The 57,671-nt window shown below is 71.8% G+C and carries 48 protein-coding genes, 2 rRNA genes and 1 pseudogene (1 of these 51 running past the window's edge); 43 read left to right on the top strand and 8 right to left on the bottom strand.

What is annotated here, in order from left to right; translation table 11 throughout:
* On the top strand, positions 1–259 hold the final stretch of the coding sequence (gene ftsY, locus EDD39_RS00255; protein WP_123552667.1) for a signal recognition particle-docking protein FtsY. The gene continues 1,001 nt to the left of window position 1, outside the view; only the last 259 of its 1,260 coding nucleotides appear in the window; its start codon lies beyond the left edge, outside the window; it ends in the stop codon at positions 257–259.
* 85 nt (positions 260–344) lie between these two features.
* On the opposite strand, the gene EDD39_RS00250 is transcribed toward ftsY, so the two are convergent.
* Positions 345–1,022 (bottom strand): bifunctional DNA primase/polymerase, encoded by a 678-nt coding sequence (locus tag EDD39_RS00250; RefSeq protein ID WP_123552665.1) that lies wholly within the window; start codon positions 1,020–1,022, stop codon positions 345–347.
* A 441-nt stretch (positions 1,023–1,463) separates the two neighbouring features.
* On the opposite strand from EDD39_RS00250, the gene nsdA reads away from it, so the two are divergent.
* The 7 genes from nsdA (at position 1,464) to ftsH (ending at position 11,605) form a co-directional block, all read left to right on the top strand.
* Positions 1,464–2,921 carry a transcriptional repressor NsdA gene (gene nsdA, locus EDD39_RS00245; protein ID WP_123552663.1) on the top strand — a complete coding sequence of 486 codons (1,458 nt, stop codon included), beginning with the start codon at positions 1,464–1,466 and terminating at the stop codon, positions 2,919–2,921.
* A gap of 260 nt (positions 2,922–3,181) precedes the next feature.
* Positions 3,182–4,504 (top strand): ammonium transporter, encoded by a 1,323-nt coding sequence (locus tag EDD39_RS00240; protein WP_123552661.1) that lies wholly within the window; start codon positions 3,182–3,184, stop codon positions 4,502–4,504.
* Positions 4,501–4,839: a P-II family nitrogen regulator gene (locus EDD39_RS00235; RefSeq protein WP_123552659.1), complete on the top strand. Its 339-nt coding sequence runs from the start codon at positions 4,501–4,503 to the stop codon at positions 4,837–4,839. The genes EDD39_RS00240 and EDD39_RS00235 overlap by 4 nt, the downstream gene beginning before the upstream one ends.
* Positions 4,840–4,927: 88 nt before the next feature.
* On the top strand, positions 4,928–7,360 hold the full coding sequence (locus tag EDD39_RS00230) for a [protein-PII] uridylyltransferase (protein WP_123552657.1): 2,433 nt from the start codon (positions 4,928–4,930) through the stop codon (positions 7,358–7,360).
* Positions 7,361–7,463: 103 nt separating this feature from the next.
* A complete protein-coding gene (gene ffh, locus EDD39_RS00225) occupies positions 7,464–9,023 on the top strand; it encodes a signal recognition particle protein (protein WP_030458820.1) in 1,560 nt (519 codons plus the stop codon).
* Positions 9,024–9,087: 64 nt separating this feature from the next.
* A complete protein-coding gene (locus tag EDD39_RS00220; protein WP_244256545.1) occupies positions 9,088–9,612 on the top strand; it encodes a GNAT family N-acetyltransferase in 525 nt (174 codons plus the stop codon).
* 88 nt (positions 9,613–9,700) lie between these two features.
* Positions 9,701–11,605 (top strand): ATP-dependent zinc metalloprotease FtsH, encoded by a 1,905-nt coding sequence (gene ftsH, locus EDD39_RS00215; RefSeq protein WP_123552652.1) that lies wholly within the window; start codon positions 9,701–9,703, stop codon positions 11,603–11,605.
* A gap of 70 nt (positions 11,606–11,675) precedes the next feature.
* On the opposite strand, the gene EDD39_RS00210 is transcribed toward ftsH, so the two are convergent.
* Positions 11,676–12,491 carry a class I SAM-dependent methyltransferase gene (locus EDD39_RS00210; protein ID WP_123552650.1) on the bottom strand — a complete coding sequence of 272 codons (816 nt, stop codon included), beginning with the start codon at positions 12,489–12,491 and terminating at the stop codon, positions 11,676–11,678.
* Positions 12,492–12,802: 311 nt separating this feature from the next.
* On the opposite strand from EDD39_RS00210, the gene proS reads away from it, so the two are divergent.
* The 18 genes and pseudogenes from proS to EDD39_RS00120 form a co-directional block, all read left to right on the top strand.
* Positions 12,803–14,215: a proline--tRNA ligase gene (proS, locus tag EDD39_RS00205; protein WP_123552648.1), complete on the top strand. Its 1,413-nt coding sequence runs from the start codon at positions 12,803–12,805 to the stop codon at positions 14,213–14,215.
* 422 nt (positions 14,216–14,637) lie between these two features.
* Positions 14,638–15,216 carry a hypothetical protein gene (locus EDD39_RS00200; protein ID WP_030458815.1) on the top strand — a complete coding sequence of 193 codons (579 nt, stop codon included), beginning with the start codon at positions 14,638–14,640 and terminating at the stop codon, positions 15,214–15,216.
* A gap of 317 nt (positions 15,217–15,533) precedes the next feature.
* Positions 15,534–15,962 (top strand): 30S ribosomal protein S16, encoded by a 429-nt coding sequence (rpsP, locus tag EDD39_RS00195; protein WP_030458814.1) that lies wholly within the window; start codon positions 15,534–15,536, stop codon positions 15,960–15,962.
* Positions 15,963–15,964: 2 nt separating this feature from the next.
* The gene (locus EDD39_RS00190) at positions 15,965–16,204 is read left to right on the top strand and encodes an RNA-binding protein (RefSeq protein ID WP_014138265.1); all 240 of its coding nucleotides are present in this window, start codon (positions 15,965–15,967) and stop codon (positions 16,202–16,204) included.
* Positions 16,205–16,370: 166 nt separating this feature from the next.
* Positions 16,371–17,036 carry a ribosome maturation factor RimM gene (gene rimM / locus EDD39_RS00185; protein ID WP_123552646.1) on the top strand — a complete coding sequence of 222 codons (666 nt, stop codon included), beginning with the start codon at positions 16,371–16,373 and terminating at the stop codon, positions 17,034–17,036.
* Between the two features lie 5 nt (positions 17,037–17,041).
* Positions 17,042–17,860, top strand: a complete 819-nt coding sequence (gene trmD / locus EDD39_RS00180; protein WP_123559999.1) for a tRNA (guanosine(37)-N1)-methyltransferase TrmD — start codon at positions 17,042–17,044, stop codon at positions 17,858–17,860.
* A 156-nt stretch (positions 17,861–18,016) separates the two neighbouring features.
* Positions 18,017–18,367 (top strand): 50S ribosomal protein L19, encoded by a 351-nt coding sequence (gene rplS, locus EDD39_RS00175; RefSeq protein WP_030458810.1) that lies wholly within the window; start codon positions 18,017–18,019, stop codon positions 18,365–18,367.
* Between the two features lie 65 nt (positions 18,368–18,432).
* Complete coding sequence (lepB, locus tag EDD39_RS00170; protein WP_123552644.1) at positions 18,433–19,323, top strand: signal peptidase I; 891 nt, start codon at positions 18,433–18,435, stop codon at positions 19,321–19,323.
* A complete protein-coding gene (lepB, locus tag EDD39_RS00165; protein ID WP_244256544.1) occupies positions 19,307–20,455 on the top strand; it encodes a signal peptidase I in 1,149 nt (382 codons plus the stop codon). Before lepB (EDD39_RS00170) ends, lepB (EDD39_RS00165) begins: the two co-directional genes overlap by 17 nt.
* A gap of 204 nt (positions 20,456–20,659) precedes the next feature.
* The gene (lepB, locus tag EDD39_RS00160) at positions 20,660–21,574 is read left to right on the top strand and encodes a signal peptidase I (protein ID WP_030458807.1); all 915 of its coding nucleotides are present in this window, start codon (positions 20,660–20,662) and stop codon (positions 21,572–21,574) included.
* Between the two features lie 167 nt (positions 21,575–21,741).
* Complete coding sequence (lepB, locus tag EDD39_RS00155) at positions 21,742–22,482, top strand: signal peptidase I (protein ID WP_123552641.1); 741 nt, start codon at positions 21,742–21,744, stop codon at positions 22,480–22,482.
* An 82-nt stretch (positions 22,483–22,564) separates the two neighbouring features.
* The gene (locus tag EDD39_RS00150) at positions 22,565–23,038 is read left to right on the top strand and encodes an NUDIX hydrolase (protein WP_123552639.1); all 474 of its coding nucleotides are present in this window, start codon (positions 22,565–22,567) and stop codon (positions 23,036–23,038) included.
* Between the two features lie 56 nt (positions 23,039–23,094).
* A complete protein-coding gene (locus EDD39_RS00145) occupies positions 23,095–23,421 on the top strand; it encodes a DUF2469 domain-containing protein (protein ID WP_030458804.1) in 327 nt (108 codons plus the stop codon).
* A 276-nt stretch (positions 23,422–23,697) separates the two neighbouring features.
* Entirely contained in the window at positions 23,698–24,168 is a 471-nt protein-coding gene (locus tag EDD39_RS00140; RefSeq protein ID WP_425269623.1) for a YraN family protein, read from the top strand.
* Positions 24,169–25,836, top strand: a complete 1,668-nt coding sequence (locus EDD39_RS00135; RefSeq protein WP_123552637.1) for a YifB family Mg chelatase-like AAA ATPase — start codon at positions 24,169–24,171, stop codon at positions 25,834–25,836.
* 523 nt (positions 25,837–26,359) lie between these two features.
* Positions 26,360–27,514 (top strand): DNA-processing protein DprA, encoded by a 1,155-nt coding sequence (gene dprA, locus EDD39_RS00130; RefSeq protein WP_123552635.1) that lies wholly within the window; start codon positions 26,360–26,362, stop codon positions 27,512–27,514.
* Positions 27,515–27,848: 334 nt separating this feature from the next.
* The gene (whiG, locus tag EDD39_RS42485) at positions 27,849–29,744 is read left to right on the top strand and encodes an RNA polymerase sigma factor WhiG (RefSeq protein WP_341869271.1); all 1,896 of its coding nucleotides are present in this window, start codon (positions 27,849–27,851) and stop codon (positions 29,742–29,744) included.
* 131 nt (positions 29,745–29,875) lie between these two features.
* A pseudogene (locus EDD39_RS00120) lies at positions 29,876–30,448 on the top strand (TetR/AcrR family transcriptional regulator); the annotation flags it as partial.
* 178 nt (positions 30,449–30,626) lie between these two features.
* Here EDD39_RS00120 and EDD39_RS00115 read toward each other — a convergent pair.
* Complete coding sequence (locus EDD39_RS00115) at positions 30,627–31,034, bottom strand: M23 family metallopeptidase (protein WP_244256543.1); 408 nt, start codon at positions 31,032–31,034, stop codon at positions 30,627–30,629.
* Between the two features lie 766 nt (positions 31,035–31,800).
* Between EDD39_RS00115 and rpsB the strand changes: the two genes are divergently transcribed.
* The 6 genes from rpsB (at position 31,801) to rlmN (ending at position 37,605) form a co-directional block, all read left to right on the top strand.
* Positions 31,801–32,712, top strand: coding sequence for a 30S ribosomal protein S2 (rpsB, locus tag EDD39_RS00110; RefSeq protein ID WP_123552630.1), 912 nt, complete (start codon positions 31,801–31,803; stop codon positions 32,710–32,712).
* 132 nt (positions 32,713–32,844) lie between these two features.
* Positions 32,845–33,684: a translation elongation factor Ts gene (gene tsf / locus EDD39_RS00105; RefSeq protein WP_030908890.1), complete on the top strand. Its 840-nt coding sequence runs from the start codon at positions 32,845–32,847 to the stop codon at positions 33,682–33,684.
* A gap of 296 nt (positions 33,685–33,980) precedes the next feature.
* A complete protein-coding gene (gene pyrH / locus EDD39_RS00100; RefSeq protein WP_030458789.1) occupies positions 33,981–34,736 on the top strand; it encodes a UMP kinase in 756 nt (251 codons plus the stop codon).
* A gap of 80 nt (positions 34,737–34,816) precedes the next feature.
* The gene (gene frr / locus EDD39_RS00095) at positions 34,817–35,374 is read left to right on the top strand and encodes a ribosome recycling factor (RefSeq protein WP_030458788.1); all 558 of its coding nucleotides are present in this window, start codon (positions 34,817–34,819) and stop codon (positions 35,372–35,374) included.
* Between the two features lie 184 nt (positions 35,375–35,558).
* A complete protein-coding gene (locus tag EDD39_RS00090; RefSeq protein ID WP_123552628.1) occupies positions 35,559–36,425 on the top strand; it encodes a phosphatidate cytidylyltransferase in 867 nt (288 codons plus the stop codon).
* Between the two features lie 79 nt (positions 36,426–36,504).
* Positions 36,505–37,605 (top strand): dual-specificity RNA methyltransferase RlmN, encoded by a 1,101-nt coding sequence (gene rlmN / locus EDD39_RS00085; protein ID WP_123552626.1) that lies wholly within the window; start codon positions 36,505–36,507, stop codon positions 37,603–37,605.
* A 62-nt stretch (positions 37,606–37,667) separates the two neighbouring features.
* Here rlmN and EDD39_RS00080 read toward each other — a convergent pair whose 3' ends face one another.
* The 4 genes from EDD39_RS00080 to EDD39_RS00065 form a co-directional block, all read right to left on the bottom strand.
* Positions 37,668–38,804, bottom strand: a complete 1,137-nt coding sequence (locus tag EDD39_RS00080; protein ID WP_123552624.1) for a hypothetical protein — start codon at positions 38,802–38,804, stop codon at positions 37,668–37,670.
* A gap of 10 nt (positions 38,805–38,814) precedes the next feature.
* On the bottom strand, positions 38,815–39,522 hold the full coding sequence (locus EDD39_RS00075) for an ABC transporter ATP-binding protein (protein ID WP_123552622.1): 708 nt from the start codon (positions 39,520–39,522) through the stop codon (positions 38,815–38,817).
* A 240-nt stretch (positions 39,523–39,762) separates the two neighbouring features.
* The gene (locus tag EDD39_RS00070) at positions 39,763–41,157 is read right to left on the bottom strand and encodes an aspartate aminotransferase family protein (RefSeq protein WP_123552620.1); all 1,395 of its coding nucleotides are present in this window, start codon (positions 41,155–41,157) and stop codon (positions 39,763–39,765) included.
* Positions 41,154–41,627 carry an Lrp/AsnC family transcriptional regulator gene (locus tag EDD39_RS00065; RefSeq protein WP_030458782.1) on the bottom strand — a complete coding sequence of 158 codons (474 nt, stop codon included), beginning with the start codon at positions 41,625–41,627 and terminating at the stop codon, positions 41,154–41,156. The genes EDD39_RS00070 and EDD39_RS00065 overlap by 4 nt, the downstream gene beginning before the upstream one ends.
* A 266-nt stretch (positions 41,628–41,893) precedes the next feature.
* On the opposite strand from EDD39_RS00065, the gene EDD39_RS00060 reads away from it, so the two are divergent.
* The 5 genes from EDD39_RS00060 (at position 41,894) to EDD39_RS00040 (ending at position 47,029) form a co-directional block, all read left to right on the top strand.
* The gene (locus EDD39_RS00060; protein ID WP_123552618.1) at positions 41,894–43,339 is read left to right on the top strand and encodes a gamma-aminobutyraldehyde dehydrogenase; all 1,446 of its coding nucleotides are present in this window, start codon (positions 41,894–41,896) and stop codon (positions 43,337–43,339) included.
* Between the two features lie 226 nt (positions 43,340–43,565).
* Positions 43,566–44,924 carry an aspartate aminotransferase family protein gene (locus tag EDD39_RS00055; protein WP_123552616.1) on the top strand — a complete coding sequence of 453 codons (1,359 nt, stop codon included), beginning with the start codon at positions 43,566–43,568 and terminating at the stop codon, positions 44,922–44,924.
* 115 nt (positions 44,925–45,039) lie between these two features.
* On the top strand, positions 45,040–45,354 hold the full coding sequence (locus EDD39_RS00050) for a hypothetical protein (RefSeq protein WP_123817303.1): 315 nt from the start codon (positions 45,040–45,042) through the stop codon (positions 45,352–45,354).
* Positions 45,351–46,370, top strand: coding sequence for a WXG100 family type VII secretion target (locus EDD39_RS00045; protein WP_123552612.1), 1,020 nt, complete (start codon positions 45,351–45,353; stop codon positions 46,368–46,370). The genes EDD39_RS00050 and EDD39_RS00045 overlap by 4 nt, the downstream gene beginning before the upstream one ends.
* Positions 46,367–47,029 (top strand): hypothetical protein, encoded by a 663-nt coding sequence (locus tag EDD39_RS00040; protein WP_123552610.1) that lies wholly within the window; start codon positions 46,367–46,369, stop codon positions 47,027–47,029. Before EDD39_RS00045 ends, EDD39_RS00040 begins: the two co-directional genes overlap by 4 nt.
* 23 nt (positions 47,030–47,052) lie before the next feature.
* On the opposite strand, the gene EDD39_RS00035 is transcribed toward EDD39_RS00040, so the two are convergent.
* On the bottom strand, positions 47,053–48,699 hold the full coding sequence (locus EDD39_RS00035; protein WP_123552607.1) for a PucR family transcriptional regulator: 1,647 nt from the start codon (positions 48,697–48,699) through the stop codon (positions 47,053–47,055).
* Between the two features lie 185 nt (positions 48,700–48,884).
* Here EDD39_RS00035 and EDD39_RS00030 point away from each other — a divergent pair, with 185 nt between their 5' ends.
* The 6 genes from EDD39_RS00030 to EDD39_RS00005 all read left to right on the top strand — a co-directional run.
* The gene (locus EDD39_RS00030) at positions 48,885–50,399 is read left to right on the top strand and encodes a gamma-aminobutyraldehyde dehydrogenase (protein WP_123552605.1); all 1,515 of its coding nucleotides are present in this window, start codon (positions 48,885–48,887) and stop codon (positions 50,397–50,399) included.
* A 123-nt stretch (positions 50,400–50,522) separates the two neighbouring features.
* Positions 50,523–50,969, top strand: a complete 447-nt coding sequence (locus EDD39_RS00025; protein ID WP_123552604.1) for a bifunctional DNA primase/polymerase — start codon at positions 50,523–50,525, stop codon at positions 50,967–50,969.
* Positions 50,970–50,987: 18 nt separating this feature from the next.
* A complete protein-coding gene (locus EDD39_RS00020; protein ID WP_148089371.1) occupies positions 50,988–51,860 on the top strand; it encodes a hypothetical protein in 873 nt (290 codons plus the stop codon).
* A gap of 106 nt (positions 51,861–51,966) precedes the next feature.
* Positions 51,967–53,493 (top strand): CoA-acylating methylmalonate-semialdehyde dehydrogenase, encoded by a 1,527-nt coding sequence (locus EDD39_RS00015; RefSeq protein WP_123552600.1) that lies wholly within the window; start codon positions 51,967–51,969, stop codon positions 53,491–53,493.
* A 624-nt stretch (positions 53,494–54,117) separates the two neighbouring features.
* Positions 54,118–55,634, top strand: a 16S ribosomal RNA gene (locus EDD39_RS00010).
* Between the two features lie 273 nt (positions 55,635–55,907).
* Positions 55,908–57,671, top strand: a 23S ribosomal RNA gene (locus tag EDD39_RS00005); the annotation flags it as partial.

Genomic DNA, 57,671 nt, shown 5'->3' with positions numbered 1-57,671 from the left:
CGGCCCGGTCGACGAGGTGCTGCTGGTGCTGGACGCCACCACCGGGCAGAACGGCCTGGTCCAGGCCCGGGTGTTCGCCGAGGTGGTCGACATCACCGGCATCGTGCTCACCAAGCTGGACGGCACCGCGAAGGGCGGCATCGTCATCTCGGTGCAGCGCGAACTCGGCGTGCCGGTCAAGCTGATCGGCCTCGGCGAGGGCGGGGACGACCTCGCGCCGTTCGAGCCGGGGGCGTTCGTGGACGCGCTGCTGGGCTGACGCGCCGCCGCACCGGTGCACCTCGACGAGGCCCGTCCGAGGAGGGAACGGCCCTCCGGGACGGGCCTCGCCGTGTCCGCGGCCCCTAGCCGGCCAGTTCCGCGGTGCGGGCGCGGGTGCGGTGGCAGGCGTAGGCGAGGGTGCCGAGCAGCAGGCGGGCCTCGGGCGGGGCGCTGTCCGGGACGGGGCGGCGCAGCCAGCGCATCGGGCCGAGCGGGCCGAGCGGGGTCGGCGGGGCGGCCAGGTAGGAGCCGAGGCCGTGGCAGGCGAGGTCGAGCGAGGCGTCGTCCCAGCCCATCCGGTAGAGCAGGTCGGGCAGGCGTTCGGCGGTGCCGGGGGCGACGAAGAGCAGCAGCCGGCCGGCGGGGGAGGCCAGCACCGGGCCGACCTGGGTGCCCATCCGCTCCAGCCGGACCAGGGCCTGCAGGCCGGGCTGGGCCGGCACGTCCAGGACGTCGAACTGGTGGCCGGTCGGGAGCAGCAGCGGGGCGTCGGCCGGACATCGGGCGGCGAGCTCGGCGGCCGTCGCGCCGGGGGCGACCACCGGCCCGACCAGGTGGTGCAGGTTGGGCGCGGCGCAGTGCGGGACGCCGCAGTCGCAGGCCGTCGGGGCGGCCGGGGCGGCGAGCCGGGCCGGGCTGCCGACGGCCAGCGTCCAGCCCCAGCGCCCGGAGTACTCGGCGGCGGCCTGCAGCGCGGTGGGCCGGGTGCGGCGGCGGGCGCCGAGGGGGGTGAGCCGCAGGGTGCCGAACAGCTTGTCCATGCCACCCCCAACCGGTTCCGGTCGCCGCTGGTTACGGGACGGTGACAGGGCGTCGTCCGACGGGCGCGTGGTGCGGGGTGCACCGGAGGCGCGCGCGGACCGGCGCACACCGATCCGGGTGGCGCGGGCGAGCAGGCGCCTTGCACCGGCGCTTCGGATGCCGGATCGTCGTTGCCGCACGCGTGCCTCCGTCGGGGTCCGTCGGGTCCGGGCATGTGCCGGGGTCATGCAGAGCTGACTCCCAGTGAAGCGCGGTCGCCGGCCCGGTAGTTCACTCTTGGGGGTGGCGAAAGGTGGCGTTTCTCCGACGTTGCTCCCCCGGATGGCGGAGGCGCGCTACGTTCGGGATACGGAACGCAGCCGACCGGTCACGCGGGCGGCGATGAACACGAGTCAGGGCGAAGCGGGGCCCCGGGTTCGGGGCGGGATGGGGACGGTCCCATGGGTGAGAAGCAGCCGAACGAGAAGCTGGGCTCCTGGTTCACGCGCAGCGGCTGGTCGAAGGGCGAGCTGGCGCGTCAAGTGAACCGCAGGGCGCGGCAGATCGGCGCGCACCACGTCTCCACCGACACCTCGCGGGTGCGCCGGTGGCTGGACGGCGAACAGCCGCGCGAGCCGATCCCGAAGATCATGTCGGAGCTGTTCTCGGAGCGCTTCGGCTCGGTGGTCTCGGTCGAGGACCTCGGCCTGCGCACGGTGGTCCAGGTGACCACCGTCGGCAGCGGGGTCGACCTGCCGTGGAGCCCGCAGCAGACCGTGCAGGCGATCAGCGAGTACTCGCGCAGCGACCTGATGCTCAACCGCCGCGGCTTCCTGGGCACTTCGCTGGCGCTGACGGCCGGCGCGGCGCTGATCGAGCCGATGCAGCGCTGGCTGACGCCCGGCCCGAACGGCGCGCCGACCCCGATCCTGGCGGCGGCCAACGGCGGCCAGCAGTTCTCCGGGCGGCTGTCCGAGCCGGAGATGCAGCTGCTGGAGCAGACCACCGAGATGTTCCGGAAGTGGGACGCGCAGAACGGCGGCGGCCTGCGCCGCAAGGCGGTGGTCGGCCAACTCCACGAGGTCACCGACCTGTTGCAGGAGACCTACCCCGAGACGACCACCAAGCGGCTGTTCCGGATCACCGCCGAACTCGCCCACCTGGCCGGCTTCATGTCGTACGACGTGGGCATGCACCCGAGCGCGCAGAAGTACTACGTGCTGGCGCTGCACGCGGCCAAGGAGGCCGGCGACCGCCCGTTCGGGGCGCACGTGCTGACCGACATGAGCCGGCAGATGATCCACCTCAACCGCGGCGAGGACGCGCTGGAGCTGATCCACCTCGCCCAGTACGGCAGCCGGGACACCGCCACCGCCCGCCAGCAGTCGCTGCTGTACGCGATGGAGGCGCGGGCGTACTCCACCATCGGCGAGGTCAACCGGTGCGCCCGGGCGGTGCGGCTGTCCGAGGACACCTTCAGCGAGATCCGGGAGACCAACGAGGACTCGCCGAACTGGCTGCGGTTCTTCTCGTACGCCGAGCTGTGCGCGGAGAACGGCCACTCCTACCGGGACCTGGCGTACACCTCGGACCGCGGGGTGGCGATGGCCAAGGCCGCCGAGCCGCTGATCACCGAGGCGGTCGACCGGTTCCGGGAAGACGGCGACCACGTCCGCACCTACGCGTTCAACCTGGTCGGGATGGCCTCGGTGCGGCTGCTGCAGCGCGAGCCGGAGGAGGCCGCGAAGTACTGCGAGGAAGCGGTCGACATCGCCAGGAAGGTGCGCTCCGAGCGGCTGAACACCCGGGTCCGCAAGACCTCCGAGGCCGCCAGCCGGGACTTCCGCGGCGCCCCCGGGGTGGACCGGCTGGCCGAGCGGGTGGTGCACGACATCCCGGAGTTCGTCTCGGTGGTCTGACCCTCCGCCCCTCCGTCGCCCACGGCCGTCCGCCCCCCGTCCGGACGGCCGTCGGCGTATAGCACGCGCTGTCCAGTACGCGTCACCTGCCGTGGTTCACCTGCCCGTAACGGGCGCGTCGACCGCGTCACTGCGGCGAAACACCGAGCCGCATCGGCCGAAACCCGACTTCGGCACTCTCCTCTCATCGCCGACACGCCGGAATGGCACGGGACAGGTGTTCCGGTCGTGGTGCGGCTCTGATTTCGGAGGAGACGCCGATGCCGGACGGCTTCAGCGCGGGCGATACCGCCTTTGTGTTCATCTGTGCGGCCCTGGTCATGTTGATGACCCCGGGCCTGGCCTTCTTCTACGGAGGCATGGTCAGGGTCAAGAGCACCCTCAACATGCTGGTGATGAGCTTCATCTCACTGGCCATCGTCACGGTGCTCTGGGTCCTGTACGGCTACACGCTGGCCTTCGGGCCGGACGCGGGGGCGGGCCTGATCGGCAACCTCGACTACCTGGGCATGCGCGGCATCGACCTGAACGCCCTGACCGGGACGATCCCGGTGACCGGCTTCGCCGCCTTCCAGCTGATGTTCGCCATCATCACCCCGGCGCTGATCAGCGGCGCCATCGCGGACCGGGCGAAGTTCGCGGCCTGGAGCCTGTTCGTGGCGCTCTGGGTGACCGTCGTCTACTTCCCGGTCGCGCACTGGGTGTTCTTCTTCGACGGCGGCAACGGCGGCTGGCTCGGCGACCGCAACGGCGTGATCGACTTCGCCGGCGGCACCGCGGTGCACATCAACGCCGGTGCGGCCGGCCTGGCCCTGGCCCTGGTGCTGGGCAAGCGGATCGGCTTCAAGAAGGACCCGATGCGCCCGCACAACCTGCCGCTGGTGATGCTCGGCTCCGGCCTGCTGTGGTTCGGCTGGTTCGGCTTCAACGCGGGCTCGGCGCTGGCCGCCAACGGCGTGGCGGGCATGGCCTTCGTCAACACCCAGGTCGCCACCGCCGCCGCCGTCCTCGGCTGGCTGGCCTACGAGAAGATCAAGCACGGCGCGTTCACCACCCTGGGCGCGGCCTCCGGAGCGGTGGCCGGCCTGGTCGCCATCACCCCGGCCTGCGGCTCGGTCTCCCCGCTCGGCTCGATCGCCATCGGCCTGATCGCCGGCGCGCTGTGCGCCGCCGCGATCAGCCTGAAGTACAAGTTCGGCTTCGACGACTCGCTCGACGTGGTCGGCGTCCACCTGGTCGGCGGCATCGTCGGCTCGCTGCTGATCGGCCTCTTCGCCACCGGCCACGTCGGCCAGACCGCGTCCGGCCTGTTCTACGGCGGCGGCCTGGGCCAGCTCGGCAAGCAGGCGCTCGGCGTGGCCGTCGTCCTGGTCTACTCCTTCGTGCTCTCCTGGCTGCTGGGCCAGGCGATCCAGAAGACCATCGGCTTCCGGGTCTCCGAGGACGTCGAGGTGTCCGGCATCGACCAGGCCGAGCACGCCGAGTCCGCCTACGACTTCACCGCCGTCGGCGCCAGCCTCGCCCGCACCCCGGCCGTCCCCGCGGCCGTCCCCGCCGAGAAGACCGAGGTCGACGCCCGATGAAGCTCATCACCGCCGTCATCAAGCCGCACCGCCTGGACGAGGTCAAGGACGCCCTGCAGGCCTTCGGGGTGCACGGCCTGACCGTCACCGAGGCCAACGGCTACGGCCGCCAGCGCGGCCACACCGAGGTCTACCGCGGCGCCGAGTACACGGTGGACCTGGTCCCGAAGGTCCGGATCGAGATACTGGTCGACGACGAGGACGCCGAGCAGCTGATCGACGTGGTCGTCAAGGCCGCCCGCACCGGGAAGATCGGCGACGGCAAGGTCTGGTCGATCCCGGTCGAGACCGCCGTCCGGGTCCGCACCGGCGAACGCGGACCCGACGCCCTCTGAACCACCGCTGAGGACCCTCCTGGCGGACCTGCCCGTGCGGCAGGTCCGCCGAAGGCGCATCCGGCACCAGTACGCACCGGGAGCAGACGTGAGCAGCACCGACCCCGCCGAGCACGGCTACAGCGCCGAGCGCGCCCGCCTGCTGGCCGACCCGGACACCACCGGCCCGCAGCGCCGCGCCGCCCTGGCCCGGCTCACCGACGACTGGCTGGCCGCCCTGCACCGGGCCGCCGGCGGCCCCGCCCGCACCGCGCTGGTCGCCGTCGGCGGCTACGGCCGGGCCGAGCTCTCCCCGCGCAGCGACCTGGACGTGCTGCTGCTGCACGAGGGCCCGCTCGCCGCCGACCTCGCCGAACGGATCTGGTACCCGGTCTGGGACAGCGGCGTCGCCCTCGACCACGCCGTCCGCACCCCCGGCGAGGCCCGCGAGGTCGCCGCCGAGGACCTCAAGGCCCAGCTCGGCCTGCTCGACGCCCGCCACCTGGCCGGCGACCCGCAGCTCACCGCCGACCTGCGCTCCGCCGTCCTCGCCGACTGGCGCGCCGCCGCCCCGCAGCGGCTCCCCGAGCTCCGGGAGCTCGGCCTGTCCCGGGCCGAACGCCACGGCGAACTCGCCTTCCTGCTCGAACCCGACCTCAAGGAGGCCCGCGGCGGCCTGCGCGACCTGGTCGCCCTCGACGCGGTGGCCGCCACCTGGCTCGCCGACGCCCCCCGGGACGGCCTGGACGCCGCCGCCCGCACCCTCGCCGACGTCCGCGACGCGCTGCACCTGACCACCGGCCGGGCCACCGAACGGCTCTCCCTCCAGGACCAGGACCAGGTCGCCGAACGCCTCGGCGTGCTCGACGCCGACACCCTGCTGCGGCAGGTCTACCGGGCCGCCCGCACCGTCGCCTACGCCTCGGACGTCACCTGGCGCTCCGTCGACCGCGTCCTCGCCGCCCGCCGCCGCCCCGCGCCGCGCCGCGCCGCCCGGTTCGGCTTCCCGTTCAACGGCGCCCGGCGCGCCCCGATCGGCCCCGCCGCCCCCGAGCGCCGCCCGCTCGCCGAGGGCGTGGTCGAGCAGGACGGCGAGGCGGTGCTCGCCCAGGCCGCCCGGCCCGCCACCGACCCGGTGCTGCCGCTGCGCGCCGCCGCCGCGGCCGCCCAGGCCGGACTGGCCGTCGGCTACGCCACCGTGCGCCGGCTGGCCGCCGAGGCCGGGCCGCTGCCGGTGCCCTGGCCCGACGAGGCCCGCGAGCAGCTGGTCACCCTGCTCGGCGCCGGCGAGGCCTGCCTGCCGGTCTGGGAGGCGCTGGAGGCCGAGGGGCTGATCAGCCGGATGCTGCCGGACTGGGAACGCGTCCGCTGCCGCCCGCAGCGCAACGCCGTGCACCGCTGGACCGTCGACCGGCACCTGATCGAGACCGCCGTCCGGGCCGCCGCGATGACCCGCCGCACCGCCCGCCCCGACCTGCTGCTGGTCGCCGCCCTGCTGCACGACCTCGGCAAGGGCTGGCCCGGCGACCACTCCGAGGCCGGCGAGGTGATCGTCCGCGACGTCGCGGTCCGGATGGGCTTCGACAAGCACGACACCGACACCCTGGCGCTGCTGGTGCGCCACCACCTGACGCTGGTCGACACCGCCACCCGCCGCGACCCCGACGACCCCGCCACCGCCGACCTGATCGCCAAGACCGTCGGCACCCAGACCCACCTGGAACTGCTGCACGCCCTCACCGAGGCCGACGCCACCGCCACCGGCCCCGCCGCCTGGTCGAGTTGGCGGGCCTCGCTGGTCGCCACCCTGGTCGAGCGCACCGCCGCCCGGCTGGCCGGCGACGCCCGCCCGCCGGCCGCCGACGCCGAGGTCACCGCCGACCAGGAACGCCTCGCCGTCGAGGCCGCCCGCACCGGCGCCCCCGCGCTCGCCCTCACCGCCCACGCCGAGACCCCGTCGGACGGCGGCGAGCCGATGGGCGTCGAGCTCACCCTGGCCATCCCCGACCGCCCCGGCCTGCTCGGCACCGTCGCCGGGGTGCTCGCGGTTCACCGCCTCACCGTCCGCAAGGCCGGCCTGCGCGAACTCGACCCGATCGGCGCCGGCCCCGTCCTGCTGCTGTCCTGGACGGTCGCCGCCGAGTACGGCGACTTGCCCGAGGCCGCCCGGCTCCGGGCCGACCTGCGCCGCGCCCTGGACGGCTCGCTGGACGTCGCCCGCAAGCTCGCCGAGCGCGACGCCGCCGCGCCGCGCCGCCGCGGCATCAGCACCCCGCCGCCGGTGGTCGCCGTCGCCCCGCACGACGCCTCGCGCTCGGCCACCGTGCTGGAGGTCCGCGCGCACGACGCGCCCGGCCTGCTGCACCGGATCGGCCTCGCCCTGGACGGCGCCGGCGTGCGGGTCCGCACCGCGCACGTCTCCACCCTCGGCGCGGAGGCCGTCGACGCCTTCTACCTCACCTCGGCCGACGGCCGACCGCTGGACCCGGAGCACGCCGAACGGGTCGCCGGGGCCGTCCGGAAGGCCCTGGAGGCGCGCTGAACGCCGGTTCCCGCAGGGGCGCAGACCGTCCGCCGGGGGTACGGCTACCCTTGGGGGCGACGACAGTACCCGTACTCGATGCCGCAAGGGACCCGCGACCGACGTGTTCGACACTCTCTCCGACCGCCTCGCAGCGACGTTCAAGAACCTCCGGGGCAAGGGCCGTCTCAGCGAGGCGGACATCGACGCCACCGCGCGCGAGATCCGGATCGCCCTGCTGGAGGCGGACGTCGCGCTCCCCGTGGTCCGCGCCTTCATCAAGCAGGTCAAGGACCGGGCCCTGGGCTCCGAGGTCTCCGGCGCGCTGAACCCGGCCCAGCAGATCATCAAGATCGTCAACGAGGAGCTGATCAGCATCCTCGGTGGCGAGACCCGCCGCCTGCGGTTCGCCAAGACCGGACCGACCGTGATCATGCTGGCCGGCCTCCAGGGCGCGGGCAAGACCACGCTGGCCGGAAAGCTCGGCCACTGGCTCAAGAGCCAGAAGCACACCCCGCTGCTGGTCGCCTGCGACCTCCAGCGCCCCAACGCCGTCACCCAGCTCGGCGTCGTCGCCGAGCGGGCCGGCGTCGCCTTCTACGGCCCGCAGCCCGGCAACGGCGTCGGCGACCCGGTGCAGGTCGCCCGCGACTCCATCGAGTACGCCAAGCAGAAGCAGTACGACGTCGTCATCGTCGACACCGCCGGCCGCCTCGGCATCGACGCCGAACTGATGCAGCAGGCCGCCGACATCCGCGCCGCGGTCGACCCGGACGAGGTCCTGTTCGTGGTCGACGCCATGGTCGGCCAGGACGCGGTCACCACCGCCCAGGCCTTCCTCGAGGGCGTCGACTTCACCGGCGTCGTGCTCTCCAAGCTCGACGGCGACGCCCGCGGCGGCGCCGCGCTCTCGGTCGCCCACGTGACCGGCCGTCAGATCATGTTCGCCTCCAACGGCGAGAAGGTCGACGACTTCGACGCCTTCCACCCCGACCGGATGGCCTCGCGCATCCTCGGCATGGGCGACGTCCTCTCGCTGATCGAGAAGGCCGAGCAGACCTTCTCCCAGGCCGAGGCCGAGAAGATGGCCGCCAAGCTCCAGGGCGGCGGCAAGGACTTCACGCTCGACGACTTCCTGTCGCAGCTCGAGCAGGTCCAGAAGATGGGCTCGATCTCCAAGCTGCTCGGCATGCTCCCCGGCATGGGCCAGATCCGCGACCAGATCAACAACCTGGACGACAAGGACGTCAACCGGGTCGGCGCGATCATCAAGTCGATGACCCCGGCCGAGCGCTCCGACCCGAAGCTGATCAACGGCTCGCGCCGGCTGCGCATCGCCAAGGGCTCCGGCGTCCAGGTCGGCGAGGTCTCCGGCCTGGTCGAGCGGTTCTTCGAGGCCCGCAAGATGATGTCCGCGATGGCCTCCGGCAAGGGCATCCCCGGCATGCCGGGCATCCCCGGGATGGGCGGCGGCGGCAAGAAGTCCGCCAAGAAGGCCCCGGTCGCCAAGGGCAAGCGCAAGAGCGGCAACCCGCTCAAGCGCGCCCAGGAGGAGGCCGCGGCCGCCGAGCGCAAGGCGCTCGGCCCCGGCCAGGGCGCCCAGCCCGGCGGCGCGTTCGGCCTCCAGCCGGGCAAGGGCCCGGCCGACTTCGACCTCCCCAAGGAGTTCAAGGACCTGCTGTAGGCGGCAGGGGCGCGGGGACACCCGCGCCCCTGCTCCCGCCCCCCGTTGCGCCATGATGTCCCGTATGCGCGTGACGATCCGATCCCCCCGCCCCGATGACGTCGTCCCCTACGCCGAGGCGGTGCGCCGCTCCGCCGCCCACATCGGGCGGTGGAACCCGGTGGAGCCGGACGGCATGCCGGACCTGCTGAGCCGTCAGGGCGCGGGCCTGCGGACGTTCCTGATCGTCGACGCCGAGACCGGCGGCCTGGTCGGCAAGTGCAACGTGGCGAACATCGTGATGGCGCGGTTCTGCAACGGGGTGCTGGGCTACGACTCGTACGAGCCGTTCGTCGGGACGGGCCGGATGTCGGAGGGCATGCGGCTGGTGGTGGAGCGCTGCTTCACCCCGGCCGAGCGGGGCGGGCTGGGGCTGCACCGGCTGGAGATCAACGTGCAGCCGGACAACGAGCGGTCGATCGCCATGGCCCGCCGGCTGGGCTTCCGGCACGAGGGCCTCACCCCGCGCATGCTGTTCCTCCAGGAGGCCTGGCGCGACCACGAGCGCTTCGCGCTGACCGCGGAGGAGTGGCCGACGCCGGTGCGCTGACCGGGCCCGGCGACACCGGTGCGCCGACCGGGCCCGGTCGCGGCGTTGCGCGCCGCCCGGCGGGCACCGTGTCCGTATTGTCCGACGGGTGAGCAACCCCGTGCCGCCGCGCCAGACCCCCGACCAGCCCTGGCGCTCCGAAGGGGCGCCGCCCCCGCCGCCGCCGAAGAAGAAGATGCCCGGCGGCTGGACCGGCCTGATCCTCACCGCGCTGGTGGTCTTCCTGCTCTCGGACGTCCTGCTGAGCTTCTTCGGCAACGGCGGGTCGACCACGATCTCGTACACCGAGTTCAACAAGCAGCTGAACAGCGGCAACATCACCAAGATCTACGCCAAGGGCGACGCGATCGAGGGCAGCCTCAAGGACAAGCAGCCCAAGCCGGACGGGGGGAAGGGCGACTACACGGAGTTCACCACCCAGCGCCCGGCGTTCGCGGGCGACAACCTGTGGGGCACCCTGCAGTCGCAGAACGTCGAGGTGACCGCCCGGCCGGTGGTGCAGCAGCGCAGCTTCCTGGCCAACCTGCTGATCTCGCTGGCGCCGATGCTGCTGCTGATCGGGGTCTGGGTGCTGATCGCCCGCCGGATGGCCGGCGGGATGGGCGCCGGCGCGCTCGGCCGCAAGGCCCCGCCGAAGCCGGTGGACACCAGCCAGGGCAAGCGCACCACCTTCAAGGACGTGGCCGGCATCGACGAGGTCGAGGCCGAACTCAGCGAGGTGGTCGACTTCCTGAAGAACCCGCAGGAGTACCGCCGGCTCGGCGCCAAGATGCCGCGCGGCGTCCTGCTCTCCGGCCCGCCCGGCACCGGCAAGACGCTGCTGGCCCGGGCCGTCGCCGGGGAGGCGGACGTGCCGTTCTTCTCCGCCTCGGCGTCCGAGTTCATCGAGATGATCGTCGGCGTCGGCGCCGGCCGGGTCCGCGACCTGTTCTCCGAGGCCCGCAAGGTCGCCCCGGCGATCGTCTTCATCGACGAGATCGACACCATCGGCCGGCAGCGCGGCGGCGGTGGCGGCATGGGCGGCCACGACGAGCGCGAGCAGACGCTCAACCAGATCCTCACCGAGATGGACGGCTTCTCCGGCTCCGAGGGCGTGATCGTGATCGCCGCGACCAACCGCGCCGAGGTCCTCGACCCGGCCCTGCTGCGCCCCGGCCGGTTCGACCGCCGGATCACCGTCAGCCCGCCCGACCGGGCCGGCCGCGAGCAGATCCTGAGGATCCACACCCGCGAGGTGCCGCTGGCGAAGGGCACCGACCTGGACACCGTCGCCCGCACCACGCCCGGCATGACCGGCGCCGACCTGGCCAACCTGGTCAACGAGGCCGCGCTGCTCGCCGTCAAGCGCAAGCAGGACGCGGTCGGCCAGGAGGACCTCTCCGAGGCGCTGGAGAAGGTCCAGCTCGGCGCGGTCCGCCCGCTGGTGATGCCCCAGCAGGAACGCGAACGGACCGCCTTCCACGAATCCGGCCACGCCCTGCTCGGCATGCTGCAACCCGGCGCCGACCCGGTCCGCAAGGTCACCATCGTGCCGCGCGGCCGCGCCCTCGGCGTCACTCTCTCCACCCCCGACACCGACCGCTACTCCTACACCGAGCCCTACCTGCGCGGCCGGATCGTCGGCGCGCTCGGCGGGATGGCCGCCGAGCAGGTGGTCTACGGGGTGGTCACCACCGGCGCCGAGAGCGACCTCGAACAACTCACCACCATCGCCCGCTCGATGGCCGGCCGCTGGGGCATGAGCGACCGGGTCGGCCGGGTCACCGCCATCCCCAACGACAGCCAGTCCCCGTACGGCCTGGCCGCCGCCCCCACCACGCTGGACGCCGTCGACGAGGAGGCCCGGCGGATCGTCGCCGAGTGCTGGGAGGAGGCCGTCGCCCTGCTGCACCGGCACCGCGACCGGCTCGACGCGCTGGCCGCCGCCCTGCTGGAGGCCGAGACCCTCGACGAGGACGCCGCGTACGCCGCCGCCGGGCTCAGCCGGTCCTGACGCCCCGGCGTTCCGGCGTTCCGGCGGTTCCCGCCGGGGGCTCTGCCGCTACCCGCCCGGGGTTCTGCCGCTACCCGCGGGGCTTCGTCCCCACCGCCCAGCGGAACTCGTTCGCCATCCGCACCGAACCGTCCGGGCGCAGGTACGGGTGCAGCGCCTCCGCCAGTTCCTTGGCCACCAGCGCCGCTCCCGCGGCCTCCTCGGCCCGGTCGAACAGGCCGGTCGACAGCAGGCCGCGGACCGCCGAGTCCAGGCCCGCGTAGGCGAACGGGCAGGCCACCCGGCCGCTCCCGGACGGGCGCGTCCCCGCCGCGGCCAGCAGCGACTCCAGGGCGCCGGGGCCGGACGCGGCGAACGGGTCCGGCGCGTCCAGCGGGGCGTGCCGGCGGGCCACCTCCAGCACCGCCGCGCTCTCGCAGCGCTCCGCCGGACCCCAGGCGGCCACCACCAGGTGCCCGCCCGGCAGCGTGCGCTCCGCCGACCGGGCGACCAGCGCGGGCGCCGGCGGCTGCTCGAAAACCGTCACCAGGGAGTGCGCCGGGCGGGGGACGGGGTGCGCCGAACGGGCGACCGCCTCCGCCCGGCCGCCGGGCGACACCTGCAGCCCGCGGGCCGCCGCCAGCTCCCGCAGCCCGGCGTCCGCCTCCACCCCCGCGACCTGCGCGCCGCGCCCCGCGGCGAGCAGCAGCGCCAGCCCCGACCGGCAGCCGACGCCCAGCACACTGGTGGCCGCGCCGACCTCCAACCGCCGGTAAACGTCCTGGTAGAGGGGGACGAGCATGCGCTCCTGGATCTCCGCCCAGTCCCGCGCCCGACCGCTGCGCCCCGCCGGGGGGTCCGTCCGGACCCGGTCCACGGTGCTGCCGGTCACCTGCGCTGAAGCCATCGCGGCCTCCCATTCGGTCCTCGGAATCGGCTGCGGTCCCCGCAGCCCGGCCCCCCGGCCCCCCTCCCAGCGAACAGCGGGCCGCGTCCGCCGTCCAGAGGGGTGCGAGCAGGTATCCGTGCGCCGCGGGTGTGCGCCCCGGGGTGTGCGCGGGCGCGGCGCGTTCCGACCGGTCGGCAGTCCTGGGTTTGCGGGCGGGGTCCGCGTCCGGGTTCGCGGGCGGGGTTCGCGTCCGGGGTCTGCGGGCGGGGTTCGCGGGCGGGGCGAAACCGATTCACGGTCGGGCCCCGGTTTTCCGTACCATTCGGCCCATGGCTAAGGCACCCGTTCTCACTCCCCAGGCGGAAGACTTCCCCCGCTGGTACCAGGACCTCATCAACAAGGCCGAGCTGGCCGACAACGGTCCGGTGCGCGGCACCATGGTCATCCGACCGTACGGCTACGGCCTGTGGGAGCGGATGCAGCAGGAGATGGACGCGCGGATCAAGAAGGCGGGCGCCCAGAACGCCTACTTCCCGATGTTCATCCCGCAGTCCTACCTGACCAAGGAGGCCGAGCACGTCGAGGGCTTCGCCCCCGAGCTCGCGGTGGTCACCCACGGCGGCGGCAAGGAGCTGGAGGAGCCGGTCGTCGTCCGGCCCACCTCCGAGACCATCATCAACGAGTACTTCTCCAAGTGGGTGCAGAGCCACCGGGACCTGCCCCTGCTGATCAACCAGTGGGCCAACGTGGTCCGCTGGGAGCTGCGCCCGCGCGTCTTCCTGCGCACCACCGAGTTCCTCTGGCAGGAGGGCCACACCGCCCACGCCACCTACGAGGACGCCCGCGCGTACGCCTCGCTGATCCACACCGACGTCTACGGCGACTTCATGACCAACGTGCTGGGCATCGACGTGGTGCTCGGCCGCAAGACCGCCAAGGAGCGCTTCGCCGGCGCCATCAACACCCTCACCCTCGAAGGGATGATGGGCGACGGCAAGGCGCTGCAGATGGGCACCAGCCACGAGCTGGGCCAGAACTTCGCCAAGGCGTTCAACACCACCTACCAGCTGCAGGGCGCCGAGCGCGAGCACGTCTGGCAGACCTCCTGGGGCGTCTCCACCCGCATGGTCGGCGGCCTGATCATGTCCCACGGCGACGACAACGGCCTGCGGGTGCCGCCGCGGCTGGCCGCCGTGCAGGCCGTGGTGCTCGCCATCAAGGGCGAGGACGCGGTGCTGGCGAAGGTCCGCGAGATCGGCGCCCAGCTGGAGGCCGCGGGCGTACGGGTGGTCGTCGACGACCGCACCGACACCCCGTTCGGCCGCCGCGCCGTGGACTGGGAGCTCAAGGGCGTCCCGCTGCGGATCGAGGTCGGCCCGCGCGACCTGGAGGCCGGCACCGCGATGCTGGTCCGCCGGATCGCCGGCGGCAAGGAGCCGGTCGCGGTCGACTCCCTGGCCGCGATCGTCCCCGGCATCCTGGAGGAGGACCAGGCGCAGCTGCTGCGCGAGTCCCGCGAGCGCCGCGAGGCCCGCACCGTGGACGTCAAGACCATCGAGGAGGCCGCCGAGGCCGCCACCACCGGCTGGGGCCGGATCTCCTGGGCCGACCTCGGCCCCGAGGGCGAGGCCAAGTTGGCCGAGCAGGGTGTTTCGGTGCGCTGCCTGATCGCCGAGGACGGCTCGGTGCCGGCCGCCGACGACCAGCCCGGCAACCTCGCCCTGGTCGCCCGCGCCTACTGAGCAGCCCCGCCGCGGCCGCCCTCCCGGGGCGGCCGCGGACCGGCCCCGGCCGACCCCGCTCCCGTGAACTGCGCGCTCGGCCGCTTTTCCGGTGAATTCCCGAACCCCGGCCCGTGTGCTGGCAGTTGAGACTACTCACCAGTCAACTCCCCGAGGTACTCCACAAGCGGTACGGTGTACGGCCCGTGGCCCTGTCAATTTTCGGACAGGACGCGGGCCGTCCGTCGTGGGGATGTTGGGCTCCGCGGCGGGTGCCGAGAGCCCGGCGAAACCCGCCGGCTCCATACGTGCAGGGGGTTGGTCTTGCGTCAGTCCGGAGCCGCGCAATTCGCGCGCGGAAGTGCATTTCTGAGAGTCCGCTGGGAATTCCCGAACCGAGGCGTCCGCCGGAACACCACCGCTCTCCCCGTCGTTGGTACAGCGTGAGCACGACACAGCCCCTCGTCCTTGCGGCCGAACTGGCCGCCGCCTGGAGCGACATCCAGGCCCACCACCGGGACCTGCCCGACCTGGCGTCGCCCGAGGCGCTGATCGGCGAGTCCTCGTCCGCCTGCGGCACCCAGCTCAACTTCGAGCGGCTGCTGCACGAGGCCGCCCACGGCCTGGCCGCCGCGCGGGAGATCCGCGACACCTCGCGGGCCGGGCGCTACCACAACCGCCGCTTCCTGCTGCTCGCCTCCGAGCTGGGCCTGGCCCACCCGGTCGAGCCGCACGCCAGCAGCGGCTTCTCCCAGGTGACGATGGGGCACGAGACCCGTGACCGCTACGCCGAGACCATCGAGCGTCTCGACCGCGCGCTCGGGGCGCACCAGCTCGCCGTCGCCGGCGAGGGCAACCACCGCGCCTTCCGCGGCCCCGCCGCCCGGCACGGCTCCTCGGGCGGCGGCGTCCGGGTCAAGGCGGTGTGCGGCTGCGGTCGCAACGTCCGCGTCGTCCCGTCCGTGCTGGCGCAGGCCTCGATCGTCTGCGGTGCCTGCCAGCAGCCGTTCAAGATCGCCTGAACCCGTCGCGCGATCCGCATCACGCACGGTGCACGGTGCACGATCCGCATCACGCACGACGCCCGGCCCGAGTGACGCACGACGCCCGGTCCGGGTGACGCGCGACCCGAGTGACGCCCTGAGGTCCTGCCGTTCCGCGCGGGGGCGCGGTCCGGGGGGACCTCTGCGGTGTGGCAGAATGGATGGCTGAGTACTCGGCAGCCAAGACAGGACCCTCTCTCCTAACGGCTGGCGTGTCCCTTGAACGGCACCTCGCGCCGCAGCCCCACGCGGCGGAGCGCTGCTCACCCACGTCAAAACCAGGAGAATCCACACCCGTGGCTGTCAAGATCAAGCTGAAGCGTCTGGGCAAGATCCGCTCCCCGCACTACCGCATCGTCGTCGCCGACTCGCGCACCAAGCGCGACGGCCGCGCGATCGAGGAGATCGGCCTCTACCAGCCGACCTACAACCCCTCGAAGATCGAGGTCGACGGCGAGCGCGCCCAGTACTGGCTGTCCGTCGGCGCCCAGCCGACCGAGCCGGTGCTCGCCATCCTCAAGCTGACCGGCGACTGGCAGAAGTTCAAGGGCCTGCCGGCTCCGGAGCCGCTGAAGGTGGCCGAGCCCAAGGTCGAGGACTTCTCGCACCTGTTCGCCAAGGCCGTCGCCGGCTTCGAGGACGCCACCACCGGTGTCGCCATCACCCCGAAGGCCAAGAAGTCGGACAAGGCTGACGAGGCCGAGGCCGCTTCCACCGAGGCCTGAGCATGATCGAGGAAGCCCTCGACCACCTGGTGAAGGGCATCGTCGAGCACCCCGACGAGGTGCAGGTCCGCTCGCGCAACCTGCGCCGCGGCCACACCATCGAGGTGCGCGTGCACCCCGACGACCTCGGCAAGGTGATCGGCCGGGGCGGCCGCACGGCTCGCGCACTGCGCACCGTGGTCGGCGCCCTGGGCGGCCGCAACGTCCGGGTCGACCTGGTCGACGTGGACAGCCTCCGCTGATCTCCGCTCGACCGCCGAGGGCGCCGACCGCGAGGTCGGCCACCGGGTCTCAGGACCGGCCGGGACGCATCCGTCCCGGCCGGTCCTTCCTCGTTTCCGGGACCACCGCCGTCCCTCCCGCCGCAAGTACCCTTCAGCTCCATCACCTTCCAGGAGAACGATCACCGTGCAGCTCGTCGTCGGCAAGATCGGCCGCGCCCACGGCATCCGGGGGGACGTCAGCGTCGAAGTCCGCACCGACGAGCCGGAGCTGCGGCTCGGGCCCGGCGCGGTCCTCCTCACCGACCCCGCCGCCACCGGACCGCTGACCGTCGAGAGCGGCCGGGTGCACAGCGGGCGCCTGCTGCTGCGCTTCGCCGGGGTCAAGGACCGCACCGCCGCCGAGGCCCTGCGCGGCACCATGCTGATCGCCGAGATCGACCCGGACGAGACCCCCGAGGACCCGGACGAGTACTACGACCACCAACTCATCGGCCTGGACGTGGTGCTGGCCGACGGCACCCCGGTCGGCGAGCTCACCGAGGTGGTCCACCTCCCGTACCAGGACCTGCTCACCGTCGAGCGCCCCGACGGCACCGAGGTGCTGATCCCGTTCGTCGAGCAGATCGTCCCCACCATCGACCTGGACGAGCAGCGCGTCGTCATCACCCCGCCGCCCGGCCTGATCGACCCCGTCGACGCGGGTGCGGGTGCGGGTTCGGACGCGGGTTCGGGTTCGGGTTCGGACGGAGACGCGGGCGAGGGCGAGGGCGCGGACTCGGGTGCCGGCTCGGGTCCGGATGCGGGTTCGGGGCCGGGCGCGGGTTCGGGCGAGAACGGTGGTGGCGCGTGAGCGACATGCGGATCGACGTCGTCACGATCTTCCCCGAGTACCTGGAGCCGCTGAACGTCTCGCTGGTCGGCAAGGCGCGCGCCCGCGGCCAGTTGGACGTGCACCTGCACGACCTGCGCTCCTGGACCACCGACATCCACCGCACCGTGGACGACACGCCCTACGGCGGCGGGCCCGGCATGGTGATGAAGCCGGAGCCGTGGGGCGCCGCGCTGGACGCCGTGCTGGCCGCCGGGCCCGAGGGCGAGGTGCCGACCCTGGTGGTGCCCACCCCCAGCGGACGCTCCTTCACCCAGGAACTGGCCCAGGAACTCGCCGCCCGCCCCTGGCTGGCCTTCGCGCCCGCCCGTTACGAGGGCATCGACCGGCGGGTCATCGAGGAGGCCGCGACCCGGATGCCGGTGGTCGAGACCTCGATCGGCGACTACGTGCTGGCCGGCGGCGAGGTCGCGGTGCTGGTGATGGTCGAGGCGATCGCCCGGCTGCTGCCCGGTGTGCTGGGCAACGCCGAGTCGCACCGCGACGACTCCTTCGCCCCCGGTGCCATGGCCGACCTGCTGGAGGGCCCGGTGTACACCAAGCCCGCCGAGTGGCGCGGCCGGGAGGTGCCGGAGATCCTGCTCAGCGGCCACCACGGGAAGATCGCCCAGTGGCGGCGCGAGCAGGCGTTCGCCCGCACCCTGGACAACCGGCCCGACCTGGTGGCCCGTTGGCAGCGCGAGGCGTTCACCAAGAAGGAGCGCGAGGCGCTCAGCGTGCTCGGCCTGGCCTGGGACGAGGCCGCCGGCCGATTTCGGTCCGTGGCCGAGCCTGTGGAACAATAGGCGACTGTTGTCTGCCGCCCGGATCTCCTCACGGGGAGCCAGTGGACCGGTGCCCCCGCCACGGGGGGATCACCGCCAGCCGAAGCGGCCCGCAACACCACCCAGTCGAATCGAACTTCCGTGGGCGGCCCGTGGCGCCTGCGATGGAGAGCAACGATGAGCAACAAGCTCGCTGCTGTCGACGCGGCCTCGCTGCGCACCGACATCCCCGCCTTCCGCCCCGGCGACACCCTCAAGGTGCACGTCCGAGTCATCGAAGGCAACCGCTCGCGCGTCCAGGTCTTCCAGGGCGTCGTCATCCGCCGCCACGGTGCGGGCATCGGTGAGACCTTCACCGTCCGCAAGGTCAGCTTCAACGTCGGCGTCGAGCGCACCTTCCCGGTGCACACCCCGGTCGTCGAGAAGATCGAGGTCGTGACCCGCGGTGCGGTCCGCCGCGCCAAGCTGTACTACCTGCGCGACCTCCGCGGCAAGGCCGCGAAGATCAAGGAGAAGCGCGACGCGTGATCGCGCAGGCTCAATCGGGGTCGGCCCTCCAACCGGTGTAGACCGGGGGGATAAGCTCACCCCCGATGAGCACGCACGAGCCACCGACGGACCGCGACGGCAGTCCCGCACCCACGGGTGCGGACTCGCCGTCGCGGTCCGCCGCCGTTTCCGCCCCCGGAGCTCCTGGAGCCCCCGGAACTGCCACCGTCGCCGTTTCCACCCCGAGCCCGAGCCCGGACGGTGAGGTCGGCGTAGAGGGAGACCGGGGCGCCGAGGGCGAGGCGGGTGCTGACGACGACCCCAGCGGCGGGCGGCGGTGGTCGCGCGACCTGCTGTGGATCGCGGCGGTGTGCGTGGTCGTCCTGCTGGTGGTGAACGCCTTCGTGGTCCGGCCGTTCGCGGTGCCCTCCGGTTCGATGGAGGGGACGCTGCGACCGGGCGACCGGGTGCTGGTCAACCAGCTCGCGTACGCCTTCGGCGGGCACCCACAGCGGGGCGACGTGGTGGTCTTCGACGGCATCGGCTCCTTCCTGCCGTACCAGGACGAACCGTCCGGCCTGAAGCGGCTGCTGACCGGTGCGGGCCTCGCTCCGGCCGGTGACACGGTCTACGTGAAACGGGTGATCGGCGTCGGCGGGGACCGGATCACCTGCTGCGGCACCGACGGCCGGCTCAAGGTCAACGGAGTGCCGCTGGACGAGAGCGCGTATCTGCTCCCCGGCGACGCCCCGTCGGCGGTACCGTTCGACATCGTGGTTCCTGACGGCAAGTTGTGGATGATGGGCGACCACCGCAGCGCCTCCCGTGACTCCCGTGACCACCTCGGCGAGCCCGGCGGAGGCGCCGTGCCCGAGGACAAGGTGATCGGCCGCGCCGACTGGGTGATGTTCCCCCTCGGCCGGGCCACCTCCCTCGACCGACCGGCGGCGTTCGCCGCGATTGAGGGGACCGGTGGCCATGGGGAGCAGAGGTAGACCCAGGACCGCCGCCGACGGCCCGTCCGACTCCGCGGACCCGGGCCGCACCTCCCGCACCGCCTCCGGCTTCGACCCCGGGCACGACGCCGGGTCCGGCTCCGGACCTGGTTTCGAACCGGACTTCGCAACGGGCGCCGACCCCGGGTCCGTGTACCTGCTCCCCGCAACGCCCCCCGCGGACGGAGCGGAGGACGCGGACGGCGAGGAGCACGTCGGCGGCCGCTCCGGGGGCAGCGGCGGGGACGGCGGCGGGGACGGTGCGGACGACGCGGGTGGCCGCTCCGCCCGGGGCCGCGCCGAGCGCCGCCGCAGCGCCAAGCGCGCCGCGCGCCGCAGTCGACGCTCGTTCCTGCGCGAGCTGCCGGTGATCGTGCTGGTGGCCCTGGTCATCGCGCTGGTGATGAAGACGTTCCTGATCCAGGTGTTCGTGATCCCCTCCGGTTCGATGGAACAGACCCTGCGGATCGGCGACCGGGTCGTCGTGGACAAGCTGACCCCGTGGTTCGGCGCCGAGCCGGAGCGCGGCGAGGTGGTGGTCTTCAAGGACCCGGGCGGCTGGCTGGAGAACGACCACAAGCGGTCCACGGACGGGCCCGTGCTGCGGAACGTGAAGTCGGTGTTCTCCGCGGTGGGGCTGCTCCCTTCCGACGACGAGCGGGACTTGATCAAGCGGGTGATCGGCGTCGGCGGCGACACCGTGGAGTGCTGCGACGAGCACGGCCGGGTGAGCGTGAACGGCACCCCGCTGGACGAGCCGTACATCGCGGCCGGCAACTCGCCCTCGCGGATCACCTTCAAGGTGACGGTCCCTCAGGGGCGGCTCTGGGTGATGGGCGACCACCGTGACCTGTCCGCCGACTCCCGCTACCACATGGGCAATCCGGGCTCCGGGACGATCCCGGTGGAGAACGTGGTCGGCCGCGCGTTCGTGGTGGCCTGGCCGCTCTCCCACTTCGGTCAACTCGACGTTCCCGATTCACTCTCCTCCCTTCCGGGGCGGACAGCAGGATCGGCGGCCGTTGAGCCGGTTCCTGCGGAACCCCCACTCGTTATGGGTGTGTTGGGCGTCCTTCCGCTCCTCACCCGGCACCGCAGAACGCGCCGGAGGGGCGGGCCGGTGGCCGACTGACATCCGGGTCGGCGCGTGGGAGCACGGGCACGTCGACCGGTAGTGATAGAGAAGTGTGAAGTGCTCGGTTCCGGCCTGGTGTCGGGCCTGCCCCAGTAGGGCAAGCCAGAGGCGGGCTTTCGGTCGATCGCAGAGTGTGGTGCCCGCTGTGCGGCACTCGTGAGCGCGGGCGCGCAGGCGTCCGCACAGCAGGGAGGAGATGTCGTGGGGGATCTGGTGATCGGTGCCCGCTCAGGTGCTCCGGAGCCCGACGGGGAACCCGTGGGCAACCAGGAGGGGCTGCCCGCCGGTGACGGCGAGGAGCTCCGGGACACCGAGGACGGGGCGGAAGCCACCGGGGATTCGGCGGCGACGTCCAGGAAGGCACCGAAGCAGCGTTCCTTCTGGAAGGAACTGCCGATCCTGATCGGCATCGCGCTGATCCTGGCCCTGGTGATCAAGACCTTCTTCGTCCAGGCGTTCTCGATTCCCTCGGGGTCGATGGAGAACACGCTGCAGGTCGGTGACCGCGTCCTGGTCGACAAGCTCACTCCCTGGTTCGGCTCGGAGCCGGAGCGCGGCGAGGTGGTGGTCTTCAAGGACCCGGGCGGCTGGCTGAACGACGAGCCGACCCAGCGCAGCGACAACTCCTTCGTCCGCGGCGTGCAGGACGTGTTCAGCTTCATCGGGCTGATGCCGTCCAGCGACGAGAAGGACCTGATCAAGCGGGTCATCGCGGTCGGCGGCGACACCGTGGAGTGCCAGGGCTCCGGCCCGGTCAAGGTGAACGGCGTCGCGCTCGACGAGCCGTACATCTTTCCCGGCAACACCCCGTGCGGGGAGAAGCCCTTCGGTCCGGTGAACGTGCCCAAGGGCACCATCTGGGTGATGGGCGACCACCGCGGCAACTCGCTGGACTCGCGGTACCACATGGACCAGCCCGGCGGCGGAACCGTCCCGGTCGGCAACGTGGTCGGCCGCGCGTTCGTGGTGGCCTGGCCGATCGGCGACTGGGCGACGCTGCCCGTCCCGGACACCTTCGACCAGAAGGGACTGGCCGCCGGACCGCTCGCTCCGGCGATGGCCGGTACGGCGCTCGCCGTCCCCGCGGTGTGGTGGGTGCGCAGGCGCCGCCGCTGACCGGACACCGGCCGGCCGGGAAGACCTCTTGCGCGGGCCGTGGTACTGGCGAGTAATCTGCTCGCACGTGCCACGGCCCGCAGTGCTGTCCGGACCAGGACGGCCGGCGGCGCACCGGCCGCGAGCGCTCGCCCGGAGCGCCCGAGCACCAGGAGAGGGCGGAACCGATGAGCAGTGTTGCGGAGCAGACCCCGCGCACCGAGGCCGGGCCGGCCCGCCACCGGAGCGTTGGGTCGATCGTCCAGGGCGTGGTGATCGCGCTCGGCTTCGTGATGCTGGTCGGCGGCTTCGGGACGCTGGCCCTCCAGTACCGGCCCTATAGGATCCCGACCGCTTCGATGAGCCCGACCCTGAAGGCCGGCGACACTGTCCTGGCCCGGACCGGCGGATCCGCCGGCCGCGGTGACATCGTGGTCTTCCAGGACCCGGACTGGGGCAGCTCGACCCTGGTCAAGCGCGTGGTCGCGGTCGGCGGCGACACCGTCTCCGGCGGCCTCGACGGGCGGATCGCCGTCAACGGGCACCAGGTGTCCGAGCCCTATCTGACCCCCGTGGCGATGAACACGACCGAGTTCTCGATCACCGTGCCCGAGGGGCGACTGTTCCTGCTCGGCGACTTCCGGGGGAACTCCCTGGACTCGCGCAGCCACCTCGACGTGGCGTTCGGCTCGGTGCCCGCCTCCGGGGTGAAGGCGAAGGTCGAAGCGGTGATCCAGCCGCTGTCCCAGGCGGGGCTGAAGCAGCGCACCACGGCCTTCGACGAACTGGGCGCACCGGGCGCGCACCACCCCGGCCCGCTGGTGCCCGCGGCATGGGCGGCAGCCGTCGGCGCGGTGCTGATCGTGGTCGCCTCCGCAGTCGGCTGGGTGGTCTCGCTGGCCGGGCGGCTGCGGCGGCGGAAGGCCTGATCCCGGGGCCGGCGGCGCACCGGCCCGGGCAGCGGCACTCGCCAGGAGACGGGCCCAGCGCTTCAGGACGGAGCTGAACCAGATGGTGGTCGAGCATCGCCGGGCCGTCCGGGTGCTGCTGTTGGACCCGGACGGCCGCGTCCTGCTGCTGCACGGGACGGACCCGGCCGAGCCCGGGACCACCTGGTGGATCACACCCGGCGGCGGCATCGAGCCGGGCGAGAGCCCGGCCGAGGCGGCCCGGCGCGAGCTGGCCGAGGAGATCGGGCTGACGGACGTGGACTGGGGACCGCTGGTCGCGTACGGCACGGCGGAGTTCTCCTTCCGGGGCAGGGAGTATCGACAGGAGCAGTGGTTCCGACTGGCCCGCACCACCCGGACCGCGGTGTCACTGGTGGAGGGCGGAGCGGACGAACACGCGCTGCTGCTGGCCGTCCGCTGGTGGACGGTGGGGGAGTTGAGGGCCACGGGGGAGACCGTCCACCCTCGCGGACTGGTCGAACTGGTGGCACGGGTTCTGACGGAAGGACCGCCAGAACGGCCAGTAAGGCTCTGAGCACGGGCCCGGTGGTCCACAATGGGGTGGACGTGACGAGTGAGGGGACGCTTGGAATGAGTGCCGAAGACCTCGAGAAGTACGAGACCGAGATGGAGCTCAAGCTCTACCGGGAGTACCGGGATGTCGTCGGCCTGTTCAAGTACGTGATTGAGACCGAGCGGCGCTTCTATCTGACGAACGACTACGACCTCCAGGTGCACTCGGTGCAGGGCGAGGTGTTCTTCGAAGTGTCGATGGCGGATGCGTGGGTCTGGGACATGTACCGACCGGCCCGGTTCGTCCGGAAGGTCCGCGTGCTGACGTTCAAGGACGTGAACATCGAGGAGCTGGCCAAGAGCGACCTCGAGCTGCCCTCGGACGACTCCGCCTTCGGTAACTGACCGCCCCGCGACCGGGCGACCGGTTTCCGGTGGGCCGGGTGCCCGGTGGGAACGGCACGGCCGACCGTGCCCTCCTGCCGGGGCTGCCGCACCTCCGTGAGCTGCGACGGTGCCCGGGCCACCGAGATTGACTGCGCTGATCGAGCACTGTCCAGCGCATTTTTCGATTTGTCGCTCGAACGGGTGAACCAAGTTATCCACAGGCCCGGGTTATCCACAGGCCTGACGATTCCGCTGGCCCACCCTCGGCGCCTCACGGCAACCTTCCGACCGGAGGTGGTTGCCGTGCAGAACCCCAACAAGATTTCCACCAACGGCCTCGGACGCTACGGCGAGGAGGTCGCCGCCCGCCGACTCGCGGAGGGCGGCCTGTGCATCCTGGAACGCAACTGGCGCTGCGCCGACGGCGAGCTCGACATCGTCGCGCTCGACGGGGACACCCTGGCGATCTGCGAGGTGAAGACCCGCTCCGAGTGGGGCTTCCAGCAGCCCGCCGAGGCGATCGACCGGACCAAGGCCGATCGGCTGCGCCACCTCGCCGAACGGTGGCTCGTCGAACGCTGGCCGGTGCACTTCTCCCAACTCGTGCTCGCCGCCGAACGGGCCGGGGGCGTCGATCCGCAACCCGACGCGGAGAGCGGCGGGCCGGCCCCGCCACCGCCCGGCGGCGTCCGCATCGACCTGGTCGCCGTGGTCAACCCCCGCCGGGGTGCCGCCGCGGTCGAGCACCTGCGCGGGGCGGTCTGAATGGCATTCGCCCGCACCTGCTCGGTCGCCCTGGTCGGAGTGGACGGCGTCGTGGTCGAGGTCCAAGCCGACCTCGAACCCGGACTCGCCGCCTTCAGCCTGGTGGGCCTCGCCGACAAGGCCCTCCTGGAAGCCCGCGACCGGGTCCGCGCCGCCGTCTCCAACAGCGGGGAGAAGTGGCCGCTGCGAAAACTCACCGTGGGCCTCACCCCGGCCTCCGTACCCAAGAGCGGCAGCGGGTACGACCTGGCGGTGGCCTGTGCCGTCCTGGCGGCCGCCGAACGGCTCGACCCCGCGTCGATCGACGGCATGCTGATCATCGGAGAGCTCGGACTGGACGGCCGCGTACGCCCGGTGCGCGGAGTCCTGCCCGCGGTCCTGGCGGCGGCCGACGCCGGCTACCGACAGATCGTGGTCGCCGAGCAGACCGCCGCCGAAGCGAAACTGGTGCCCGGCGTCTCCGTCCTCGGAGTGCGCAGCCTGCGCCAGCTCATCGCGATCCTCACCAACGCCCCGCTCCCCGACGAGCCACCGGACCCGTCCACCGGCCGTCCCGACTCCTCCTTCGCCGGACTGCTGCTCCCCGGCCTCGGCGTCCGCGACCTCACCTCGGACCAGGCCGTCCGGCCCGACCTGGCCGACGTGGCCGGGCAGTACGAGGCCCGCCAAGCCCTGGAGATCGCTGCCGCGGGCGGACACCACCTCTACCTGAAGGGCCCGCCGGGCGCCGGCAAGACGATGCTGGCCGAACGGCTCCCGGCCCTGCTCCCCCCGCTCACCCCCAGCGAAGCCCTCGAAGTGACCGCGATCCACTCCGTGGCCGGCCTGCTCCCACCCGACCGCCCGCTGATCGACACCCCGCCCTACTGCGCACCGCACCACTCGACGACCATGCCCGCCATCGTCGGCGGCGGAACGGGACTGCCCAGGCCCGGAGCCGTCTCCCTCGCCCACCGCGGCGTGCTGTTCCTCGACGAGGCACCCGAATTCCCGGTCCGGGTCCTCGACGCGCTGCGCCAACCCCTGGAATCGGGGGAGGTGATGATCGCCAGAGCCGCGGGCTCGATGCGGCTCCCCGCCCGCTTCCTGCTTTGCCTGGCCGCCAACCCCTGTCCCTGCGGCCGCTATTCACTGAGAGGAGAAGGGTGCGAATGCACACCCGTCATGGTCAACCGCTACCAAGCGCGGCTGTCCGGTCCGCTGTTGGACCGAGTGGACCTCCAGGTGCAGGTTGCCGGGGTCACCAAGGCCGAACTGATGCAGCAAGGCGGAAAGGCCGAGAGCACGGCGACGGTCGCCGCACGCGTGCGGGAGGCCCGGGCACGGGCCGCCGCTCGCCTCGCCGACACCCCGTGGCGGACCAACGCCGAAGTGCCCGGGCACGAACTGCGCACGCGCTGGCAGCTCGCACCCGGATCGCTGGCCGACGCCGAACGTGACCTCGACCGGGGCCTGCTCACCGCACGCGGTCTCGACCGCGTCCTACGGGTGGCCTGGACGGTCGCCGACCTGGCCGGCCGGAACTGCCCGAACCGGTCCGACATCCAGACCGCGCTCACCCTCCGCACCGGGGTGCAGCGTGTCCTCCGCCCGACGGACCGCAGGAACGACCCGCGCTACCCGTACGAGGACGCCGGCACGGACACCGACCCGGGCGGCGAGTCCTGACCGCCCCTCACCTCTCGGCACCCTCAACAGCCCAACGGCTGAACGGCCCAGCCCTGTTCGACCTGATCGCGGTCCAGGTGGGAGACATCCCCCTCTGCCGCCGGACGGGCAAGCAGCAGCAGAAGGAGCGTCAATGACCTGGGACCCCGCGCCTCTCAACCGCACTGACCTTTCCACCGCTCCACCACAGGCACCGGCAACCGACCGGCCCGTGCCGTGTACCGGTGCGCGCAGGCCTGGCACCGTACGGCCCGGCGGGGTCGATCGCTGCCAACTCCCGGACGGTCCGGAGCCGTCCGGCCCACCGGGCCGGTCGTACCCGCCACGCCCGCCCGATGCGGCCGACCAGGCTGACACCCGGGTGACGTGCGGCGGAAACGAACGGCTCCGACACCTGATCCAGGGCGGCGGACCACCGGCGGTACACCGCGCGACGGCGGCTGCGGCCCCCGTCCACCTCCTCCCGACCGGGGCGGCACGAGTCGAGCACCGGACGATCCGGCCCACGGGCTGGGCCGCGCCGGTGGCCCCGCCGGATCCGCCCGAGCCCGAGCGGATCGCCCGGGCAGCGCTCACCAGGCTGATCGAGCCGGGCGATGCCGCGATCGGCCGAGCGGTCCAACGGCTGGGCGTGGTCCGGCTGTTGCAGGGGTTCTACGAGGGGGCGCCGGCAAGCAGGTTGGGGCTCGGGGCCGACCGGATCACCGCCTACCAGGAAAGGCTGCGAAAGTTCAACCCGGCCACCGACCTGGAGCGGATCACCAAGCTCGGTGGGAAGTTCATCATTCCGGGCGACAGCGAGTGGCCTTCCCAGCTCGACGACCTCGGCGACAGCCGCCCGATCGGGCTGTGGATCCGGGGCCTGCCGACGCATCGGCTGCCGTCCCTCCGCCTGCTCGCCCTGCGGTCCGTGGCCGTCGTCGGGGCGCGGGCCTGCACCGCGTACGGGCGGCACGTCGCCGGTCAGCTCGGCTCCGAACTGGCCGAGCGCGGCTGGGTGGTGGTGTCCGGCGCGGCCTACGGGGTGGACACCGCCGCACACCTCGGGGCGCTCGCGGTCAACGGAATGACGATCGCCGTGCTCGCCAGCGGCGTCGACATCTGCTACCCGCGCGGGAACGAGTCGCTGATCGAGCGGATCGGCCGGGACGGGCTGCTGGTGAGCGAACTGGCACTCGGGATGAACCCGACCCGGTTCAGGTTCGTGCTGCGGAACCGGGTGATAGCGGCGCTCACCCGCGGCACGGTGGTGGTCGAGGCCGCGCCGCGCAGCGGCGCACTCAGTACCGCCAGGCGGGCCCGGGACCTCAACCGGCACACCATGGGCATCCCCGGCCCGATCACCTCCGAACTCTCGGCAGGCGTGCACACCCTGATCAGGAGCGGGGCGGCCACCATGGTCACCAGCGGTGCCGAGGTGGGCGAGTTGATCGGGGCGATCGGAGCCGACCTGGCACCGGAGCGGGTCGGGCCGATCCTGCCGAGGGACGCGCTGGAGCCGCCGGTGGCCCGAGTGCTGGAAGCCGTTCCGGCGAGCGCGGACGGTGCGCCGGTCCAACGGCTCGCCCACTACGCGGCGCTCTCCGAGGCCGCGACCGTCCAGCACCTCCACGAACTGAGTTCGCTCGGTTTCGTCGAGCGGCACGGAGCGCACTGGAGGCTGGTGCGCCGCAAGTGATCGCATTCGGTCAGAGCCGGACAGGCTGAAGGGTTCCGAACGGGTCAACCGGTCAACAGGAGGTGTTGCAGGGCGAGTTGGGGGACGATGGCAGGGCGGCAGGGTTGGTCGGGCGCCACGGCGAAGGTTCGAGCCCAGGGCGCTCGGAGCCGGTGCGCAGGTCCGTGCTGGTCGGCGGATCGGCCGGGCGGGAGCATCCGGGGCAGCTCGGGGACTGTCCGCGACGCGCCGATGGTGCCCTTTGCTGCCACCGGATCGGGCGACGCCCGAGTGGCGGTAGCACTGTGCAGCGACTCGGTCACGCTACGCTCGCTTATGGCGTCCCTATCAGCACATGACTCGGCAGAACGGCGCAGACCAACGCATGCCCACTCACATTCCCGGACACAGGATGACCGGTGACGGTCGGTCCCCGGACGGGACGGGGGCCGAGACCCACAACGCCGCGGAACTGCGGGTCAGGTCCTCGGGAGTCGTGGGAATGACAAGGCCGGGCAATACCCCGACCGCGGCCCCACAGTCCCAGACCCGTCCCGTCCCGTCCTCGCCCCTCCCGCGTCCACCGGCTCCGCCCGGGCCCACCGCCCGGCCGGCCCCGGCACGTCCACCGGTTGACCGGACCGGTCAGGTGCTGCCCTGCCCGCAGGCGGCACAACCCGCCGCGGTGGCGACATCGCGGCCGCGCGGAGAAGAGGACACCGCTACGACCACTGGCACGGGCGTTCGTTCGGCCGGGCCGGCCAGAGCCGGCGGTGCTCGAATCGGCGGTACCGGCGCGGTCGGTGCCAAGGCCGGTGGGGCCAAGGTCGGTGGCCAGGGCGGAGCCGGGCAGGCCGGCAACGGCGATCGGAGCAGTGGTGGGTCGGGCGGTGACCGGCCGCGGCCCGGTCCGGCCACCGCCGAGCCCCCGGCTCCGTCCCCGGCCTCGACTCCGTCCTCCGCCGGGCGTCCGGTGCGCGGTCAGGCCAAGCGGGGGGCGCGGGCGAAGGCGAAGGAGTCCTCCGCCCGGAGCGCCCAGCTCCGCAGGCAGACGGGCGGCCCGCCGCCCGCGCGCTCGCCGGAGCCTCCGGTCCGGAACCCCGGTGAGGGCTCGAGCACCGGGCCAGGTGCACCACCGTCGGTGCCGCTGCCCGCTCCGGCCCCCGTTCCGGGCCCGGCCCCGGCCCGGGCCCCGGTGGAGACGTCGGCCGGCGCCGCGGCGCTGGCCGGGACGGAGGTTCCTGGCGGAGCCGAAGCCCGGGTGGTGGCGAAGCAGGGCGAGAAGGCGTCCACGAGGACCGATGACCGGCAGGACGCGCCGGGTACCTCCGGTGCACCGGGTGCGTCGAGCGGGCGGACGGGCGCGGACGGCGGCGCGGAGACGGTTGCGCGAGCCGGAGCGACGGTGCCCGCGCCGTCCCCCGCACCAGGTGCGCGCAGCGGTGCGGCGGACGAGGGCGGAAAGGGCGGCGACCGGGCGAAGGACACCGACCAGTCCGCGCTGCAGGCGCTGTGGCGCTCGTACAAGGAGACCGGGGACCACGGGCTCCGGGACCAGTTGATCCTGCACTACTCGCCGCTGGTGAAGTACGTGGCGGGCCGGGTCGGGGTCGGGCTGCCGGCCAATGTGGAGCAGGCGGACTTCGTCTCCTCCGGGGTGTTCGGGCTGATCGACGCCATCGAGAAGTTCGACATCGACCGGGCGATCAAGTTCGAGACCTACGCGATCAGCCGGATCCGCGGTGCGATCATCGACGAACTGCGGGCGCTGGACTGGATCCCCAGGTCGGTCCGCCAGAAGGCCAAGGCGGTCGAGCGGGCCTACGCCACGCTGGAGGCCCGGCTGCGGCGGACTCCGCACGACCCCGAGGTGGCGGCCGAGATGGGCATCCCGCTCGACGACCTGCACACCATTTTCAGCCAGTTGTCGCTCGCCAACGTGGTGGCGCTGGACGAACTGCTGCACTCGGCGGGTGAGGGCGGCGACCGGCTCACCCTGATGGAGACGCTGCCGGACAGCGGTGCGGACAACCCGGTCGAGATCGCCGAGGACCGCGAACTCCGGCGGTTGCTCGCCTCGGCGGTCAACACCCTGCCCGAACGGGAGAAGACCGTCGTGACGCTCTACTACTACGAAGGCCTGACGCTGGCGGAGATCGGCCAGGTGCTCGGGGTGACGGAGAGCCGGGTCAGCCAGATCCACACCAAATCGGTGCTGCAGCTGCGGGCGAAGATGTCCGATGCCCGGTGAGCGGCGGCAGGTGCGGGCGGCCGGAGGACAGGTGCAGCGCGGCACGTGGTGGCTGGTGGACGCGTGATGTCGTGTCCACCTGCCGTCAGCGTCCGTACAGTTGGGGAGTGCCGAAAATCCGGGCGGCCACGGTGGCCGAGCATCGACAGTTGCAGCGGGCAGCGCTGCTGCAGGCCGCGCGCGTCCTGCTGGCCGAGGGCGGCCGGGAGGCGCTGAGCTTCGGCGCGCTCGCGGCGCGCGCCGGTCTCGCGCGCTCCTCGGTGTACGAGTACTTCCGCTCCAAGTCCGAACTGGTGGAAGCGCTCTGCACGGTCGACCTCCCGCTCTGGGCGGCCGAGATCGAGGCCGGCATGGCGGTCTGCGACAGCGCGGCCGAGCGGATCGAGGCGTACGTCCGCGGCCAGGTAGCGCTGGCCACCGACCCGGTGCACCGCGCCGTGGTGGCCGTCGCCGAGTACGAACTCGACGACGCCGCGCGGTCCAGGATCCGGGCGGCCCACTCCGGGCTGACCGCGATGGTGGTGCGCACCCTAGAGGAACTCGGCCACGGCCGGCCCGGTGTCGCGGCGGCGCTGCTCCAGGGCGTGGTGGAAGCGGCGGTCCGCCAGATCGAACGGGCCCGCGGCGAGGACGGTACCGCCGGAGTCGCGGCCGTCCGGGAGATCGCCGACGCCGCAGTGCGCTTCGCCCTCGACGGCCTGCGCCCGGGCGGCCCCCAGCCGGGGCAGTCGCAGGCGCGGCCGGACGACCGCACCGGCCGGCCGGGCGACCCCCACCGTCCCGGCGACCCCCACCGCTCCAGCGGCCCCGACCGCCCTGGCGGTACGGACCGCGCCAACGGCGCGGACGAGCAGCCGGAGCCGGACGGGAGCTGACCGGGCGTCAGGGCGGGCCGAGCGGCAGCAGTCGGGCCCGGCCGGAGCCGAGCAGGGCGAGCGGGTCGAGGTAGCGGTCGCCGCGGAGCAGGCCCCAGTGCAGGCAGTCGACCGGACAGTGACCGGAGTCGGCGGTCACCACCCCGATCGGGTCGCCCGCCGCGACGCCCGTGCCGACCGGTGCGGAGCCCGCCACCGGCAGGTAGGTGGTCCGCAGCGGGGGAGCGCCCGAATCCGGGTGGGTCACCACGACCACCGGACGCCCTGCCACCTGCCCGGCGAAGGTCACCACCCCGGGCGCCGCCGCCCGCACCACCGTGCCCGGCGCGGCCGCCAGGTCCACGCCGCGGTGCCCCGCGGCCCAGCGCGAGGGCGGTGGATCGAACCGCCGCAGCAGCCCCGACCTGCCGCCCACCGGCCACACCCGCCCCCGCCCGGGCCCCGGTTCCGCGGCGAGGGAACGCGCCGCCGGGGCGGCCCTCGCCGCAGGGGCCCCGGCCGGAAGAGCCCCGGCCGACGCCGGTGCCAACCCACCGAGCGCCACCACCGATACCAACGCCAACACCAACACCAACGTCATCACCGGCACCGGCACCGCCCCAGTCCGCCACCGGCACCGCCGCCACCCCGTCGAACCACCCCGCCCGTACACGCTGCACCTCCGAACCCGTCGAGACCCACAGCACGGCCGCAGCCCGCACGCCGCCCCGTCCGCCGGGGCGGGTCACCAGGGTGGGGCCGGCGCGGTCCGTCGCGCGCGTCGGATTCGGGGCCTGTGGACAGACCGGGGGCTGTGGACAACTGCCGTCCCCCGCAGGAGTGAACGGTAGGCGGCGGGCCGGGCGGGACGGCGCTGAACAGGGTGGCGGGAGCGCCGGGAGTCGCCCGCCGCTCGGGGCTTCCCGTACACTTCACACGCGACCCGGTCTGCCGGGTCGACTTCGCACGCCCCGCCACCGGCGGTCCGCCCCCCTCGGGGGAGCGGCCGTGACGGTGCGAGTGCCGCTCGGTCCGCCGAGCCCGCCGAGGCCGCAAGCCTCGCGCAGGCCGGGCGGCTTGGCACGTCGGGGCGTCAGGCGTGACGGTCGCCCGACCGGCACGGACAAAACCGAGTACCCCGGCACCCCGCAGGGCGCGACTGCCCCCACGGCGCGCCGGGCAACACACGAGGAGCACGGCACATGGCCGTCGTCACGATGCGGGAGCTGCTGGAGAGCGGCGTCCACTTCGGTCACCAGACCCGTCGTTGGAACCCGAAGATGAAGCGCTTCATCTTCACGGAGCGCAACGGCATCTACATCATCGACCTCCTGCAGTCGCTGAACTACATCGACCGCGCCTTCGAGTTCGTCAAGGAGACCGTTGCCCACGGCGGCAGCGTCCTCTTCGTCGGCACCAAGAAGCAGGCCCAGGAGGCCATCGCCGAGCAGGCGACCCGCGTGGGCATGCCGTACGTCAACCAGCGCTGGCTGGGCGGCATGCTGACCAACTTCTCGACCGTCTACAAGCGCCTGCAGCGCCTCAAGGAGCTCGGCGAGATCGACTTCACGGACGTGGCCGGCTCCGGCCTCACCAAGAAGGAGCTCCTGGTCCTCCAGCGCGAGTACGACAAGCTGGAGAAGACCCTCGGCGGTATCCGCGACATGCAGCGCGTGCCCAGCGCCGTCTGGATCGTGGACACCAAGAAGGAGCACATCGCGGTCGGCGAGGCCCGGAAGCTCAACATCCCGGTCGTCGCCATCCTCGACACCAACTGCGACCCGGACGAGGTCGACTACAAGATCCCGGGCAACGACGACGCCATCCGCTCCGTCACCCTGCTGACCCGCGTGATCGCCGACGCCGTCGCCGAGGGCCTGAAGTCCCGCGCCGGTGTCGCCAAGGGCGACACCAAGGCCGAGCCGGGCGCCGACCAGCCGCTGGCCGCCTGGGAGAAGGAGATCCTCGAGGGCGAGAAGGCCGCCGAGGCCCCCGCCGCTGAGGCTGCCGCCACCGAGGCCCCGGCCGAGGCCGCTGCCGAGGCTCCGGTCGCCGAGGCCGCTGCCGAGGCGCCGGCCGCTGAGGCCCCGGCCGCCGAGGCCGAGCAGGCCTGACGCACCACCAGGGCGAGGGGCACCGGCCGGGCTGAGCCGGTGGGTGCCCCTCTCTCCCGTGCCGGGGGCCCGCACCCCGGGCCCCGGCACTTTCCCACGCAGACACGCGAGACGTGAGAAGAGATCACAACCATGGCGAACTTCACCGCCGCGGACGTCAAGAAGCTCCGTGAGCTCACCGGCGCCGGCATGATGGACTGCAAGAAGGCCCTGGACGAGGCCGAGGGCGACGTCCAGAAGGCCGTCGAGCTCCTGCGCATCAAGGGCCAGAAGGGCGTTGCCAAGCGCGAGGGCCGCGACGCCTCCAACGGCGCCGTCGCCGCGCTGATCGCCGAGGACAAGAAGTCCGGCGTCCTGGTCGAGCTGAACTGCGAGACCGACTTCGTCGCCAAGGGCGGCAAGTTCGTCGAGGTCGCCAACGCGATCGCCGCCCACGTGGCCGCCACCTCCCCGGCCGACCTGGACGCCGCCCTGGCCTCCGAGATCGCCCCGGGCCAGACCGTCCAGCAGTTCGTGGACGAGGCCAACGCGACCCTCGGCGAGAAGATCGTGTTCCGCCGCTTCGCGCAGTTCGACAACGACGGCTTCGTCGGCGTCTACATGCACAAGTCGGACCCGGACCTCCCGCCGACCATCGGTGTCCTCGTCGAGCTCGACCAGGAGAACGCCGACACCGCCAAGGACGTCGCCCAGCACATCGCCGCCTTCGCGCCGAAGTACCTCTCCCGCGAGGAGATCCCGGCCGAGGAGCTCGAGAACGAGCGCCGCGTCGCCGAGGCCACCGCCCGCGAGGAGGGCAAGCCCGAGGCCGCCCTGCCGAAGATCGTCGAGGGTCGGGTCACCGGCTTCGTCAAGGAGAACGCCGTTCTCGAGCAGGCGTTCGCCAAGGACAACAAGAAGACCGTTGCCAAGGTCCTCGACGAGGCCGGCGTCACCCTCAAGCGCTTCGTCCGCTTCCGCGTCGGCGCCTGAGACCCGTTCCCCGCGGTCCGTCCCGCCCCTCCAGGCCCCGTGCCGGACATAAGGTAGGAGGGCCGCCCCCGTCCGCGAGGACGGAGGAGCGAGCCGACGAGCCCCCCAGCACCCCCGGGGGAGCGGCGCCGGCACCATGAACGACGAGGAGGCCATTGCCGTGCAGGAGACCGTACCGGTTCCCGCGGCAGTGGCCTCCTCTCGTGTACACGGGCACGGCACCGGGTCCGCGCACCCGGCACCGTGACCAGCACTTTGCAGATCTGCTGACCAGCAGGCGGAGAAGGAGAAAGTCCATGCAGGAGACGCAGGAGACCGCTCCGGGCGGTGCACGCCGCCGGGTACTGCTCAAGCTGTCCGGCGAGGCGTTCGCCGGCGGAGGCGGCCTCGGCGTCGACCCGGACGTGGTGCACGCCATCGCGCGTGAGATCGCCACGGTGGTCCGGGCCGGGACGGAGGTCGCCATCGTGATCGGCGGCGGCAACTTCTTCCGCGGCGCCGAGCTCCAGCAGCGCGGCATGGACCGGGCCCGCTCCGACTACATGGGCATGCTCGGCACCGTGATGAACTGCCTGGCGCTCCAGGACTTCCTGATCAAGGAGGGCATGGAGACCCGGGTGCAGACCGCCATCACGATGGGCCAGGTCGCCGAGCCGTACCTGCCGCTGCGCGCCATCCGGCACCTGGAGAAGGGCCGCGTGGTGATCTTCGGCGCGGGCATGGGCATGCCCTACTTCTCCACCGACACCACCGCCGTCCAGCGCGCGCTGGAGATCCACGCCGACGTCCTGCTGATGGGCAAGAACGGCGTGGACGGCGTGTACGACTCCGACCCGCGCACCAACGCGGCCGCGGTCCGGTTCGACGCGCTGGACTACACCGAGGTGATCTCCCGCGACCTCAAGGTCGCCGACCTGACCGCGATCACCCTGTGCAAGGACAACGGCCTGCCGATCCTGGTCTTCGAGCTGCTCGCCGAGGGCAATATCGCCCGCGCGGTCAAGGGTGAGAAGATCGGCACACTCATCAGCGAGGATTCCGCCCGGGCCTAGCCGTCGGGGTTCCGAGCAGCAACAGCCGTCCGGGGCACCGGTACGGGACAACAGCAGATGAACCGGACAGGGAGCACACAGTGATCGATGAGACCCTCCTCGAGGCCGAGGAGAAGATGGAGAAGGCCGTCGCCGTCGCCAAGGACGACCTCGCCGCCATCCGCACCGGGCGCGCGCACCCGGCGATGTTCGCCAAGATCGTCGCGGAGTACTACGGTGCCCTGACGCCGATCAACCAGCTGGCCTCGTTCTCCGTGCCGGAGCCGCGGATGGCCATGGTCACCCCGTTCGACAAGACCGCGCTGAAGGCCATCGAGACCGCGATCCGGGACTCGGACCTGGGCGTCAACCCGTCGAACGACGGCTCCGTCATCCGGGTGGTGCTGCCCCAGCTCACCGAGGAGCGCCGCCGCGAGTACATCAAGCAGGCCCGCGGCAAGGGCGAGGACGCCAAGGTCTCGGTCCGCTCGATCCGCCGCAAGGCCAAGGACGCGATCGACAAGCTGGTCAAGGACAAGGAGATCGGCGAGGACGACGGCCGCCGCGGCGAGAAGGAGCTCGACGACCTGACCGCCAAGTTCGTGGCGCAGATCGACGAGCTGCTCAAGCACAAGGAAGCCGAGCTGCTGGAGGTCTGATCCGGACCCCGCCCGCAGCGCCCCGGACCGGCGGCCCGACCGCCCGGCCCGGGGCGCGGCTCCACCCGGGCCCGCCCCCGCTCCGGCCGGGGCCGCCCCGACGGCCCGGCCCGGCCGACACCAAACGGGTCACGCGCGGCGGCCTCCGGCATGACGAGGGGGCGGCCCGGCACAGACTCAGTTCATGCCCCCCGCCCAGGAGACCTCCGTGGCCCAGACCGACCAGCAGCCCCGCAAGCCGCGCGGCGGCCGCAACCTGCCCGCCGCGATAGGCGTGGGCGTCGGACTCGGGGCCGTGGTCGCGGCCTCGCTGTTCGTGGTCAAGGCGGTCTTCATGGTGGTCGTCGCGGCCGCCGTCGCCGTCGGCATCTGGGAGCTCACCAGCCGGCTCGCCGAGCGCAAGGACGTCCGCGTCCCGCAGGTCCCGCTGCTGGTCGGCGGCGTGGGCATGGTCGTCACCGGCTACTTCGCAGGCGGCCAGTGGGCCGCGGCGATCTTCGCGGTGACCGGCCTGGCGATGATGGTGGCCCGGATGGCCACCCCGCCGGAGAACTACCTGCGCGACATAACGGCCGGCGTCTTCACCGCCTTCTACGTGCCGTTCCTGGCCACCTTCGTCGCGCTGATCCTGGCCGCGGACGACGGCGCCTGGCGGATCCTGCTGTTCCTGGTCGTCACGATCTGCTCCGACACCGGCGCGTACGCCGTGGGCTACAAGTTCGGCCGCACCAAGCTGGCGCCGACCATCAGCCCCGGCAAGACCCGCGAGGGCCTGGCCGGCGGCATCGGCCTGTCGATGATCGCCGGCGCGCTGCTGATGCACTTCCTGATCGACGGCGGCACCTGGTGGCAGGGCCTGATCCTGGGCGGCTGCGCGGCGGTCACCGCGACCCTCGGCGACCTCGCCGAGTCGATGATCAAGCGCGACCTCGGGATCAAGGACATGGGCACCCTGCTGCCCGGCCACGGCGGCATCATGGACCGGCTGGACTCCCTGCTGCCCACCGCCCCGGTGGTCTGGCTGCTGCTCGCCGCCTTCGTCGGCAGCTGAACCCGGCCCCTCGCCCCCACGGCCCCCGCGACGCCACCGCGTCCGGGGGCCGTTCGGCATCTGCGACACTGGATGAACCATGCCTAAGCCCGGAGAACTGACCTTTGTCGCGCCGCGCGGCGCCAAGCCCCCGCGACACCTCGCCGACCTCAGCCCTGCCGAGCGCAAGGAGGCCGTCGCCGAGCTGGGCGAACAGCCGTTCCGTGCGAAGCAGTTGTCGAACCACTACTTCGGCCGGATGTCCGCCGACCCGGAGACCTGGACGGACATCCCGGCGGCGAGCCGGACGAAGCTGACCGAGGCGCTGCTGCCCGAGCTGATGTCCGTGGTGCGGCACGTCTCCTGCGACGACGACGCCACCCGCAAGACGCTGTGGAAGCTGTTCGACGGCACGCTGGTCGAGTCGGTGCTGATGCGCTACCCGGACCGCGTCACGATGTGCATCAGCTCGCAGGCCGGCTGCGGCATGAACTGCCCGTTCTGCGCGACCGGCCAGGCCGGGCTGACCCGCAACCTGTCGACCGGGGAGATCGTCGAGCAGATCGCGTCCGGCATGCGCGACCTCAAGTCCGGGGCGGTCCCCGGCGGCGAGGCCCGGCTGTCGAACGTGGTGTTCATGGGCATGGGCGAGCCGCTGGCCAACTACAACCGGGTGCTGTCGGCGATCCGCCGCCTCACCGACCCGTCGCCGGACGGCTTCGGCCTCTCCCAGCGCGGCATCACCGTCTCCACCGTCGGCCTGGTCCCGGCCATGCACCGCTTCGCGGACGAGGGCCTGAGCTGCCGCCTCGCGCTGTCGCTGCACGCGCCGGACGACGAGCTGCGCGACGAGCTGGTGCCGGTCAACACCCGCTGGAAGGTCGACGAGGTGCTGGACGCCGCGTGGAACTACGCGGAGAAGTCCGGCCGCCGGGTGTCCATCGAGTACGCGCTGATCAAGGACATCAACGACCAGGCGTGGCGGGCGGACCTGCTCGGCCGCCTGATCAAGAACCGCCGGGTGCACGTGAACCTGATCCCGCTCAACCCGACCCCGGGTTCGAAGTGGACGGCCTCCCGGCCCGAGGACGAGCGCGAGTTCGTCCGCCGCCTGCAGGCCCACGGCGTGCCCACCACCGTCCGCGACACCCGCGGCCAGGAGATCGACGGGGCCTGCGGCCAGCTCGCCGCCGCGGGCTGAGCCCGGATGCAGCGGGGCCCGGAAGGACGTCGTCCTTCCGGGCCCCGGCCGTCTCCGCGGTCCTACAGCGGGCAGAGCAGCACCGTGAGCCCGCCGGTCAGCAGCAGGACGGTGCCCGTGGCGAGGGCGCGCAGGGCGACCGTGCCGGTGAGCAGGCCGGGCGGGGTGCCGAGGCGGTCGAGGGCGTCGAGGGTGGGGCCGCGGTCGGCGCGCAGTTCGTGCAGGCGGGCGGCGAGGGCCGCGACCGCGCAGGCGAGCACCAGGGCGCCCTCGACCAGGGTCAGGCCGGGAACGTCGGCGCCGGTCCGGGCCCAGCTGCGCCAGGCGACCAGCAGCAGCGCGACGACCGCGGTGAGGACGGCCAGCGGGGTGCCGAGGCGGCGGGCCTGGGCGGTGAGCGCCCGGCCGGCCAGCAGCCGGAGCGGGGTGGGCCGGCGCAGGGCGAGCAGCCGTCCGGCGAGGGCGAGCAGCGGCCCGGTCCACAGCGCGAGGGCGAGCGCGGTGAGCGTCCAGCCGGTGAGCAGGGCGGGGCTGGTGTCGGGGAGCCCGGCGGGCAGCGCGAGGGTGCGGTCGGCGTCGGTGGCGTCGGGGCGCAGCCCGTACAGTTCGAGGCCGAGTCCGGCGAGCAGGACGGGGGCGGGCAGCAGCAGCCGCAGCGGGGTGTGGCGGGTGCGGGCGGGTGCGGCGGGCCGGCCGGGGAGGCCCTCGGGGAAGCGGATCGCGCAGGCCGCGGAGACCCCGGCGACCAGCGGGAGGACCGCGAGCAGGGCGACCGGGGCGGCGGCGGGCAGCGGGACGCCCATGCCGATGTCGGGGGCGAGCGCGGGCCCGGCGATGTCGTTGCGCAGGATCAGGAACAGCAGCAGGGTGACGGCGGAGCCGAGCGCGCAGGCGAGCGCGATCTCGCCGGCGACCAGCAGCCGGATCCGGGTGGGTCCGGCGCCGGCCGCGGTGAGGCCGGTGATCCGCTCGGGGTGCTGGGCGGGGACGGCCCGGGCGGCGACGGCGGCGAACCAGGCGACGGCGGCGAGCGGCGGCAGGCACCAGAGCAGCCGTTCGAGGTTGCCCCCGGTGCCGTTCAGGGCGCGACCGAGGGCGCGCAGCAGGAAGGCGGCGACCACGGCGGCGGCGGTCGCGGTGAGCAGCCAGCGGGCGAGGTCGAGGGCGCGGTAGCCGCGGGCGAGCCTGAGGTAGTACACGGCGGCCCCCTCAGTTCCCGGCGGCGACGGTGGCGGGTTCGGCCGCGATCCGGCCGTCGACCAGTCGGACGGTGCGGTCGGCGAACCGGGCGAGCGCCGGGTCGTGGGTGGCCAGCACCAGCGTCAGCCGGTGCGAGCGGGCGGCGCTGGCCAGTATCCGGGTGACCTGTTCGCGGGCGTCGCGGTGCAGCGGCGCGGTGGGGTCGTCGGCGAAGACCACCGGCGGCTGCGGGGCGAGGGCGCGGGCGACGGCGATCCGCTGGCGCCGGTCCTGCTGGAGGTCGGCGGGGCGCAGCTTGGCGCAGTCGGCGACGTCGAGGCGCTCCAGCCACTCGGCGGCGGCCCGGTGGGCGGCCCGGTGGCCGGCGCCGGCCAGCAGCAGCGGGAGGGCGACGTTCTCCCGGGCGGTCAGCTCCGGGACCAGGTGCGGCTCGGGGCCGACGTAGCCGAAGCGCTCGCGGCGGAGCTTCTCGCGGCCGGCCCGGCCCAGGGTGTGCACGGGGGCGCTGTGGAACCAGACCTCGCCCTCGTCGACCGGGAGCTGCGCGGACAGGCAGCCGAGCAGGGTGGACTTGCCGGAGCCGCGCGGGCCGGTGACGGCGAGGATCTCGCCCTCGCGGACGCCCAGGGAGACGCCGCGCAGGGCGGGGGTGCCCTGGTGGGACTTGACGATCCCCCGGGCCCAGAGCACGTCGTTGTCGGGCGGGGCCGCTGACATGAGATCCATCCAGGTGCCGACGGGGATATGACAGTCGTCAGATTAGAACGATCGGGCGGTGCCGCGGGCGCGCCGCACGGGACCGATCCGGGACGAATCACCTCGAACGCGGCGTGTCGGGCGGCAGATTCACCCCGGCGGCGGGCCGGATCGCGGGCGCCCGCTGGTGCGGACGCGCCGAAGGGCGGTCCCGGCGTGAGGAGCCGGGGCCGCCCTTCGGTGGAGGGTGGGGAAGGAGGATCAGATCTTCTGCCACGCGTCGGAGAGGCTGGTCCGCAGGATCTGCTCGATCTCGTCGAAGGTCGACTGGTCGGAGATCAGCGGCGGGGCCAGCTGGACGACCGGGTCGCCGCGGTCGTCGGCGCGGCAGTACAGGCCGTTGTCGAACAGGGCCTTGGACAGGAAGCCGTACAGGACGCGCTCGACCTCGTCGTCGTTGAACGACTCCTTGGTGACCTTGTCCTTGACGAGCTCGATGCCGTAGAAGTACCCGTTGCCGCGGACGTCGCCGACGATCGGCAGGTCGCGCAGCTTGTTCAGGGTGGCCAGGAACTTCGACTCGTTGTCGAGGACGTGCTGGTTCAGGCCCTCGCGCTCGAAGATGTCGAGGTTGGCCAGCGCCACCGCGGAGGAGACCGGGTGGCCGCCGAAGGTGTAGCCGTGCAGGAAGGTGTTGTCACCCTTGTAGAACGGCTCGGCGAGGCGGTCCGAGATGATCGTGGCGCCGATCGGGGAGTAGCCCGAGGTCATGCCCTTGGCGCAGGTGATCATGTCGGGCTGGTAGCCGAACTTGTCGGCGCCGAACATGGTGCCGAGGCGGCCGAAGGCGCAGATGACCTCGTCCGAGACCAGCAGCACGTCGTGGCGGTCGCAGATCTCGCGCAGGCGCTGGAAGTACCCGGGCGGCGGCGGGAAGCAGCCGCCGGCGTTCTGCACCGGCTCGACGAAGACGGCGGCGACGGTCTCGGGGCCCTCGAAGAGGATGGCCTGCTCGATCTCGTCGGCGGCCCAGCGGCCGTAGGCCTCCGGGTCGACGGTGCCGTCGGGGCCGGCCAGGAAGGCCGGGGCGCGGTAGATGTTGGTGTTCGGGGCCTTGTGGGTGCCCGGCACCAGCGGCTCGAACGGGGCCTTCAGGCCCGGCAGGCCGGTGATCGACAGCGCGCCCTGCGGGGTGCCGTGGTAGGCGACGGCGCGGGAGATGACCTTGTACTTGGTCGGCTTGCCGGTCAGCTTGAAGTACTGCTTGGCCAGCTTCCACGCGGTCTCGACGGCCTCGCCGCCGCCGGTGGAGAAGAACACCTTGTTCAGGTCGCCCGGGGCGTAGTTGGCCAGGCGCTCGGCCAGCTCGACGGCCTTCGGGTGGGCGTAGCTCCACACCGGGAAGAAGGCCAGCTCCTTGGCCTGCTTGGCGGCGGCCTCGGCCAGCTCCTCGCGGCCGTGGCCCGCCTGCACCACGAACAGGCCGGCCAGGCCGTCGAGGTACTTGCGGCCCTTGTCGTCCCAGACGTAGGTGCCCTCGCCCTTGACGATCGTCGGCACGGGGGAGTTCTCGTACGACGACATGCGGGTGAAGTGCATCCACAGGTGGTCGTAGGCGGTCTTGGAAAGGTCCTTCTGCGCCGGGTCGGCTGTCATCGGGTGCCCCAGGTGTAGGTCTGTTTCCGGAGTTTCAGGTAAACGAAGCTCTCGGTGCTCCGCACGCCGGGAAGCGCGCGGATGCGCTTGTTGATCAGTTCGAGCAGGTGCTCGTCGTCCTCGCACACCAGCTCGGCGAGGAGGTCGAACGAACCCGCGGTGCACACCACGTAGTCGACCTCGTCGAAGGCGGCCAGCGCGTCGGCCACCGGCTCGATGTCGCCCTCCACCCGGATGCCCACCATGGCCTGGCGGGTGAATCCGACGGTGAGCGGATCGGTCACGGCGACGATCTGCATCACGCCCTGGTCGAGCAGCTTCTGGACGCGCTGCCGGACGGCCGCCTCGGACAGGCCCACGGCCTTGCCGATGGCGGCGTACGGACGGCGCCCGTCCTCCTGGAGCTGCTCGATGATCGCCTTGGAGGCGGCGTCGAGGGGAACGCTGGCGTTCCGGTCACGGTTGGCCACGCCGCCACTGTGCCTGACGGGCGGCGGAATCGCAAGCTCCCGAGCTGCTGATTTCGTTGCCTATTCGAAGATCGGGCGCGGAAAGCGTGGCCTCTGGCGACCACCCCTGTCGATACCGGCAGTGGCATGGGTACCCTGGCTACGTACACGCGCGAGCCTGCACACCGCCGATCGTGGCTTGTCGCTGACATGCCGTGCCCATCCCGGCCCAGGGGTAACCTGGCGCCCGGGGCTGCAACGACGCAGGCCCAGACCGAGGAGAGACCGTGAGCGAGCTTCGTACGCTGCGCAACTACATCAACGGCGAGTTCGTCGACGCTGCGGACGGCCGCACGCTCGACGTCGTCGACCCGACCACGGGCGAGGTCTACGCGACCTCCCCGCTCTCCGGCGCGGCCGACGTGGACGCCGCGATGGCCGCCGCGGCCGCCGCCTTCCCGGTCTGGCGGGACTCCACCCCGTCCACCCGGCAGAAGCTGCTGCTCAAGATCGCCGACGCGGTCGAGGCCCGGGCCGACGAGATCGTCGACGCCGAGGTCCGCAACACCGGCAAGCCGCGCGGGCTGACCCTCTCCGAGGAGATCGGCCCGATGGTCGACCAGCTGCGCTTCTTCGCCGGCGCCGCCCGCCTGCTGGAGGGCAAGGCCGCGGGCGAGTACATGGACGGCCTGACCTCGATCGTCCGCCGCGAGCCGGTCGGCGTCTGCGCGCAGGTCGCCCCGTGGAACTACCCGATGATGATGGCGGTCTGGAAGTTCGCCCCGGCGATCGCCGCGGGCAACGCCGTGGTGCTCAAGCCCTCCGACACCACCCCCGCCTCCACCGTGCTGCTCGCCGAGATCATCGGCGGCGTGCTCAAGGAGCTGGAACTGCCGGCCGGCGTCTTCAACGTGATCTGCGGCGACCGCGAGACCGGCCGCCTGATGGTCGAGCACCGCACCCCGGCGATGGCCTCCATCACCGGCTCGGTCCGGGCCGGCATGCAGGTCGCCGAGTCCGCCGCGAAGGACGTCAAGCGGGTCCACCTGGAGCTCGGCGGCAAGGCCCCGGTCGTGGTCTTCGAGGACGCCGACATCGACGAGGCCGTCGAGGGCATCGCCATGGCGGGCTACTTCAACGCCGGCCAGGACTGCACCGCGGCCACCCGCGTCCTGGTGCACGAGTCGATCCACGACGCCTTCGTCGAGGCCCTCGCCAAGGCCGCCGCCGACACCAAGACCGGCGGCGTGGACGACGAGGACGTCCTCTACGGCCCGCTCAACAACGCCAACCAGCTCCAGCAGGTGGCCGGCTTCATCGAGCGCCTCCCCGCGCACGCCAAGGTCGAGGCCGGCGGTCACCGGGTCGGCGACAGGGGCTACTTCTGGGCGGCGACCGTGGTCTCCGGCCTCCAGCAGGACGACGAGATCATCCAGAACGAGGTCTTCGGCCCGGTCATCACCGTGCAGAAGTTCACCGACGAGGACCAGGCCGTCGGGTACGCCAACGGCGTCGAGTACGCGCTCGCCTCCTCGGTGTGGACCAAGGACCACGCCCGCGCGATGCGGATGTCCCGCCGGCTGGACTTCGGCTGCGTGTGGATCAACACCCACATCCCGCTGGTCGCCGAGATGCCGCACGGCGGGTTCAAGAAGTCCGGCTACGGCAAGGACCTGTCGTCGTACGGGTTCGAGGACTACACCCGGATCAAGCACGTCATGACCGCGATCTAGCGGGTCGTGACCAGCAGACGCAGCATGACCGCGATCTGATCGCGTAGCGCCGGGGGCAGGGGCGCGAGGGACCGGGCCGGGGGCCGCCGCTCCACGTGAGCGGGTGGCCGGGCGCGCAGTTCCTCGCGCCCCTGTCGCTTGCGGCCGTCAATGTGTCAGGGTGCGGCGCGACGCGCGTGACACGATGAAGCTGCCCCCGGCCGGGGCCGCTCCCTACGCTGGTCGCATGAGCACTCCCACCGCTGACTCGGTCGCCGGGCAGGCCGTCAAGGCCGCCGACCGCGCGCACGTCTTCCACTCGTGGTCCGCCCAGGCGCTGATCGACCCCCTCGCGGTGGCCGGTGCCGAGGGCTCCTACTTCTGGGACTACGACGGCAACCGCTACCTGGACTTCTCCTCGCAGCTGGTGAACACCAACATCGGCCACCAGCACCCGAAGGTGGTCGCGGCGATCCAGGCGAAGGCCGCCCAGCTGTGCACCATCGCCCCGGGCTTCGCCGAGGAGTCGCGCAGCGAGGCCGCCCGGCTGATCGCCGAGCGCACCCCCGGCGACCTGGACAAGATCTTCTTCACCAACGGCGGCGCCGAGGCGAACGAGAACGCGATCCGGATGGCCCGGCTGCACACCGGCCGGCACAAGGTGCTCTCCACCTACCGCTCGTACCACGGCGCCACCGCCAACGCGATCGCCCTGACCGGCGACCCGCGCCGCTGGGCGAACGAGGCGGGCGTGTCGGGCATCGTGCACTTCTGGGGCCCGTACCCGTACCGCTCGAACTTCCACGCGGAGAACGAGGCGCAGGAGTGCGAGCGCGCGCTGGCGCACCTGGAGCAGACCATCGCGTTCGAGGGTCCGGGCACCGTCGCGGCGATCATCCTGGAGACGGTGGTCGGCACCGCGGGCATCCTGGTGCCGCCGGCCGGGTACCTGGCGGGCGTGCGGGAGATCTGCGACCGGTACGGGATCGTGTTCATCCTGGACGAGGTGATGGCCGGGTTCGGCCGCACCGGCGCTTGGTTCGCCGCCGACCACTGGGGGATCACCCCGGACCTGCTGACCTTCGCCAAGGGCGTCAACTCCGGCTACCTGCCGCTGGGCGGCGTGGCGATCTCCGGGGCGATCGCGGAGACCTTCGCGCAGAAGGCGTTCCCGGGCGGCCTGACCTACTCGGGCCACCCGCTGGCCTGCGCCTCCGCGGTGGCGACGATCAACACCATGGCCGAGGAGGGCATCGTGGAGAACGCCAGGCTGATCGGCGAGAGCGTGCTCGGCCCCGGCCTGCGCGAGCTGGCCGAGCGGCACCCCTCGATCGGCGAGGTGCGCGGCCTGGGCGTGTTCTGGGCGCTGGACCTGGTGAAGGACCGGGAGACCCGCGAGCCGCTGGTGCCGTACAACGCGGCCGGTGCCGACAACGCGCCGATGGCGCAGCTCGCGGCGGCCTGCAAGCAGCGGGGCCTGTGGCCGTTCACCAACATGAACCGCTTCCACGTGGTGCCGCCGTGCAACGTCAGCGCGGAGGAGGCCAAGGCGGGCCTCGCCGTGCTGGACGAGGTGCTGACCCTCACCGACGCACACGTGATCTGACGATCCTTCATCTTTTCTTCACAGGGGCTCCGGGAAAACCGCCCGGGGCCCCTTGATGCCTTTGCTCATCAGATCAGTACGATGATTCGCCTGACCTGAGAGCAAAGGAAATGTCATGGGGGACACGGGGTTTCGGGTCGAGCCCGAAGTACTCACCGGATACGCGTCCGTGCTCGACACCCAGGCCGAACGGATCGCCCAGATCCGCGCGGCCCTGGCGGGTGTCCAGCTCTCGTCCGAGGCCTTCGGCAAGCTGCCGGGCTCGGGCGAGCTGCACGGCTCCTACCAGGAGCACGCCGAAGCGGAACAGGAGAACTTCGCCGACCTGATCGAACTGCTCGACGCCACCGGCGAGGGCGTCCGGTTCACGGTGGACAACTACGAGAGCAACGAGCAGGACACCGCCGAGGTCTACGGGGGTGGCCAGTGAGCACCCTGGCCCCCGGCGCCTTCGGCGACGCGGTCGACGCCTACCGGTGGACCCGTGACCGGGCCGCCGACCAGCTGCCGTCGCTGCCCAGCTTCGACAACCCGGTCAGCGAGGGCCTCGACGCGGGCCTCGACTCCATCGTCAAGGCGGCGCTGGACGCCACCGGGCTGATGGACGTGCTGGAGAAGGTCACCGGCGACCTGCAGGCGCTGACCGCCGCCTCGCACGAGTGGCAGGCCCAGGCGAAGGCGATGCAGGAGGTCGCCGACGAGCTGCGGGCCGCCGGCACCCGGGTCGAGGGCGGCTGGGAGGGCGCGGCCTCCGCGGCCTTCGGCGGCCACATGGCCACCGTCGTCGAGGCCGTCGACGCCACCGCCGCCGACATGGCCCAGGTCGCGCAGATCATCAACCAGGCCGCCGCCCAGTGCCAGCTCGCCGAGCAGCTGATCATCGAGATCATCCGCGAGGCCATCGAGACGCTGATCATCACCCTGGCCGCCTCGGTGGCGATCGACATCCTCACCCTGGGCCTGGCCACCGCCGCCGAGGCGATCATCGTCGAGGGCGAGATCGCCATCTACATCGCCCGGGTGGGCCAGGTCTCGCTCAAGCTGGAGAAGGCGCTCAAGGAACTGCACGAAGCCATCAAGGCGATGAAGGCGGCGCGCACCCTGGGCAAGTTCAACAAGGCCCGCAAGGCCGCCAAGGCCGTCCGCAAGCTCGGCGGCAAGGGCAACCGCTGGAAGTCCGGCCTCGACCTGGTCCGCAACCCGTCGATGGCCAACCTCGGCGAGTTCGCCACCGCCCAGGCCCTGGGCAAGGGCTTCGGCGCGGTCAAGGGCGGCATCAAGGGCGGCCTGGGCGCGGTCACCGGCGCCGGCGACTTCCCCGGCGTCCTCACCGACAACCTGCTCAGCGACCAGGGCCTGGACACCATCGCCGGCGCCCTGGACGGCCCGCCCGGCGGCGAGCCCTACCGGGTGCCGGGCAACCGCGTCACGGAGGCGTTCGGATGACGGCCGGCCCCTACGGCGCGACCGGGTACCCGCCGACCGCCGCACCGCAGGTGTACGAGCCGCACCGGCTCGGCGGCGGCTCCCACCTGCCGCTGGTGGCGCCGCACCTGGCTCCCGGCGAACGGGTGCACGCCGTCGTCGACATCGAGCTCAGCGACCTGCTCCGCCGCGTCCCGCGCCGCTACCGCAAGGAACGCGACGGCCTGTTCCAGGCCGTCGGCTTCCTGCTCGACCTGGCCGGCGCACTCGTCGACGCGGTCGAGGAGGCCATCGGCGGCTTCTTCCGCAACCTCCGGCGGATCTTCCGCGGCCGCGGCCTGTCCGGCGGCTGGGACAGCCAGGCCGGCCGGTTCGCCGTCCAGGTGCTGACCGGCGGCCGCGGCGACCGGACCTACGAGAACCGCGGCGTCATGCTGGTCTTCACCGACCACCGGATCCTGCTCGGCAGCGCCCTCTCCGACGGCTACCACCCGTACGGCGAGGTCCCGCGGCAGCAACTGGCCAGGATCGAACCGCGGATGGGCTCCTGGTCCAGCCGGGTCGAGGCGCACTTCGCGGACGGCTCCCGGGTCGCCCTCGAAGCCCGCGACCGGCACGACGCCCAGGCCCTGGACCTGCTGGTCCGCGGTCAGGTCCCGCCGCCCAAGTCCGCCGGCTGACCGCGCCGGACGCGGTCCGCCGGTCAACGCCGGACCGCGTCCAGCGCCAGCAGCGCCACGTGCAGCGACAGGCAGGACTCCACCTGGTCCAGGTCCACGCCCAGGATCCGCTCCACCTTGTGCAGCCGGTCGTAGAAGGACGGCCGCGACAGGTGCGCGGCGTCCGCCGCCGCCGACTTGTTGCGGCCCTGCTCCAGGTAGATCCGCAGCATCTGCACCAACTGGCCGCCGTGCTCCGCGTCGTACGCCAGCAGCGGGCCCAACTCCCGCTCCACGTACGTCTGCAGGCGCTCGTCGTCGCGCAGCAGGTGCAGCAGGCCGCGCAGCCGGACGTCCGGCAGCCGGTAGTACGCCGCCCGGCCGCCCGGCGCGTCGTGCAGCGCCGCGTCCGCGACCTGGGTGGCCTCCAGCAGGGTGCGCCGGGCGTCCCGGACCGAACCCACCGAGGAGCCGACCGCTATCACCGGCTCGGCCGCCGACCCGTCCCGGCCCGCCTCCGCCGACAACCGGCGCAGCGCCGCCGCGAAGGACTCCAGCGAGGCGTGCTCGTCCTGCTGCGAACCGAGCGCCACCAGCAGGCCCACCCCCTCGTCGTCCAGCGCGCCCACCAGCGCCGACAGCCGGGAGGTGCGGATCGCGGTCGCCGCCAGCTCGGTGAAGTCCCGCAGCCGGGCCTGCGCCTCCAGCGCCGCCGGCAACGGGCCCTGCCGCTGGCGCAGCACCACGCCCACCAGCCGGCGGCCCTCCAGCGGCACGCCCAGCGCCTGCGCCCGCAGCGCCACCTCGGAGACCGTCAGCGCGTGGGTCAGGATGCCCGACAGCAGGGTGCGGTGGGTCTGCCGCTCCAGCGACTCCCGGTCGCGCACCACCAGCCGGTTCAGCGCCAGCGTCGCCGCGCCGCGCTCCAGCAGCATCGCGTGCGGGTGCGGCACGTCCGGCGGCAGCACCACCGGCTCGTCCACCAGCACCAGCCGCCCCCAGTCCTGGCCGCGCGCCCCCACCGTGGTCACCAGCCAGCCCGACCGCGGGTCGTACCCGGTGCGGCCCGCCGGGTGCACGCCGCGCGAACGGTGCTCCCAGTTCTCCAGCAGCTCCTGCTCGCCGCGCCCCGCCGGGTCGTGCGCCAGCACCTGGTGCGCCAGGTTCTCCAGCACCACCGGCGCGCCCGCCATCCGGGCCACCTGCCGCACCACCTCGGCCGGCTCCGCACCCTCGGTGGCCAGCTCGTTGAACACCTGGTGCACCGCCTCGGACACCCGCAGCTGCTCCAACTGCGCGTTCACCACCAGCGCGTGCACCGCCTCGGTCACCGCGACGAACTTCAGCTCCCGGCGCAGCGCCACCAGCGGCAGGTCGTGCCGCTCCGCCGCCGCCACCAGCGCCCGCGGCAACGAGTCGAAGTACCGGCGGCCGAACTCGATCACCAGCCCCGCCACCCCCACCTCGGCCAGCTCCCGCACGTACCGGGCCAGCCCGTCCCGGTCCTCCGGCAACGCGATGCCCGTCGACAGCACCAGCTCGCCGCCGCGCAGTACCCCCGCCACGTCCGGCAGCTCGCTGACGTGCACCCAGCGCACCGGGCGCTCCAGCGCGGCCGCACCGGCCACCACCTGGGGCAGACCGCGCCGCATCACGTCGAGGTCGAGCACGCGGGCGACGGTGGGGAGCATCGCGGATACCTCCGGGGGGTTCTCAGGGTGTCAGGTCAATCATGCGCGACGGCGACGCCCTGTCACCCACGGGCGACCTTGCAGCGTGTAAGGCCCTTCGGTCGGCCCGTTGCTGAGTGACGCTTGCCCCCGGCACCCGAACCGAGGCATCGTCGGCCTGGTCGAGTAGGCAATGGAGGCAACTCATGGACCTGACCAGCTTCAACGACGGCGCGCAGCACATCGCGGGCCGCCCGACCCGGGGCTCCGGCAGCGAACCCTTCGCCGTGGTCAACCCCGCGAACGGCGCCACCGTCCAGCAGGTCGAGCTCGCCACCCCCGCCGACGTCGACACCGCCGTCGCCGCCGCCCGCGCCGCCCTCCCCGAGTGGTCCGGCGCCACCCCCGGCGCCCGCTCCGAGGCGCTCAACCGCCTGGCCGGGATCCTCGCCGAGCACGCCGAGGACTTCGCCCGGGTCGAGACCGCGCAGACCGGCAAGCCGATCAAGCTCTCCACCGAGTTCGACGTCCCCGGCACCGTCGACAACACCTCGTTCTTCGCCGGAGCCGCCCGCAACCTGGAGGGCAAGGCCGCCGGCGAGTACAGCGGCGACCACACCTCGTACGTGCGCCGCGAGGCCGTCGGCGTGGTCGGCAGCATCGCGCCCTGGAACTACCCGCTGCAGATGGCCGCCTGGAAGATCCTCCCGGCCATCGCCGCGGGCAACACCATCGTCCTCAAGCCCGCCGAGATCACCCCGCTGACCTCGCTGATGTTCGCCCGCGCCTGCACCGCGGCCGGCATCCCCGACGGCGTCGTCAACGTCGTCACCGGCGCCGGACGCACCGCGGGCGAACACCTCATCGGCCACCCCGACGTCGCCATGGTCTCCTTCACCGGCTCCACCGCCGTCGGCAAGCGGGTCGCCGAGATCGCCACCGCCACCGTCAAGCGCACCCACCTCGAACTCGGCGGCAAGGCCCCCTTCGTGGTCTTCGACGACGCCGACCTCGACGCCGCCGTCCACGGCGCCGTCGCCGCCTCCCTGATCAACAGCGGCCAGGACTGCACCGCCGCCACCCGCGCCTACGTCCAGCGCCCGCTCTACGACGCCTTCGTGGCCGGCGTCGCCGACCTCTACGACGGCATCCGGCTCGGCGACCCGCTGAACCCGCAGACCGACCTGGGCCCGCTGGTCTCCTTCGCCCACCGCGACCGCGTCGCCGGCTTCGTCGAGCGCGCCCGCGCCTACGCCACCGTCGTCACCGGAGGCCCCGCCACCGGCAAGGGCCACGACGGCACCGACCTCTCCCTCGGCGCCTACCACCGCCCCACCCTGATCACCGGCGCCGCCCAGGACAGCGAGGTCGTCCAGGGCGAGATCTTCGGCCCGGTGCTCGTCGTCCTGCCCTTCGACAGCGACGAGGAGGGCCTGCGCCTCGCCAACGACACCCCCTACGGCCTCGCCGCCTCCGCCTGGACCCGCGACGTCCACCGCTCGCTGCGCGCCACCCGCGAGATCGCCGCCGGCTGCGTCTGGGTGAACGACCACATCCCGATCATCAGCGAGATGCCGCACGGCGGGTACAAGGCGTCCGGCTACGGCAAGGACATGTCGCAGTACTCGCTCGACGAGTACACCCAGGTCAAGCACGTCATGTTCGACACCACCGCGGTCGCCCGCAAGGACTGGCACCGGACGATCTTCGGCGACCGCTGACCGCCCCACCCGCCCCGCCCGCCGGGGATCCGTGTAAGAGATCCCCGGTACCCCGCTCTCCCGGATGACGACAGCAGGCACCCCGCCCGCCGCGCGTCACCCCGGAGAGACGAGGAACCGCACGTGAGCACCACCCGCCGCCCCAGCGCCCTGCACTGGCTGGCCGAGGCCGCCGCCGACCCCGACCACTGCCGCCGCACCTGGGAACGCACCCGTTCCGGCCTCGCCCTGCTGCCCGCCGGCCGCCGCTGGGACGTCCTGCACGCTCCCGGCCCGCTCGGCCGCCCCGCCGCCGCCCTGCTCGACCGGCTCGGCGGCGGCCCCGTCCTGGAGGACCCCGACGGCGACACCGTCGGCTTCCTGGTCCCCGTCGGCACCGCCGAACGCTGGACCGGCACCGGCATCCGCGCCTCCGGCGACGGCACCTGGATCGCCGTCCCGCACCCCACCCGCCCCACCCGCGGCCCGCACTGGCTGATCCCCCCGCACCCCGACGGACGGCTCGTCGACCCCCGCGCCCTCGAACTCGCCCTGCACGACGCCGCCGCACACCTGCGCGGGCCGCACTAGACGGCCCAGACTGTTCCCATGGACGAGACGGGCGGTGCGGGAGCGGCGGGCGCGGGCGCGGGTGAGGTGAGCGTGAGTACGGGTGCGGTGGGTTCGGGATCAGACGGTGAGGTCGGCCCGGGCGCCGACGAGCGGGCCGCGCTGCTCGCCGACGCCCAGCCGTACTGCCTGCGGCACGCCCTCGCCCTGGCCGGAGCCGACGCGCTGCGCCTGCACGGCCTGGCCGCCCCCGTCCACGGCACCGACCTGCTGCTCGTCACCGGCGAGGGCCCGCCGCTCGCCGACCTCGCCACCGGACTCGCCGAGACCCTGCGGGCCGCCGGCCACTACGTCCAGGAACCGCCCGGCACCGCACGCCGCCGCCAACTCGACTTCACCGTAAGGAAGTTGCCGCTCGCCGTCGAGCTGCGCCGGGAACCGCTGCGCCACCCGCCCGTCCTCCCCGTCGGCGCCACCGTTCCCGTCGCCGCACTGGACGACGTCGCCGCGCTCGCCGTCCGCACCCTCTGCGAACGCGCCCTGCCCGCCGACCTGTACGTCCTGCACGCCCTCACCGCCCGGCGACGGGAAGGCGAACTCCTGGCCCTGGCCGACGCGTTCGACTCCGGCCCCGACGAGGACAGCACCGCCCGTACGCTCGCCGACCGGCTCGAAACCGCCGCCGCGCTGCTGCCGCCCGAGGACCCCGGCACCCGGCGGTGGGCCGAAGCCTGGGCCCAGGATCTGCGCCTCGACCTGCTGGAGACCACCGCGCTCGCCGACGGCCTGCACGACCCCTACCTGGAACACCTGGAACCCACCGAATCCGCCGAACCCGCCGAACCCGATCCGGCCGACGGACCCGCTACCGGCCCGGCCGGCCCTCCCGCCGGCCCTCCCGACGACCTGTAAGGGTGAATCGCGCTTCCCCGTCAGGGTGCTCGTTGAGTGGGCCCGCCGTCCCGCGCAGACTGGAGAACGAGCGCGGGACATCCGTGGACATCGGAGGCAGAGACCCTTGAGCAGCAAGCACATCACCCACTGGATCGGCGGCCAGAACGTCGCCACCGCCGGAACCGCGCCCCGCCGCGGCGACCTCCACGACCCGGCCACCGGCCAGGTGACCGGCCAGGTCGACTTCGCCGAGATCGCGGAGGTCGACCAGGCGGTCGCCGCCGCCGCCCAGGCGTTCGCCTCCTGGCGCCACACCTCGATCGCCAAGCGCACCCAGGTGCTGTTCAACTTCCGCGAGCTGTTCAACGCCCGCAAGGACGAACTCGCCGCGATCATCGTCTCCGAACACGGCAAGGTGCACTCCGACGCCCTCGGCGAGCTGGCCCGCGGCCAGGAGGTCGTCGAGTACGCCTGCGGCATCCCGCAGCTGATCAAGGGCGGCTTCACCGAGCAGGCCTCCACCGGCGTCGACGTCTACTCGATCCGCCAGCCGCTCGGCCCGGTCGCCATTATCTCGCCGTTCAACTTCCCGGCCATGGTGCCGATGTGGTTCTTCCCGATCGCCATCGCGGCCGGCAACACGGTCATCCTCAAGCCGTCCGAGAAGGACCCGTCCGCCGCCAACTTCATCGCCGAGCTGTGGAAGGAGGCCGGCCTCCCCGACGGCGTCTTCAACGTCGTCCACGGCGACAAGGTCTCCGTCGACCGCCTGCTGGAGCACCCCGACGTCAAGTCGGTCTCCTTCGTCGGCTCCACCCCCATCGCCCGCTACGTGTACGAGACCGGCACCCGCTACGGCAAGCGCGTGCAGGCCCTCGGCGGCGCCAAGAACCACATGCTGGTGCTCCCCGACGCCGACCTCGACCTGGCCGCCGACGCCGCCATCAACGCCGGCTTCGGCGCGGCCGGCGAGCGCTGCATGGCCGTCTCCGTCCTGGTCGCCGTCGACCCGATCGGCGACGAGCTGGTCGCCAAGATCAAGGAGCGGATGGCCACCCTCAAGGTCGGCCCCGGCTGCAACGGCGACTCCGAGATGGGCCCGCTGGTCACCGGCGCGCACCGGGACAAGGTCACCTCCTACGTCGAGTCCGGCGTCGCCGACGGCGCCGAGCTGGCCGTCGACGGCCGCAAGCACGCCATCACCGCCGAGGACGCCAACGGCGCCCCCACCGCGGACGGCTTCTGGCTCGGCCCCACCCTGTTCGACCACGTCAAGCCGGGCATGTCCGTCTACAACGACGAGATCTTCGGCCCGATCCTGTCGGTCGTCCGGGTCCCCTCCTACGACGAGGGCCTGGAACTCATCAACGCCAACCCCTACGGCAACGGCACCGCCATCTTCACCAACGACGGCGGCGCGGCCCGGCGCTTCCAGAACGAGGTCGAGGTCGGCATGGTCGGCATCAACGTGCCGATCCCCGTCCCCGTCGCCTACTACTCCTTCGGCGGCTGGAAGGCCTCGTTGTTCGGCGACTCCCACGCCTACGGTGCCGACGGCGTCCAGTTCTTCACCCGCGGCAAGGCCGTCACCCAGCGCTGGCTCGACCCCTCGCACGGTGGCATCAACCTGGGCTTCCCCACCAACAGCTGAGCAGTAGCCCACCGCGCACCACCGCGTCCCGGCGCATCCCAGCGCGACGGAAGGCCGGCCCCCACCAGGGGCCGGCCTTCCGGCCGTTGTTTGCACCTGGGCCGGATCGGGCGTAGTGTTCACTGGTCGCTCGGCAGGGAGCACCGGACACGCATCTGTGTGGACGGTCCCGGGGCGGCCAATCCCTTGAGAAACCAGTTCGATGATCCGTGACGGGTCGCGTCTCTTTCGCGTCCCCGTTCGTATTTCGGCGTGTGCTTTTTTCGGAGATTGCGGCCGATTCGCTTTCAGGAGCGGGGATCGGCTAGAGTTTGAAACGTCGGACGGGGCGTCAAGCCGCAGAAGACGAAAGCGAGTCGGGAAAGAGCACAAGCTCGGATCTGATAAGCTGGAAACACGAAAGAACGAAGCGCCCGGAGATACGGTCGGAAGGCCGGTCGAAGGAAGTGTCCGTTCCTTGAGAACTCAACAGCGTGCCAAAAGTCAACGCCAGATATGTTGACATCCCCGGCCTCGACGTCTCGTCGGGGTTGGAGATTCCTTTTGAAGTAAAACACTAGCGAGGACGCAGTGCACGGGGCCGCCTTATTCCGGTGGCTGCTGTGCCGCTCTTTCGTGGAAGCATTCACGGAGAGTTTGATCCTGGCTCAGGACGAACGCTGGCGGCGTGCTTAACACATGCAAGTCGAACGGTGAAGCCCTTCGGGGTGGATCAGTGGCGAACGGGTGAGTAACACGTGGGGAATCTGCCCTGAACTCTGGGACAAGCCTTGGAAACGAGGTCTAATACCGGATACGACCGTCTCCCGCATGGGGGCCGGTGGAAAGCTCCGGCGGTTCAGGATGATCCCGCGGCCTATCAGCTTGTTGGTGGGGTAATGGCCCACCAAGGCGACGACGGGTAGCCGGCCTGAGAGGGCGACCGGCCACACTGGGACTGAGACACGGCCCAGACTCCTACGGGAGGCAGCAGTGGGGAATATTGCACAATGGGCGAAAGCCTGATGCAGCGACGCCGCGTGAGGGATGACGGCCTTCGGGTTGTAAACCTCTTTCAGCAGGGAAGAAGCGCAAGTGACGGTACCTGCAGAAGAAGCACCGGCTAACTACGTGCCAGCAGCCGCGGTAATACGTAGGGTGCGAGCGTTGTCCGGAATTATTGGGCGTAAAGAGCTCGTAGGCGGCCTGTCGCGTCGGATGTGAAAGCCCGGGGCTCAACCCCGGGTCTGCATTCGATACGGGCAGGCTGGAGTGTGGTAGGGGAGATCGGAATTCCTGGTGTAGCGGTGAAATGCGCAGATATCAGGAGGAACACCGGTGGCGAAGGCGGATCTCTGGGCCATTACTGACGCTGAGGAGCGAAAGCGTGGGGAGCGAACAGGATTAGATACCCTGGTAGTCCACGCCGTAAACGTTGGGAACTAGGTGTTGGCGACATTCCACGTCGTCGGTGCCGCAGCTAACGCATTAAGTTCCCCGCCTGGGGAGTACGGCCGCAAGGCTAAAACTCAAAGGAATTGACGGGGGCCCGCACAAGCAGCGGAGCATGTGGCTTAATTCGACGCAACGCGAAGAACCTTACCAAGGCTTGACATACACCGGAAACGTCCAGAGATGGGCGCCCCCTTGTGGTCGGTGTACAGGTGGTGCATGGTTGTCGTCAGCTCGTGTCGTGAGATGTTGGGTTAAGTCCCGCAACGAGCGCAACCCTTGTTCTGTGTTGCCAGCGAGTAATGTCGGGGACTCACAGGAGACTGCCGGGGTCAACTCGGAGGAAGGTGGGGACGACGTCAAATCATCATGCCCCTTATGTCTTGGGCTGCACACGTGCTACAATGGCCGGTACAAAGGGCTGCGATGCCGCGAGGCGGAGCGAATCCCAAAAAGCCGGTCTCAGTTCGGATTGGGGTCTGCAACTCGACCCCATGAAGTTGGAGTTGCTAGTAATCGCAGATCAGCATGCTGCGGTGAATACGTTCCCGGGCCTTGTACACACCGCCCGTCACGTCACGAAAGTCGGTAACACCCGAAGCCGGTGGCCTAACCCGTAAGGGGAGGAGCCGTCGAAGGTGGGACCAGCGATTGGGACGAAGTCGTAACAAGGTAGCCGTACCGGAAGGTGCGGCTGGATCACCTCCTTTCTAAGGAGCACATAGCCGAATGCGAGCGCATGTCTCGCACGGTTGCTCATGGGTGGAACGTTGACTATTCGGCACACACGGTATGGATCTGCCAGTACTGCCCCCTCGGGGGCGTGGAAGACAGGGACGGCTTGGTGTGTCGGGCACGTTGTTGGGTCCTGGGGGAACGGAAGTTGCCTCATGGATGCCGGCCTCACTTGAGGGTGCGTCATGCTCCCGAGGGTGGGTGTCTGGTCGTTGTTTGAGAACTGCACAGTGGACGCGAGCATCTGTGGCCAAGTTTTTAAGGGCGCACGGTGGATGCCTTGGCACCAGGAACCGATGAAGGACGTGGGAGGCCGCGATAGGCCCCGGGGAGCTGTCAACCGAGCTTTGATCCGGGGGTGTCCGAATGGGGAAACCCGGCAGTCGTCATGGGCTGTCACCCGCATCTGAACACATAGGGTGCGTGGAGGGAACGCGGGGAAGTGAAACATCTCAGTACCCGCAGGAAGAGAAAACAACCGTGATTCCGGGAGTAGTGGCGAGCGAAACCGGATGAGGCCAAACCGTTGTGGTGTGAGACCCGGCAGGGGTTGCCACGACGGGGTTGTGGGAAAGTTCTTCAGTCGTCTGCCGGCGGCTGGGCGAGTCAGAAACCGTATGGGTAGTCGAAGGACATGCGAAAGGTCCGGCGTAGAGGGTAAGACCCCCGTAGACGAAATCTGTACGGCTCGCTTGAGCTTCTCCCAAGTAGCACGGGGCCCGAGAAATCCCGTGTGAATCTGGCGGGACCACCCGCTAAGCCTAAATATTCCCTGGTGACCGATAGCGGATAGTACCGTGAGGGAATGGTGAAAAGTACCGCGGGAGCGGAGTGAAATAGTACCTGAAACCGTGTGCCTACAAGCCGTGGGGGCAGCCTTCGGGCTGTGACTGCGTGCCTTTTGAAGAATGAGCCTGCGAGTTTGCGGTGTGTAGCGAGGTTAACCCGTGTGGGGTAGCCGTAGCGAAAGCGAGTCCGAATAGGGCGATCGAGTTGCATGCCCAAGACCCGAAGCGGAGTGATCTAGCCATGGGCAGGTTGAAGCGCGGGTAAGACCGTGTGGAGGACCGAACCCACCAGGGTTGAAAACCTGGGGGATGACCTGTGGTTAGGGGTGAAAGGCCAATCAAACTCCGTGATAGCTGGTTCTCCCCGAAATGCATTTAGGTGCAGCGTCGCGTGTTTCTTGCCGGAGGTAGAGCACTGGATAGGCGATGGGCCTTACCGGGTTACTGACCTTAGCCAAACTCCGAATGCCGGTAAGTGAGAGCGCGGCAGTGAGACTGTGGGGGATAAGCTCCATGGTCGAGAGGGAAACAGCCCAGAACACCGACTAAGGTCCCTAAGCGTGTGCTAAGTGGGAAAGGATGTGGAGTCGCAGAGACAACCAGGAGGTTGGCTTAGAAGCAGCCACCCTTGAAAGAGTGCGTAATAGCTCACTGGTCAAGTGATTCCGCGCCGACAATGTAGCGGGGCTCAAGCACACCACCGAAGTCGTGTCATTGCAGCAATACCCCCAACGGGGGCTGTGATGGGTAGGGGAGCGTCGTGTGCCGGGTGAAGCAGCCGAGGAATCGAGTTGTGGACGGTTCACGAGTGAGAATGCAGGCATGAGTAGCGATACAAGAGTGGGAAACTCTTGCGCCGATTGACCAAGGGTTTCCTGGGTCAAGCTGATCTGCCCAGGGTAAGTCGGGACCTAAGGCGAGGCCGACAGGCGTAGTCGATGGACAACGGGTTGATATTCCGTACCCGCTTTGAAGCGCCAACGTCGAACCTCTTGATGCTAAGCCCGTGAAGCCGGCCCGGAGTCTTCGGACAAAGGACGTGGTGGAGCCGGTGACCCAACGGGTAGTAGGTGAGCGATGGGTGACGCAGGAAGGTAAGTCCAGCCCGGGCGGTGGTAGTCCGGGGTAAGGGTGTAGGACGTTGCGTAGGCAAATCCGCGCAACACGTGTCTGAGACCTGATGCCCGAGCCGATTGTGGTGAAGTGGATGATCCTATGCTGTCG

It is taken from the genome of Kitasatospora cineracea, assembly GCF_003751605.1.
In the GTDB taxonomy this organism is placed as follows: Bacteria; Actinomycetota; Actinomycetes; order Streptomycetales; family Streptomycetaceae; genus Kitasatospora; species Kitasatospora cineracea.
The sequence above is the reverse complement of the archived record's forward strand: the minus strand, read 5'-3'. Positions and strand labels throughout refer to the sequence as shown.

Bases quoted from the DNA above. Each gene is read 5' to 3' on its own strand.
- EDD39_RS00250 (WP_123552665.1), bottom strand. From the start codon at position 1,022: ATGGACAAGCTGTTCGGCACCCTGCGGCTCACCCCCCTCGGCGCCCGC.
- nsdA (WP_123552663.1), top strand. From the start codon at position 1,464: ATGGGTGAGAAGCAGCCGAACGAGAAGCTGGGCTCCTGGTTCACGCGC.
- EDD39_RS00240 (WP_123552661.1), top strand. From the start codon at position 3,182: ATGCCGGACGGCTTCAGCGCGGGCGATACCGCCTTTGTGTTCATCTGT.
- EDD39_RS00235 (WP_123552659.1), top strand. From the start codon at position 4,501: ATGAAGCTCATCACCGCCGTCATCAAGCCGCACCGCCTGGACGAGGTC.
- EDD39_RS00220 (WP_244256545.1), top strand. From the start codon at position 9,088: ATGCGCGTGACGATCCGATCCCCCCGCCCCGATGACGTCGTCCCCTAC.
- EDD39_RS00210 (WP_123552650.1), bottom strand. From the start codon at position 12,491: ATGGCTTCAGCGCAGGTGACCGGCAGCACCGTGGACCGGGTCCGGACG.
- proS (WP_123552648.1), top strand. From the start codon at position 12,803: ATGGCTAAGGCACCCGTTCTCACTCCCCAGGCGGAAGACTTCCCCCGC.
- EDD39_RS00190 (WP_014138265.1), top strand. From the start codon at position 15,965: ATGATCGAGGAAGCCCTCGACCACCTGGTGAAGGGCATCGTCGAGCAC.
- trmD (WP_123559999.1), top strand. From the start codon at position 17,042: ATGCGGATCGACGTCGTCACGATCTTCCCCGAGTACCTGGAGCCGCTG.
- rplS (WP_030458810.1), top strand. From the start codon at position 18,017: ATGAGCAACAAGCTCGCTGCTGTCGACGCGGCCTCGCTGCGCACCGAC.
- lepB (WP_123552644.1), top strand. From the start codon at position 18,433: ATGAGCACGCACGAGCCACCGACGGACCGCGACGGCAGTCCCGCACCC.
- lepB (WP_244256544.1), top strand. From the start codon at position 19,307: ATGGGGAGCAGAGGTAGACCCAGGACCGCCGCCGACGGCCCGTCCGAC.
- lepB (WP_123552641.1), top strand. From the start codon at position 21,742: ATGAGCAGTGTTGCGGAGCAGACCCCGCGCACCGAGGCCGGGCCGGCC.
- EDD39_RS00150 (WP_123552639.1), top strand. From the start codon at position 22,565: ATGGTGGTCGAGCATCGCCGGGCCGTCCGGGTGCTGCTGTTGGACCCG.
- EDD39_RS00145 (WP_030458804.1), top strand. From the start codon at position 23,095: ATGAGTGCCGAAGACCTCGAGAAGTACGAGACCGAGATGGAGCTCAAG.
- EDD39_RS00135 (WP_123552637.1), top strand. From the start codon at position 24,169: ATGGCATTCGCCCGCACCTGCTCGGTCGCCCTGGTCGGAGTGGACGGC.
- whiG (WP_341869271.1), top strand. From the start codon at position 27,849: ATGACTCGGCAGAACGGCGCAGACCAACGCATGCCCACTCACATTCCC.
- rpsB (WP_123552630.1), top strand. From the start codon at position 31,801: ATGGCCGTCGTCACGATGCGGGAGCTGCTGGAGAGCGGCGTCCACTTC.
- tsf (WP_030908890.1), top strand. From the start codon at position 32,845: ATGGCGAACTTCACCGCCGCGGACGTCAAGAAGCTCCGTGAGCTCACC.
- pyrH (WP_030458789.1), top strand. From the start codon at position 33,981: ATGCAGGAGACGCAGGAGACCGCTCCGGGCGGTGCACGCCGCCGGGTA.
- EDD39_RS00090 (WP_123552628.1), top strand. From the start codon at position 35,559: ATGCCCCCCGCCCAGGAGACCTCCGTGGCCCAGACCGACCAGCAGCCC.
- rlmN (WP_123552626.1), top strand. From the start codon at position 36,505: ATGCCTAAGCCCGGAGAACTGACCTTTGTCGCGCCGCGCGGCGCCAAG.
- EDD39_RS00075 (WP_123552622.1), bottom strand. From the start codon at position 39,522: ATGTCAGCGGCCCCGCCCGACAACGACGTGCTCTGGGCCCGGGGGATC.
- EDD39_RS00070 (WP_123552620.1), bottom strand. From the start codon at position 41,157: ATGACAGCCGACCCGGCGCAGAAGGACCTTTCCAAGACCGCCTACGAC.
- EDD39_RS00055 (WP_123552616.1), top strand. From the start codon at position 43,566: ATGAGCACTCCCACCGCTGACTCGGTCGCCGGGCAGGCCGTCAAGGCC.
- EDD39_RS00050 (WP_123817303.1), top strand. From the start codon at position 45,040: ATGGGGGACACGGGGTTTCGGGTCGAGCCCGAAGTACTCACCGGATAC.
- EDD39_RS00040 (WP_123552610.1), top strand. From the start codon at position 46,367: ATGACGGCCGGCCCCTACGGCGCGACCGGGTACCCGCCGACCGCCGCA.
- EDD39_RS00035 (WP_123552607.1), bottom strand. From the start codon at position 48,699: ATGCTCCCCACCGTCGCCCGCGTGCTCGACCTCGACGTGATGCGGCGC.
- EDD39_RS00030 (WP_123552605.1), top strand. From the start codon at position 48,885: ATGGACCTGACCAGCTTCAACGACGGCGCGCAGCACATCGCGGGCCGC.
- EDD39_RS00020 (WP_148089371.1), top strand. From the start codon at position 50,988: ATGGACGAGACGGGCGGTGCGGGAGCGGCGGGCGCGGGCGCGGGTGAG.